Annotated in this window: 52 protein-coding genes and 2 other annotated features (1 of these 54 running past the window's edge); of the genes, 31 read left to right on the top strand and 21 right to left on the bottom strand. The window is 42.0% G+C overall.

What is annotated here, in order from left to right:
* Positions 1-378: the 5' portion of an NADP-dependent (R)-specific alcohol dehydrogenase gene (locus tag FC83_RS14545; RefSeq protein ID WP_235184268.1), read on the bottom strand. Its footprint begins 381 nt before the window's first position; 378 of the gene's 759 nt are visible here — the first part of the coding sequence; the start codon lies at positions 376-378; its stop codon lies off the left edge, out of view.
* A 556-nt stretch (positions 379-934) separates the two neighbouring features.
* Here FC83_RS14545 and FC83_RS14540 point away from each other — a divergent pair.
* From FC83_RS14540 to FC83_RS14520, 5 genes are all read left to right on the top strand, one after another.
* Entirely contained in the window at positions 935-2,227 is a 1,293-nt protein-coding gene (locus tag FC83_RS14540; RefSeq protein WP_057002932.1) for a cytosine permease, read from the top strand.
* Between the two features lie 473 nt (positions 2,228-2,700).
* Positions 2,701-3,549: a MetQ/NlpA family ABC transporter substrate-binding protein gene (locus FC83_RS14535; RefSeq protein WP_035452567.1), complete on the top strand. Its 849-nt coding sequence runs from the start codon at positions 2,701-2,703 to the stop codon at positions 3,547-3,549.
* Positions 3,550-3,576: 27 nt separating this feature from the next.
* A complete protein-coding gene (locus FC83_RS14530; protein WP_035452564.1) occupies positions 3,577-4,647 on the top strand; it encodes a methionine ABC transporter ATP-binding protein in 1,071 nt (356 codons plus the stop codon).
* Positions 4,640-5,341: a methionine ABC transporter permease gene (locus FC83_RS14525; RefSeq protein WP_035452560.1), complete on the top strand. Its 702-nt coding sequence runs from the start codon at positions 4,640-4,642 to the stop codon at positions 5,339-5,341. The genes FC83_RS14530 and FC83_RS14525 overlap by 8 nt, the downstream gene beginning before the upstream one ends.
* Positions 5,342-5,365: 24 nt before the next feature.
* The gene (locus FC83_RS14520; RefSeq protein ID WP_057002931.1) at positions 5,366-6,514 is read left to right on the top strand and encodes an ArgE/DapE family deacylase; all 1,149 of its coding nucleotides are present in this window, start codon (positions 5,366-5,368) and stop codon (positions 6,512-6,514) included.
* 75 nt (positions 6,515-6,589) lie between these two features.
* On the opposite strand, the gene FC83_RS14515 is transcribed toward FC83_RS14520, so the two are convergent.
* The 6 genes from FC83_RS14515 to FC83_RS14490 all read right to left on the bottom strand — a co-directional run bounded on the left by FC83_RS14515 (position 6,590) and on the right by FC83_RS14490 (position 12,616).
* Positions 6,590-7,345: an NADP-dependent (R)-specific alcohol dehydrogenase gene (locus FC83_RS14515; protein ID WP_035452557.1), complete on the bottom strand. Its 756-nt coding sequence runs from the start codon at positions 7,343-7,345 to the stop codon at positions 6,590-6,592.
* A 317-nt stretch (positions 7,346-7,662) separates the two neighbouring features.
* The gene (locus tag FC83_RS14510; RefSeq protein ID WP_035452555.1) at positions 7,663-8,358 is read right to left on the bottom strand and encodes a glycerophosphodiester phosphodiesterase; all 696 of its coding nucleotides are present in this window, start codon (positions 8,356-8,358) and stop codon (positions 7,663-7,665) included.
* 17 nt (positions 8,359-8,375) lie between these two features.
* On the bottom strand, positions 8,376-9,749 hold the full coding sequence (locus FC83_RS14505) for an ABC transporter substrate-binding protein (RefSeq protein ID WP_420805638.1): 1,374 nt from the start codon (positions 9,747-9,749) through the stop codon (positions 8,376-8,378).
* Positions 9,749-10,576, bottom strand: coding sequence for a carbohydrate ABC transporter permease (locus FC83_RS14500; RefSeq protein ID WP_035452549.1), 828 nt, complete (start codon positions 10,574-10,576; stop codon positions 9,749-9,751). The genes FC83_RS14505 and FC83_RS14500 overlap by 1 nt, the downstream gene beginning before the upstream one ends.
* Positions 10,576-11,535, bottom strand: coding sequence for a carbohydrate ABC transporter permease (locus FC83_RS14495; RefSeq protein ID WP_057002930.1), 960 nt, complete (start codon positions 11,533-11,535; stop codon positions 10,576-10,578). The genes FC83_RS14500 and FC83_RS14495 overlap by 1 nt, the downstream gene beginning before the upstream one ends.
* Positions 11,528-12,616, bottom strand: a complete 1,089-nt coding sequence (locus FC83_RS14490; RefSeq protein ID WP_035452546.1) for an ABC transporter ATP-binding protein — start codon at positions 12,614-12,616, stop codon at positions 11,528-11,530. Before FC83_RS14490 ends, FC83_RS14495 begins: the two co-directional genes overlap by 8 nt.
* A gap of 193 nt (positions 12,617-12,809) precedes the next feature.
* On the opposite strand from FC83_RS14490, the gene kduI reads away from it, so the two are divergent.
* The 4 genes from kduI (at position 12,810) to manA (ending at position 16,345) form a co-directional block, all read left to right on the top strand.
* A complete protein-coding gene (kduI, locus tag FC83_RS14485) occupies positions 12,810-13,655 on the top strand; it encodes a 5-dehydro-4-deoxy-D-glucuronate isomerase (protein WP_035452543.1) in 846 nt (281 codons plus the stop codon).
* 51 nt (positions 13,656-13,706) lie between these two features.
* Positions 13,707-14,522, top strand: a complete 816-nt coding sequence (gene kduD, locus FC83_RS14480; protein ID WP_035452540.1) for a 2-dehydro-3-deoxy-D-gluconate 5-dehydrogenase KduD — start codon at positions 13,707-13,709, stop codon at positions 14,520-14,522.
* Positions 14,523-14,707: 185 nt separating this feature from the next.
* A complete protein-coding gene (locus FC83_RS14475; RefSeq protein WP_035452538.1) occupies positions 14,708-15,361 on the top strand; it encodes a bifunctional 2-keto-4-hydroxyglutarate aldolase/2-keto-3-deoxy-6-phosphogluconate aldolase in 654 nt (217 codons plus the stop codon).
* A gap of 15 nt (positions 15,362-15,376) precedes the next feature.
* Positions 15,377-16,345 carry a mannose-6-phosphate isomerase, class I gene (gene manA, locus FC83_RS14470; protein ID WP_035452535.1) on the top strand — a complete coding sequence of 323 codons (969 nt, stop codon included), beginning with the start codon at positions 15,377-15,379 and terminating at the stop codon, positions 16,343-16,345.
* 50 nt (positions 16,346-16,395) lie between these two features.
* On the opposite strand, the gene FC83_RS14465 is transcribed toward manA, so the two are convergent.
* Positions 16,396-16,674 (bottom strand): hypothetical protein, encoded by a 279-nt coding sequence (locus FC83_RS14465; RefSeq protein ID WP_035452533.1) that lies wholly within the window; start codon positions 16,672-16,674, stop codon positions 16,396-16,398.
* Between the two features lie 190 nt (positions 16,675-16,864).
* Here FC83_RS14465 and FC83_RS14460 point away from each other — a divergent pair, with 190 nt between their 5' ends.
* The 3 genes from FC83_RS14460 (at position 16,865) to FC83_RS14450 (ending at position 19,620) form a co-directional block, all read left to right on the top strand.
* On the top strand, positions 16,865-17,629 hold the full coding sequence (locus FC83_RS14460; protein WP_035452530.1) for an IclR family transcriptional regulator: 765 nt from the start codon (positions 16,865-16,867) through the stop codon (positions 17,627-17,629).
* A 405-nt stretch (positions 17,630-18,034) separates the two neighbouring features.
* Positions 18,035-19,189, top strand: coding sequence for a M20 family metallopeptidase (locus FC83_RS14455; RefSeq protein ID WP_057002929.1), 1,155 nt, complete (start codon positions 18,035-18,037; stop codon positions 19,187-19,189).
* A gap of 179 nt (positions 19,190-19,368) precedes the next feature.
* The gene (locus tag FC83_RS14450) at positions 19,369-19,620 is read left to right on the top strand and encodes a dihydroxyacetone kinase (RefSeq protein WP_035452527.1); all 252 of its coding nucleotides are present in this window, start codon (positions 19,369-19,371) and stop codon (positions 19,618-19,620) included.
* Positions 19,621-19,771: 151 nt separating this feature from the next.
* On the opposite strand, the gene FC83_RS17130 is transcribed toward FC83_RS14450, so the two are convergent.
* Positions 19,772-19,948 carry a hypothetical protein gene (locus FC83_RS17130; RefSeq protein WP_156405613.1) on the bottom strand — a complete coding sequence of 59 codons (177 nt, stop codon included), beginning with the start codon at positions 19,946-19,948 and terminating at the stop codon, positions 19,772-19,774.
* 356 nt (positions 19,949-20,304) lie between these two features.
* Positions 20,305-21,357, bottom strand: a complete 1,053-nt coding sequence (locus FC83_RS14445) for a CdaR family transcriptional regulator (RefSeq protein ID WP_035452524.1) — start codon at positions 21,355-21,357, stop codon at positions 20,305-20,307.
* Between the two features lie 302 nt (positions 21,358-21,659).
* Here FC83_RS14445 and FC83_RS14440 point away from each other — a divergent pair, with 302 nt between their 5' ends.
* The 7 genes from FC83_RS14440 to FC83_RS14410 all read left to right on the top strand — a co-directional run bounded on the left by FC83_RS14440 (position 21,660) and on the right by FC83_RS14410 (position 30,444).
* Positions 21,660-22,988: a Na+/H+ antiporter NhaC family protein gene (locus tag FC83_RS14440; RefSeq protein ID WP_035452520.1), complete on the top strand. Its 1,329-nt coding sequence runs from the start codon at positions 21,660-21,662 to the stop codon at positions 22,986-22,988.
* Between the two features lie 149 nt (positions 22,989-23,137).
* Positions 23,138-24,025, top strand: a complete 888-nt coding sequence (gene garR, locus FC83_RS14435; RefSeq protein WP_035452517.1) for a 2-hydroxy-3-oxopropionate reductase — start codon at positions 23,138-23,140, stop codon at positions 24,023-24,025.
* A gap of 90 nt (positions 24,026-24,115) precedes the next feature.
* The gene (locus tag FC83_RS14430) at positions 24,116-25,444 is read left to right on the top strand and encodes an enolase C-terminal domain-like protein (protein ID WP_035452513.1); all 1,329 of its coding nucleotides are present in this window, start codon (positions 24,116-24,118) and stop codon (positions 25,442-25,444) included.
* Positions 25,445-25,469: 25 nt separating this feature from the next.
* Positions 25,470-26,369, top strand: a complete 900-nt coding sequence (locus FC83_RS14425; protein ID WP_035452510.1) for a dihydrodipicolinate synthase family protein — start codon at positions 25,470-25,472, stop codon at positions 26,367-26,369.
* A 25-nt stretch (positions 26,370-26,394) separates the two neighbouring features.
* Positions 26,395-27,528 (top strand): glycerate kinase family protein, encoded by a 1,134-nt coding sequence (locus FC83_RS14420; protein WP_035452508.1) that lies wholly within the window; start codon positions 26,395-26,397, stop codon positions 27,526-27,528.
* An 18-nt stretch (positions 27,529-27,546) separates the two neighbouring features.
* Entirely contained in the window at positions 27,547-29,055 is a 1,509-nt protein-coding gene (locus FC83_RS14415; RefSeq protein WP_035452505.1) for a UxaA family hydrolase, read from the top strand.
* 48 nt (positions 29,056-29,103) lie between these two features.
* Positions 29,104-30,444 (top strand): glucarate dehydratase family protein, encoded by a 1,341-nt coding sequence (locus tag FC83_RS14410; protein ID WP_057002928.1) that lies wholly within the window; start codon positions 29,104-29,106, stop codon positions 30,442-30,444.
* A 148-nt stretch (positions 30,445-30,592) separates the two neighbouring features.
* Here FC83_RS14410 and FC83_RS14405 read toward each other — a convergent pair whose 3' ends face one another.
* The 5 genes from FC83_RS14405 to FC83_RS14385 all read right to left on the bottom strand — a co-directional run bounded on the left by FC83_RS14405 (position 30,593) and on the right by FC83_RS14385 (position 35,115).
* Entirely contained in the window at positions 30,593-31,066 is a 474-nt protein-coding gene (locus FC83_RS14405; RefSeq protein ID WP_035452502.1) for a MarR family winged helix-turn-helix transcriptional regulator, read from the bottom strand.
* Between the two features lie 26 nt (positions 31,067-31,092).
* The gene (locus FC83_RS14400) at positions 31,093-32,256 is read right to left on the bottom strand and encodes an MFS transporter (RefSeq protein WP_057002927.1); all 1,164 of its coding nucleotides are present in this window, start codon (positions 32,254-32,256) and stop codon (positions 31,093-31,095) included.
* 195 nt (positions 32,257-32,451) lie between these two features.
* Positions 32,452-33,285, bottom strand: coding sequence for a hypothetical protein (locus FC83_RS14395; RefSeq protein WP_035452500.1), 834 nt, complete (start codon positions 33,283-33,285; stop codon positions 32,452-32,454).
* Between the two features lie 178 nt (positions 33,286-33,463).
* Positions 33,464-33,994: a hypothetical protein gene (locus FC83_RS14390; protein ID WP_035452498.1), complete on the bottom strand. Its 531-nt coding sequence runs from the start codon at positions 33,992-33,994 to the stop codon at positions 33,464-33,466.
* A 134-nt stretch (positions 33,995-34,128) separates the two neighbouring features.
* Positions 34,129-35,115 (bottom strand): glutathione S-transferase family protein, encoded by a 987-nt coding sequence (locus FC83_RS14385; RefSeq protein WP_035452496.1) that lies wholly within the window; start codon positions 35,113-35,115, stop codon positions 34,129-34,131.
* A 79-nt stretch (positions 35,116-35,194) separates the two neighbouring features.
* Positions 35,195-35,417: a binding site (T-box leader), on the bottom strand.
* A gap of 602 nt (positions 35,418-36,019) precedes the next feature.
* Here FC83_RS14385 and FC83_RS14380 point away from each other — a divergent pair.
* From FC83_RS14380 to pepT, 8 genes are all read left to right on the top strand, one after another.
* Positions 36,020-36,958 (top strand): glutathione S-transferase family protein, encoded by a 939-nt coding sequence (locus FC83_RS14380; protein ID WP_420805637.1) that lies wholly within the window; start codon positions 36,020-36,022, stop codon positions 36,956-36,958.
* Complete coding sequence (locus FC83_RS14375) at positions 36,951-37,775, top strand: transporter substrate-binding domain-containing protein (RefSeq protein WP_057002926.1); 825 nt, start codon at positions 36,951-36,953, stop codon at positions 37,773-37,775. Before FC83_RS14380 ends, FC83_RS14375 begins: the two co-directional genes overlap by 8 nt.
* 15 nt (positions 37,776-37,790) lie before the next feature.
* The gene (locus FC83_RS14370; protein WP_081763063.1) at positions 37,791-38,615 is read left to right on the top strand and encodes an amino acid ABC transporter permease; all 825 of its coding nucleotides are present in this window, start codon (positions 37,791-37,793) and stop codon (positions 38,613-38,615) included.
* Entirely contained in the window at positions 38,563-39,318 is a 756-nt protein-coding gene (locus tag FC83_RS14365) for an amino acid ABC transporter ATP-binding protein (protein ID WP_035452494.1), read from the top strand. The genes FC83_RS14370 and FC83_RS14365 overlap by 53 nt, the downstream gene beginning before the upstream one ends.
* Before the next feature lie 21 nt (positions 39,319-39,339).
* Positions 39,340-39,801 (top strand): GNAT family N-acetyltransferase, encoded by a 462-nt coding sequence (locus FC83_RS14360; protein ID WP_035452491.1) that lies wholly within the window; start codon positions 39,340-39,342, stop codon positions 39,799-39,801.
* Positions 39,802-39,829: 28 nt separating this feature from the next.
* Complete coding sequence (locus FC83_RS14355; RefSeq protein WP_057002925.1) at positions 39,830-41,020, top strand: ArgE/DapE family deacylase; 1,191 nt, start codon at positions 39,830-39,832, stop codon at positions 41,018-41,020.
* Positions 41,021-41,219: 199 nt separating this feature from the next.
* Positions 41,220-41,465 (top strand) — a binding site (T-box leader).
* 94 nt (positions 41,466-41,559) lie between these two features.
* Entirely contained in the window at positions 41,560-43,149 is a 1,590-nt protein-coding gene (locus FC83_RS14350; protein ID WP_201782574.1) for a peptide ABC transporter substrate-binding protein, read from the top strand.
* Between the two features lie 14 nt (positions 43,150-43,163).
* Positions 43,164-44,423, top strand: a complete 1,260-nt coding sequence (gene pepT, locus FC83_RS14345) for a peptidase T (RefSeq protein WP_052004610.1) — start codon at positions 43,164-43,166, stop codon at positions 44,421-44,423.
* Positions 44,424-44,477: 54 nt separating this feature from the next.
* On the opposite strand, the gene FC83_RS14340 is transcribed toward pepT, so the two are convergent.
* The 3 genes from FC83_RS14340 to FC83_RS14330 form a co-directional block, all read right to left on the bottom strand.
* Entirely contained in the window at positions 44,478-46,088 is a 1,611-nt protein-coding gene (locus FC83_RS14340; RefSeq protein ID WP_057002923.1) for an FAD-dependent oxidoreductase, read from the bottom strand.
* Between the two features lie 134 nt (positions 46,089-46,222).
* Positions 46,223-47,581: an MmgE/PrpD family protein gene (locus FC83_RS14335; RefSeq protein ID WP_052004609.1), complete on the bottom strand. Its 1,359-nt coding sequence runs from the start codon at positions 47,579-47,581 to the stop codon at positions 46,223-46,225.
* 199 nt (positions 47,582-47,780) lie between these two features.
* The gene (locus FC83_RS14330) at positions 47,781-48,467 is read right to left on the bottom strand and encodes a CPBP family intramembrane glutamic endopeptidase (protein ID WP_052004608.1); all 687 of its coding nucleotides are present in this window, start codon (positions 48,465-48,467) and stop codon (positions 47,781-47,783) included.
* 492 nt (positions 48,468-48,959) lie between these two features.
* Between FC83_RS14330 and FC83_RS14325 the strand changes: the two genes are divergently transcribed.
* Both FC83_RS14325 and FC83_RS14320 read left to right on the top strand, forming a co-directional pair.
* The gene (locus FC83_RS14325) at positions 48,960-49,325 is read left to right on the top strand and encodes a YxeA family protein (RefSeq protein ID WP_035452489.1); all 366 of its coding nucleotides are present in this window, start codon (positions 48,960-48,962) and stop codon (positions 49,323-49,325) included.
* A gap of 18 nt (positions 49,326-49,343) precedes the next feature.
* Positions 49,344-49,667 carry a magnetosome magnetite crystal formation protein family gene (locus FC83_RS14320; protein WP_052004607.1) on the top strand — a complete coding sequence of 108 codons (324 nt, stop codon included), beginning with the start codon at positions 49,344-49,346 and terminating at the stop codon, positions 49,665-49,667.
* 78 nt (positions 49,668-49,745) lie between these two features.
* Here the strand turns inward: FC83_RS14320 and FC83_RS14315 are convergent, their stop codons facing one another.
* The 3 genes from FC83_RS14315 to FC83_RS14305 form a co-directional block, all read right to left on the bottom strand.
* The gene (locus FC83_RS14315) at positions 49,746-51,095 is read right to left on the bottom strand and encodes a gluconate:H+ symporter (RefSeq protein ID WP_035452484.1); all 1,350 of its coding nucleotides are present in this window, start codon (positions 51,093-51,095) and stop codon (positions 49,746-49,748) included.
* 131 nt (positions 51,096-51,226) lie between these two features.
* Positions 51,227-53,233: a YjhG/YagF family D-xylonate dehydratase gene (locus FC83_RS14310; RefSeq protein ID WP_057002922.1), complete on the bottom strand. Its 2,007-nt coding sequence runs from the start codon at positions 53,231-53,233 to the stop codon at positions 51,227-51,229.
* Between the two features lie 37 nt (positions 53,234-53,270).
* Positions 53,271-54,194 (bottom strand): dihydrodipicolinate synthase family protein, encoded by a 924-nt coding sequence (locus tag FC83_RS14305; RefSeq protein WP_035452482.1) that lies wholly within the window; start codon positions 54,192-54,194, stop codon positions 53,271-53,273.
* A gap of 388 nt (positions 54,195-54,582) precedes the next feature.
* Between FC83_RS14305 and FC83_RS14300 the strand changes: the two genes are divergently transcribed.
* Both FC83_RS14300 and dptF read left to right on the top strand, forming a co-directional pair.
* Complete coding sequence (locus tag FC83_RS14300) at positions 54,583-55,347, top strand: IclR family transcriptional regulator (RefSeq protein WP_057002921.1); 765 nt, start codon at positions 54,583-54,585, stop codon at positions 55,345-55,347.
* A 351-nt stretch (positions 55,348-55,698) separates the two neighbouring features.
* A complete protein-coding gene (dptF, locus tag FC83_RS14295) occupies positions 55,699-57,594 on the top strand; it encodes a DNA phosphorothioation-dependent restriction protein DptF (protein ID WP_161633795.1) in 1,896 nt (631 codons plus the stop codon).
* The last annotated feature ends 77 nt before the right edge of the window (positions 57,595-57,671 follow it).

Genomic DNA, 57,671 nt, shown 5'->3' with positions numbered 1-57,671 from the left:
TTTAATGGCCAGACGGGTCCCATAAAAAACCGCATCTAGATTAAGCGCCAGTAATTGGTGCCACTCATCTGAAGTGGTGTCTTCCACATTTTTGCCCAAAGCCATCCCGGAATTATTCACTAACGTTGTGACTGGACCATAAAGTGCTTCAGCTTGATCAAAGACATTAACCCAGCCGTCTTCATCAGTGGCATCTTGTTGTAAATAAGTTACAACACTCGCATCGCCAAGGGCTTTAGCCGCAGCTTGGCCGACCTCAGGGTTTCGACCGGTGATCACGACCCTCGCGCCTTCGTCCACAAACCGTCTAGCGATACCATGTCCGATACCCTTTGTACCACCGGTTACGATTGCTACCTTATGATCTAGTCTGTTCATTAGAAAACCTCCATTCGATTTTAGGGAAAGCATTAGGGCTATGGAAAACGCTTTCACAACAATAGCGTAACTTATCTTTGTGAATCTGACAAGTATTTTATTTTGGCCTAAATAAATTATTTTTGATATATAACGTGTATCTGGAAGTATTGGTGTCACTGGCTTGCTTTCAAGAACATGAATTAATTTAAGAAAAATAATTAGTATGGCTTAATATTTTTTTCGTATGGCATATTGACTTAGTGAAGTGCAAAAGTTAAAATATTTTAATAATTACAAAAAAATATTTAGACTGACAAAAATAAATTTATTTGATTTTAAGTTTCCTAGTATATTTGTCTGATGAATATTTTGTGTCACGCTATAATGTAAGCGCTTTATAGGCCTTGATGTTTAAAATAGTCGGATTTGCGGTTAGATTACGTTGAGGTCTACCAGTTGGTTATTTGACGCCATGGGGTTTGAGTCGTTACTTTAGGAACATATTTGGCACTGACTAAGGACAATCGACAGCTTTTTCACAACAAGACCGATAATTGAAGGGAGTTTAGCAAGTATGGATGTTATCACAAAGGATTGGTCCAGCTCGAAGTATTTGAAACTCTGGTTAAATGTCTCCATCTGTGTGCCCACGTTTCTCGTTGTTGAAACATTAGCGGCATTTAAATGGCCGTTCATGACGATTTTAACCGTCGTTTTGGCGGGTTCGGCCGTCATGGGTGTTCTATGTGGCATCATGGGGGTATTAGGTCGCCGGACGCAAAAGAATTTTGTGACCTTGATCAGCGACGTTTTTGGTAAGAAATTCAGCAAGTTCTTTTATGTATTACGGGGCTTGGACTGTGCGGGCTGGTATGGCATCAATATCGCCGCCGCAACACAACTGATCGTCAATTTGATCACGGTGGTTACTGGTGTGAAGGTCAGTAATCCGATTTTTATCGGTATTTTCTTAGTGCTGTTAGTGGGCAATGCAGTCATCGCCCAAAGTTCGGGCGGGCTACAGCGTTTGTTGACCATCACCTTGTGCGTACTGATCCCTGGTATCGTCATTATCTTGTTCCAAATGGGCGGTCGGGTATTTGCCAATGCCAACTTCTTTGTGAACAGCCAAGGCTTAGTTTTTCGGGATGTTATCGGTAATATCTGTGTGGTAGCAGCTTATTGGAATGGTTTTGCCTTGAACATGTTTGATTTCGGGCGCAATGCTAAAAGTGATAAGTCGGCTTTTTGGGGTAATTGTGTGGGGATCGTTTTAGGGATGGGCGCCATGACAGTGATTGCCGCCATCTTTGCCATTCAATCCTTTATGACCACCGGCAGTTACAACTGGAATTTGAGTCACTCCCTACTACATGTGTCTTCTTCCGTGCCGATTCATATCTTGGTGGTGGTGGTCTTCTTGATGTTCATGATCTCCACCAACTCAGTAGCCAATTATTACCCAGCGATTCAATGTCTCAAGGCGATCATGACCAAATCCCGCAACAGCATCAACATGGCCATTTTCTTAGTAATTAGCAGTGCCATCACCCCATTTTTCTTAAGTTCTAGTACCAGTCAACTGGCCTATTATTGGATCAACTTGTGTGGGACCGTGTTAGCACCGTTGTTAGCCGTGTTGATTTGTTACATCATTTTGGCCAAATATCACACCGTCAATGCCGACCAATATAAATGGATTTATATTGTTTGGACCAGTGCTTATATTGGCATCGAATTGGTGACCCTGTCGATTTTGAGTTATTTATGGATCATTGCCATTATCGGGATCTTTAGTACGGTTACGATTTTGCATCGCCTGGGCCAACATGCGCAAAAGACCAATTTGGTGGATGGCGATCTATAATGCCACTAGGCAATTGCTTGAAAGTCAGTTATGGATTAAAGCGCTGTCCTTGACAAATGTTAGAATATGATTAAGAATAGTCTCATATTGTTATAACATGAAATTCAAACATGTTGAAGAGCAGAGGTAAATTTCGAGTTTAAGAGAGCTTTCGGTTGGTGTGAGGAAGTAATTTTGGAATTTATCAGATGGGCTTGGAATGGGACTGGGGTCAAAACCAGTCACGGCGTTGTCTCCGTTAATAGATAAAGCAAGGTGTGTTGGGCAACTGGTGCAACAACTTGCTTGTTGAGGTAGCGATTGTGAGGTCGTTATAAACGAAGGTGGTAACGCGAAGTGCTCGTCCTTTTTAAGGGACGGGTGCTTTTTTGTTTGGATTTTGCAAATTTAAGGGCAAAGTGAGGTGCACCCTGGAATCGCACAGCAGTTGAGTTTTAAACAGAACAGCACATTAAAAAATTGGAGGATATATCATGAAGAAATCAATTAAGTATTTACTGGGTGGTTTATTTGCCGCCACTTTAGCGTTAGTTGGGGTTTTAGGGTTTGGTCAAAGCCAAACCACCCAAGCGGCTTCCAAAACCGTGACCATTGGGATCATCACCGGGACCAAACAAGATGACGCGGTGTGGAAAGTTGTGTCACAAACCGCCAAGCAAAAATATGGCATTACTTTGAAGTTCCAGAAGTTCACCGATTATAACCAACCTAATAAAGCCCTAGCCAGCGGGGAAATTGATTTGAACTCCTTTCAACATTACGCTTTCTTAAACGCTTGGAACAAATCTAACAAATCTGATTTGACCCCAATTGGCAAGACAATCATGTCCCCAATTCGCCTTTATTCCACGAAGATCAAAAACGTGAAATCGATTAAAAAGGGTGACACCATCACCGTACCTAACGATGCCAGTAATGAATCCCGGGCTTTATTCCTTTTGAAAAATGCCGGTTTGATCACGTTGAAATCTAATTCTAAATTAGTAACCATTAAAGATATCGCCAAAAATCCTAAGAACTTGAATATCAAAGAAGTCGATGCCAGTCAAACTGCCCGTTCCTTATCCGATGCAGCCGCAGCGGTTGTCAATGGCAGTTACGTGAAGGCGGCCAAGCTGTCCACCAAGGATGCCATTTATACCGAACCCGTCAACAAAGATTCAGAACAATGGATCAACATCATCGTTGCCCGTAAGAAGGATAAGAATAACAAGACTTATCAAGATGTTGTGAAAGCTTATCAAACGGCTAAGACTAAAAAAGAGATCAAGGCCCAGTTTGGTAATCTGGAATACGGCGTTTGGGATGTTAAGATCAAATAATTTGTAATTTAGGAGTGCAATTTAAAGATGGCAGAAACGATCATTCAACTGGATAACGTCAGCGTTACCTTCCAGCAAAAAAAGGCCTCGGTCCAGGCGGTCAAAGATGTTACGATTCATATTCAAAAGGGTGACATCTATGGTATCGTTGGTTACTCTGGGGCGGGGAAATCCACCTTAGTGCGGGTCATTAATTTATTGCAGCAACCCACCAGCGGGCGCATCCAGGTTGGGGATGATGTGCTGTTTGATAACGGCCAAGAAGTCATCTCCACCAAGACCCTGCGGCAAAAGCGCCGGAAAATTGGGATGATTTTCCAACATTTCAATTTGCTGTATGAACAAACCGTGATCCAAAATGTGGGCTTTGCGTTAAAACACAGTAATTTAGATAAAAAAGCGATGCAGGCTAAGGCTTTAAAGCTATTAGACATGGTGGATCTGGCCGATAAAGCTGATGCTTATCCCGCCCAATTATCTGGGGGCCAACAACAGCGGGTGGCCATTGCCCGGGCTTTGGCCAATGATCCGGAGATCTTGATTTCAGATGAAGCCACCAGTGCGCTGGATCCTAAAAATACCAATCAAATTTTGGATCTATTACAGCGTTTGAATACCCAATTGGGCTTGACGGTGGTTTTGATCACCCACGAAATGGATGCCGTTAAACGCATCGCCAATCGGGTAGCAGTGATGGATGATGGGGTCGTGATCGAAGAAGGTAGCTTGTTAGATATCTTCACCAATTCTAAAGAACCTCTGACCAAAGAGTTTGTGGGAGCTGAAAAGGGTTCTAAAGCCATTGCGGCCTTAGAAGATGCCCACTTAGCCCAATTGCAGCCGGATGAGATTGCCCTGCAACTCATTTACTTTGGAGAGTCGGTCAGCGAACCTTTAGTGGTGACCTTGTATAAAAACTTTAATGTGGAAGCCAATATTATTTACAGTAACATTGATGTGCTGGGAGAAACAGTGGTTGGGACCAATTTCGTGGTCCTTAAGGGGACTGACGATAACCGCCAAAAAGCCATTGATTTCTTGAAAAAAGCCAATGTGGTTGTGAAACAAATTAAGGCAGGTGACGTGGATCATGGCTAAAACACTGGCAAATATTTTTCCAAACGTGATTTATCAAGGCTGGCTCGGTGATGGGGGCTGGTGGACGTCCATTGTCCAAACTCTGTATATGACTTTTTGGTCAGCAATTTTCGGCGGGATTTTAGGTTTGGTTTTCGGTCTGGCCTTGGTGGTCACCGATGCGGATGGCATTTTACCTAGCCGACATTTGTTTAGTGTCATTGATAAAATCGTCTCCATTTTCCGGGCCATCCCCTTCATTATCTTACTGGCCTTTATCGCCCCAGTGACCCAAAAAATCGTGGGCACCCAAATTGGGACCACGGCCGCGCTAGTGCCCTTGTCTTTAGGGGTCTTTCCCTTTTATGCCCGGCAAGTCCAAGTGGCCTTAAAGAGTGTGGACCATGGGACCATTGAAGCGGCCCAGTCCGTGGGGGCCACCAATAAGGATATTATTGTGGATGTTTACCTACGGGAAGCCCGTTCGGAGTTGATCCGGGTGACCACGGTGACCTTGATCAGCTTAATTGGCTTGACTGCCATGGCTGGGGCCATTGGGGCCGGCGGTTTAGGGAATATGGCCATTTCTTATGGCTATAATCGGTTTGCCAATGATATTACGTTTGTGGCCACCTTATTGGTATTGATCTTAGTGTTGATTGTCCAGATTTTAGGGGATTTCTTAGCCCGAATCTTGGATCATAAAAATGCTTAATAATTGGTTTGGAAGGTCTTAGGTATGGAAGATAAAGCACGTTTAAAAATTTTAACGGATTTAATTCACTTGAATTCAGTAAATGGCAATGAAGCCCCGGTGTCTGCTTATTTGGCAAAGTTATTTGCCAGTCGGGGCATCAAGGTCCGCTTAGATCCTTTTGATGATAACCGCAGTGATTTAATCGCCGAAGTTGGTCAAGGGGTCGATGCCCGGGTGTTGGCTTTTGAAGGTCACCAAGATACGGTGGCTGTCCCAGATTCCAGTCAATGGACCCATGATCCCTTTAAGGCAGAAATCGTGGGGGACAAGCTATATGGCCGGGGGTCGGCGGATATGAAGAGTGGCTTAGCGGCCCAAGTCATTGCTTTGTTAGAACTCATTGATACCGGCCAATTACCCAAAGGGACGGTGCGTTTTATTGCCACCGCCGGGGAAGAATACGGGGCGCCTGGAGCTTATCGCCTGAAAGATCAAGGGGTGGCCCAAGGTATCTCAGCCATGGCAGTGGGGGAACCCACCAGCGGGCAAGTGGTCTATGCCCACGCTGGCAGCCTCAATTATCAAATCAAAAGTTTTGGGGTGGCGGCCCATAGTTCCTTACCGGAAAAAGGCGTCAACGCCATCACCGGGTTGGTGGCTTACATCAATGCCGAACAAACCTTGTTTGATGATGCCCCCAATGACCCATTGTTGGGCACGGTGCGCCACAGTGTAACGATCTTAAAGGCGGGGGATCAGGTGAACACCATCCCCGATTACGCCGAACTTTACGGGAATATCCGGCCCACCAAAGCCTTTGGCAATCAGCAGGTGATCGATCGCATTCAAGCTAAAATCGCCCAGTTAAATGCCCAAAGTCAGGGTAAATTAGAATTCAAACTGATCCATAATTTTTACCCTGTGGCTACGGCCAAAGACAATGCCTTCGTCCAATTAGCGGCGAAGATTGCCCGGGCCACTTACCAAGATCGGCCCGTCGCCCTTAAAACCATCAACGGCGCCACGGATGCCAGTGTCTTTATTCAAGGCAATCCCAAGATGGCGGTGGTGATTCTAGGGGCTGACGCTTGGGATCGAGCTCATCAGGTGGATGAGTACACCACCTTGACTAGCTTTTTCGCGACGATTTCGATTTACAAACGCTTAGCCATTGAATATTTTGAAAGTTGAGACCATTAAAAAACCGTTTGACTAAAGATGACAATCATCTTGGTCAAGCGGTTTTTTGGTGGAGCAATAAATGCTTTATTGCGCAGTGTAACCCCCGTCAACGACGAATTCAGAGCCGGTGGCGAATTTTGATTCATCGGAAGCTAAATAGACACAGATATAACCAATATCGTCAGGGTCGCCAATGTGGCCCATTGGGGTCTTCGTGCGTTCAGACATGGCTGCTTCAAAGCCGGATAAACCTTCTACCATGGGGGTGCGAATATACCCTGGGTGGACGGTGTTGACCCGGACCCCTAAATCATTGATGGCACAGTGCAAAGCAGCTGATTTGGAGAAGATCCGCACGGCCCCTTTAGAAGCGTTGTAAGCGGCTAAATTCGGGTCGCCGATAAAACCTTCGATGGAAGACATATTAATGATGGAACCACCTAAATTTTTGTTCTTCATGCGTTTAATGGCTAGCCGGGTCCCAAAGAAAACGGCGTCTAGATTGATGGCCAATAGGGTATGCCAGTCTTCAGTGGTGGTATCCTCCACATTTTTGCCAATGGCAATCCCGGAATTATTAACTAAGGTGGTTACCGGCCCATACAGCGCTTCGGTTTGATCATAGACTTCCGTCCAGCGGGCTTCATCGGTGACATCTTGTTGCAAGTAAGTGACCACACTGGGATCGCCTAAATCTGCAGCGGCGGCTTCACCGACTTCGGCATTCCGGCCAGTGATGACCACTTTGGCGCCTTCAGCTAAGAAGCGTTTAGCGATACCATAACCAATACCTTTAGTACCGCCAGTAATGATAGCAACTTTATTTTGTAATCTGTTCATTTAAAAAACCTCCAATTTGTTATAAAAAGGGATTAATAAACAATAAGTGAATGCTTTCACAATGAATTATAGTCCCATGTTTTACAGTAAACAAGTTATTTGCTGAACAAACCGGCAGATTTATTTTTAAATAACGGTGAGGCTGACCAATATATTGATATTAAAGCATTAAATGACAAAATTACATAAATATTTTTTTGAAGATAATCATAAATATAATATAAACGCCCTTGAATACAGATTTTCCGTGCAGGTACGCACAAAAAAAGCCGCCGCAAGAATTTATTTTCTTGCAGCGGCTTTTTAGGAAATAACGGTTATTTTAACAGAGCACCCTTTAAGCTTTGGGCTAACTCAAAGTTATCGGTAATGACCCCGGCCACGTTTTTTTCAAACAGGCTGGTCATGGTCTTGGCATCATCAATGGTCCAGATCCGCTGGACGATATCTTCAGGCAGCTCTTGGTAATGCCTTAAATGAAAGCCTTTGAGATGTTCTGCCAGGGTCATAGCTTGGGGATTGATAATGTGATGTCCCGCTAACAGGCAATATTCCTGGGTGGCATCCATTTGATAGGCCAGGCGCAGGGAGTCTAAGTTGAAAGAAGAATAAATCATCGGCTTTTGCAGGGGGTAGCGATTGACCTGGGTAAGGACGATTTCTTCAATATCAATATAGTGGATCTTGTTGGTCTTGAACTCCAGATTTAAGTAGACGGGATAATGATAGGCCATTTCCATGAGGCCAGACAAAGTGGGGATGGGCTCGCCATTGGCTAAATGGTACTGGCGTAATTCTTCTAGGGTCATTTCCCCCACTAACCCCTTGCCATCGGTGGTGCGATTAATGGTTTCATCATGGATGATGACGGGGATGCTGTCCCGAGTCAAATGGACATCGAATTCCAGACCGTCAATGCCGTGGATCAGGGCGTACTCAAAACCAGCTAGGGAATTTTCTGGGAATTTCTTAGGAAAGCCCCGGTGTCCAAAAATTAAGGTTGATGTGGTCATCTTAAAACCTCCTGGTCTTATTTTGGCTTAACGCCGTTTGCTTGGTTGGTTAACTTCAAATTATCATTGATACTTTGGTTGGCCGTAGTCAATGCATTATTGATATCGCCGCCGTTATAAACGGTTTCCATGGCGGTTTCTTCCAATTCCCGGGTCAATTGCATCCCTTGCATCAAAATCCCGGAATTGGTTTTATTAGGTGTAGCGGTGGCTAATTGTTGGGCCGGGACTTTAGCTTCAGGATTGCTGGCATAAAGCTTCTTCAACACAGTTTCATTTTGCGAATCCTTATTCAAGGCTAAGTAGCCAGTGGCTTTTTGCCATTGGGCTTGGTTTTGAGCATTTAAAGCATACTTGATAAATTCAAAGGATCCTTGTTGCACATTTTGAGGTTTGTCATTGCTGATCCATAAAGCGGCCCCGCCAATGGCGACCCCATTGGCTTTGGTGCCATCGGGATGGGGGAAGTAGGTAATACCCAATTTATTTTTGTTATTGGCGGTTAATTGGCCAATGGTGGCACTGGATTGGATGAACATCCCTACTTTATCCGCTAAGAAGCCGGCAATTTGGTTGGTCCCGGCACTGGCGCCAGAACCGTAGTTGATGAAGTTGCCTTGTTGAATATTGCTGCGGATCCATTTTAAGAATTGAACGGTGGTGGGGTTATTTAAATTAACCTTGGTGGGGGTACCATCGTGGCCATCACTGTTATTGGTCAAACTTGTCCTCGCATTGGCCAAGGCTTCTTCTAGCAACCAACCATAGATTTGCACCGTCATCCCTTTAACCTTGTGATTAGAACGGTTATATAACTGGGTAGCGACCCGAGAAATATCACTGTAACTTGGGGAAACTGGGGGTGGGGTAATATGGTATTTCTTTAATAAGGTGGCATTGTAATAGAGCACGGGTTGGGAGGTGTTAAAAGGCATCGCCATTTGTTGGCCATCCTTGGCGTAAAAAGCCCGAGCCCCAGCGGATATTTGGTTTAAGTCATAATTATCAGCATCCGCAAATTTTTGGATAGGGGTGGTGTACTTGCTATCCATCATTTGCGCAGTGGAAATATCAAAAGATTGGAAGACGGCTGGACTGGTATTGGTGCCATGGGTCTGGATGATTTTTTGGACCGCTTCATCATAAGAGCCTTGATAAGCGGGGACAACTTCATATTTATCTTGAGACTTATTAAAGCCATCCACGATTTTTAACAGGGCTTGTTCCGCGGGACCGCCCATTTCGTGCCAAAAGACCACTTGGGTCTTACCGTCACTGGTGGCAGCTTGTACGGCTTGGGGTTTTTGCGCTACAGCTAAGCCCAGCAGGGTCAAAACCACTGCGAAAAGGCTGATCAGGTCATATTTGAGATATTTGGACAACTGCTTCATCATTTGACGGCACCTTCGTTCATGCCAGATTTGAAGTAGTGTTGGCCCACAAACAAAACAATTAACGTGGGGATGACCACAATGGCTGCACTGGCTTGAATCATGCCCCAATCATTGAAAGTTTCTTCAGATTGTAATTGACGCAGGCCATTTTGAATCGGCCGAAAATTGTTGCTAAATGTTGTTAACATGGGCCATAAGTATTCGTTCCAAGAACCTAGGAAACTATATGCCGCCAGAGTCAACAGACTGATGCGGTTATAAGGCAAGACGATCTTGCCATAAAATTGAAAATGGTTTAAACCTTCAATATCGGCGGCTTCTTTTAATTCTGCGGGCATTTGTTTGAAGGATTGCCGTAACATGAAGACCCCAAAGGCGCTGGTCAAGAAGGGGATAATCATGACCCCATAGCCATTGAGCAGGCCCAGGCTTTTAACGGTTTGAAAGTTGGGAATGATTTCAGCTTCAAAGGGCAACATCATGGTGACTAAGAATAAGCCAAAGAGTAAATTGCGGAATTTGAATTTCAAAAAGACAAAGGCATAGGCGGCCATGGAGCAAAAGAACAGTTGGGCGAACATGGTCACGGTGGAAATTAACAAACTATTGCCTAAATAGCGCAAGATAGGTGTTTTGGTAAAGGCACTTATATAGTTATTAAAGGATAAGGCTGTACTAAAGAAATTACCCTTAGCGATATCCATGGTTGGTAAAAAGCTGGTCCATAGGCCAATCAAAAAGGGACCCAGGACAACGATGGTCAAGATGATTAAGGCAGCATAACTTAAGGTTTTTTGCCAAGGAGATTGCTTGGTAAAAGTCATTAGTAGTTCACCCGTCTTTCCAAAATTTTAAATTGTAATAAGGTGAATAGGGCAATAATCACGGTTAAAATGATCGATTCGGCACTGGCCTGGGCGAAGTTGCCACTGTAGAAGGCATCTTTATAAATGCGATATACCAACATATTGGTGGCATTCGTCGGGCCGCCTTTGGTGATCAGATCAATTAACCCAAAACTCTTAAAGGACCCAATCAAGGTAATGATGGAGACGAAGAACAACGTTGGGGAGATCATGGGAATGGTGATATGGAAAAATTGATAACCAGGTTTAGCGCCAGCGACACTGGCAGCTTCATAAAGGCTGGTGGGAACGGATTGAATGGCCCCTAATAAAATTAAGAAGGTAAAGCCTAGATTCATCCAAACGGTGGTGATCACGACAGCAACCATGGCAGTATTGGGTTGGGTCAGCCAGTTGATCACAGGCAAATGCAACCAATTGCTCAATAAGGACAAAAAGCCAGTAGAGGGGTTAAAAATGAAGAGCCAAAAGATGGCAGCAACGGAGACGGAAACCCCCATGGTAGCCGAGAATAACGTTCTGAAAATACCAATCCCGGGCAAGGTTTCACTGGCCAAGTGGGCCAATAAGAGGCCTAGGGCAATGGTTAAAATGGTCACGGCAAAAACGTAGATCAAGGTAACCCCTAAACTATTTAAATAATCGGCCGAGGTCAATAAACGGACATAATTGCCCAGACCAGCGAAAACGGTGGTTTTACCCAGGCCACTGGTGAGAAATAAGCTGATATAAAGCGTTTTGATCATGGGATAAAAAACGAAAAGGGCTAATAATAAGACGGAAGGGCCCAAAAATAATAGGGCATAATACTTATCTTTGGCATTAAGGGCAAAGACCTTGGTCCGGCTTTTGGCTTTGGGCGTGGTAGGGGTCACGTCCAGGGACTCTGGTTCAGGTTCGGCGACATTTTTAAGCATAGCTCATGGCCTCCTTTGTCAGGTGCAGACGTTGGCCCTTGGAATCAAAGAGCATGACTTTACCGCTGGCGCCAATTTGGACCGGTTGATAACTTCTGAAGTTGGCTTGACCATCAACTAACACGCGTACGGCGGTTCCACTGTTTAAAGTGGCATAAACAATGGTTTCATCCCCCAGATATTCGATATTATCCACTACGGCGTTGGCGTTTAATTCGGAGCTGTCGGCAATGGTCAAATCGTTAGGGCGGATGCCAACTTTGACTTCGGTGGCGGGAATGGTTTGATTGAGATTCAAGGCAAAGTCGGCGGTGATATCCAGGCTGGTCTGGCTACCCGCAGTTTTAACGGCCGGCAGTAGGTTGATTTGCGGGGTGCCAAAGAACTGGGCCACAAATTCATTGGCGGGTTCTTGATAAATTTCACTGGGCGTGCCAATTTGTTGAACTTGGCGGTCGTTTAAGACCATGATATGGTCGGCCATGGTCATGGCTTCCACTTGATCATGGGTCACGTAGATCAAAGTCAGGCCGAGTTTACGTTGGAGATTATAAATTTCTTGGCGCATTTTGATCCGTAATTGAGCGTCTAAGTTGGATAAGGGTTCATCCATTAAACAGATATTGCTATCATCAGCCACAGCCCGGGCTAAAGCCACCCGTTGCCGCTGACCACCGGAGAGTTCTCGAGGTTTACGGTCTTTAAATTCCGTCAAACCCACCATATCTAAGGCTTTGGCTACCCGGTCTTTGATATCGACTTTGGCGATTTTACGGGCATTTAAACCAAAAGCCACATTATTCCAAACATTTAAAAATGGATAAAGGGCATAACTTTGAAAAACCATGGATAGTTTACGGTCTTTGGGAGCTAAGTCGTTGACCACCCGACCGTTAATTTTGATTTCGCCGCCTGAAATAGAGCCCAAACCAGCAATCATCCGCAGAAGGGTACTTTTCCCGGAACCAGATGGGCCAACAATCACAAAAAACTCACCCGTTTGAATTTCGGCACTGATATCGGTTAAAGTTTCCGGGTCATTGTCAAAACGTTTGCTAACATTTTCCAACACAATGGACACATAAATCACCTCATAAATAGACTTAGTTACGAATATTAATTGTGAGGGTCCATTGTAAAAGGCCCACACAATTTGCGTAAAACTACTGTAAATATTCAGAAAAACGCTTGCAATATATTTTGGTTGTTGTATACTTTAATCGTTATAAGAAATGACGTTTCTTAAATAGAAATTACCGAAGGGAGAAATTCTAATGAGTTTTAGTATGGTTACCCGTTATGCACATAGTCCCAAAGATATTGAACATTACAGCACTGAGGATCTACGCAATGAGTTCTTAATGGAAAAGATTTTTAATCCGGGGGACATTTTATTAACTTATACTTACAATGATCGGATGATTTTTGGGGGTGTGACCCCTACCACTGAACCTTTAGAGATCAAGTTAGACAAGCAATTAGGGGTAGATTACTTCTTACAACGCCGGGAATTAGGGTTTATCAATATTGGCGGTTCTGGGTCCGTGACTATCGATGGTCAAAAAGACGATATTGTGGCCCATGATGGCTATTACATTGGTAAGGGTACAAAATCCGTCCAATTTGCCTCTGATGATCCTGAAAAACCAGCGAAGTTCTACGTGGTCTCAACCCCGGCCCACAAAACTTATCCTAACAAGAAATTGCCGTTTGCCAATGCTTTGAAGAAACCAATTGGCGATCAAGAACATTTGAACAAACGGGTCATTTATAAATATATTGACGCTTCTCAAATGGATACTTGCCAATTACAAATGGGTTATACCGTTTTGGAACCAGGCTCCTCTTGGAACACCATGCCGGCTCATACCCACGCTCGGCGGATGGAAACTTACTTATATTGCGAGTTTGGTACACCGGATACCCGGGTGGTCCACTTCTTAGGGGAACCCACCGCGTCTAAACATATCTTCTTGGAACCCGACCAAGCCGTTGTGAACCCAAGCTGGTCCATTCACTGTGGTGTTGGGACAACAAGTTATTCCTTCATCTGGGCCATGTGTGGTGAAAACCAAACCTATGATGATATGGATCAAGTTCCCATGCATGAATTAAGATAATCCAGCTAATTTGGGCTTTTTGACGAATACAATATAAGAGGAGATCTTTTTATGGCACAATCACCAGAAGAAATTAAACAAAACGAAGCAGCGTTAGATAAATTTAAAATGTCCGCGTTTGATTTAAGTGGCAAAGTTGCCGTTATTACCGGCGGCAACACTGGGTTAGGCCAAGGCTATGCCGTGGCGTTAGCTGAAGCCGGCGCTGACATTTACATTCCAACTTATGGCAAAGCTGAATGGGATACTACCCGGGAAATGATTGAAAAACGGGGTCGCAAAGTTGAATTTGAAGCGGTTGATTTGACTGAAAAAGACATTGCCCCTAAAGTTATCCAACGGGCCATCGATGCCTTTGGCCATATCGATATTCTGATCAACAATGCCGGGATGATTAAACGTAATCCGTTATTGGAATCTAAGGATGAAGATTGGGATCGGGTCATCAACATCAACTTAAACACGGTCTATCACATGTCCATGGCTGCTGCCAAAGTATTTGCCAAACAAAAATCTGGCAAGATCATCAACATTGGTTCCATGTTATCCTTCCAAGGTGGGAAATTCATTCCTTCCTACACCGCTTCTAAACACGGGGTTGCCGGATTAACCAAGGCCTTCGCCAGTGAAATGGGTGCTTATAATGTCCAAGTCAACGCCATTGCCCCTGGTTATATTAAGACGGCCAACACGGCCCCAATTCGAGCTGATAAAGCCCGTAATCAAGAAATCTTAGACCGCATCCCTGCCGGTCACTGGGCTGAACCCCATGAATTAATGGGTGTCGCCGTCTTCTTGGCCAGTCATGCAGCTGATTATGTCAATGGCCATATCTTAGCAGTTGATGGTGGCTACTTAGTTCGCTAGACTGTCGAATATGAATGAATGCTAAAGAAGCCGACGCAAAATCATATTTTTGCGTCGGCTTCTTGCTAGTTTTTTTGAAATAAAACATGGTTTTTTGATTTTTGCTGATTATGTGCGATAATGTTGATGGTATATTTTAAAACGCGTTTCGTTAATCCAGACAATTTTTAAGGAGAACTAATAAGATGGCTAATTTACAAAGAGTTAAAGTGTTACAAAAGATTGAAGACGCTGGTGTGGTGGCTGTTGTTCGGGGCGAATCCGTGGAGCAAGCTGTTAAAATCAGTGCAGCGGCGATCAAAGGCGGCGTCAAAGGCATCGAATTGACGTTTACTGTGCCCCATGCCGACCAAGCTATCGCCCAATTGGTTGATAAATTTGGCGCTGATCAAGCTATTATTGGGGCTGGAACGGTTTTAGACGCCACCTCAGCCCGCTTGGCGATTATGGCTGGTGCTCAATATGTGATCAGCCCAAGTTTCAGCGCTGATGTGGCTAAGATTTGTAATTTGTATCAGGTCCCTTACATGCCCGGGTGTTTCACCATGACTGAAATGCAAACGGCCCTTGAAGCTGGTTGTGATATTGTGAAACTGTTCCCTGGCAGTGTGGCTGGTCCTGGGATGGTGAAGGCTGTGAAAGCTCCATTCCCACAAATGAATATCATGCCAACCGGTGGGGTTAGTTTGGATAACTTAGAAGCCTGGTTTGCTGCTGGCGTCATTGCTGTTGGTGCCGGGAGTAATTTAGTCGGTCCTGGTGAAAAGGGTGACTATGACCAGGTCACTAAAAATGCAGAAGCTTATGTGGCTAAAATCAAGGCAATCAAACAAGGATAAAGGGGCGCATTTTTCATGAATGAAGTTCTATTATTAAAGCCAGTTTTTCACGAAAAAATTTGGGGTGGGCAAAAATTGGCCCAGTTCGGTTATAAATTACCCGCCACTGATATTGGTGAATGTTGGGCGATCTCTGGCCATCCCCATGGGACCAATACCATTGAAAATGGTGATTATGCTGGCCAAACCTTAGCCCAATTGTGGCAAGATCATCGGGAGCTATTTGATAATATGCCCGGAGATCGTTTTCCGTTGTTGACGAAAATTTTGGATGCCGAAGCTAGTTTATCCGTTCAAGTCCATCCCGGGGATGCCTATGCCAAAGAACATGCCCATGATTTAGGGAAGACCGAATGCTGGTATATCATTGATGCCGATCCTGGTGCTTATTTGATTTATGGGCATCACGCTAAAACCAAGGCTGAGTTTGAAGACCTTGTCCATGCAGGTCAATGGGATAAGTTATTGCGGAAACAGCCGGTTAAAACCGGGGACTTTGTGTACGTTCCCAGTGGCACGGTCCATGCCTTGAATAAGGGGATCATGGCCTTAGAAACCCAACAAAGTTCCGATACCACTTATCGCTTATATGATTATGATCGCATTGACAAAACCACTGGTGAAAAACGTGAACTTCATTTAAAAGATGCCTTTAATGTCACGCAAATTCCTTTTGAACCAGTGGCTGCCAATACCACTTCTAAAACCGTGGGGGCCTCAACGTTAACTACCTTGGTGAGCGCGCCAGTTTCCAAGTACTTCAACGTTTATCGTTGGGTGATCAAAGATGAAGTGGCCTTTAAGAAAGCATTTCCTTGTACGTTGATCTCCGTTTTACACGGCCAGGGTAAATTACAGGTAGGGTCAACCACTTATGAGCTTAAACGGGGTGACCATTTACTACTGACCGCGAAAGCCAGCGCTTGGACCTTGTCTGGGGATATGGACATCATCGCTTCCGTCCCAGGGAAACAAGCCCAATAAAAAAAGACCGCACCCAGCAATTTGCCAGATGGGTCTTTCAAAAAGTTGGGTCAGTTATTGCCCCAATTGAACCACAGCGAGGCCACGCCCACGGCGGCAATCACGCCCAGTATCAAAATGCCGGATAAGGCAAACTTGAAAACGGTGAAGCCGCCTAAGGCAAATAGGCCAATACTGATAAAGGGATGGCGCAGGATCAAGCCAAACAATTTCACAATTAAAAATAAGATCAATACTAACGCAACGATCGCACCAATCATGACCGCACCGCCTAAGGAATGACCATTGCCATTCGTGGCGGCGGTTGCTAATGCCGGTTGAAAGAACATGTTTTTCACCTCAATAATGTGCCTGTGCTTGATGGATGCCTTTATTCTAGCAGGAATTCAGGCGGCTGATATCAGTACTTAGACTGAATTTCAACTGAGTGCTAAGCCATGACAGGCGTTGTGCACGTGTATTATAATTGAGACATGAGTTATCGACAAGTTATAAAGTAAGTGGAAAGGAGGCCAACTTATGCTAGAACCAACCCAACAACCCTTATATGGTGGAGTTTTATTAAAAGCGAAAGATATTTTAGATTTTATCTTAGAAAGCGATACGCCACCTTCTTTAAAGGAAATTAGTGATAATGTTCCTATGACTAAATCCACGGTGTACAAAATTCTGCAAACTTTAGAGTATGTTGGTTTTGTCCGTTGCTTAGGGGAAGATAAGCGCTACTATTTAGGCACGGTATTTTTGAGTTATGCTCAAAAGACGCTAGGTACGTTTGACATCAATTTAGTAGCCCAGCCTTATTTGACCAAGTTGCGGGACATCACCAATGAAACTGTTAACCTAGGGATTTTAGACAGCAATGAGGTTGTCTTATTAGCTAAACTGGAAAGCCCCAACAGTGTGAATTTAGTATCGCGGATCGGTAAAGGAATGATGCTGTATTCTTCAGCTATGGGTAAGGCAATTTTGTCCACTTATCCCGCGGTGAAACTCAATCAGTACTTGGCAACCACCAAGTTGGTGCCTTTAACAGCCAATACGATTACTGATAAACAAAAATTAAAAGCCAACATTCAATTAACGCAAGCACAAGGTTACGCCATTGAAAATAGTGAAAACCAACAAGATATTTTCTGTGTGGGCTTTCCTTTAGTCAAAAATAACCGGATTTACGGCGCTTTTAGTGTCAGTGCACCCCGTTATCGGGTCAAACAAACTAACTTAGATTTATTTATCAAAGAAGGCCGTAAAGCTCAACAAGAGATCTTGGCCGCAATTTAAGATTATTTTAAAACAGACAGCTAGGTGATGGACTTTTTGTTCATGCTGGTTGTCTGTTTTTTGATGGGTAAAGTTTATAGCGTACATGATACATAGGGTAGCATGTATGCCGATAAACAGGATTAGTTCAGTGATTTTATTTCTGAAGGTCGGTTAATTTGGTTTAGCTAACCAATGATAAATCTTACAATAGTGGCATGATTTTGCAGATAGTCTTATAATTAAAACGGTGGCGCTTACATTGCCAGTGTTTTTTAAATGGTCTAAAACTAAATAATATTTAGGTATCCAAAAATTAATGTTGATAAGTACAACTAATAACTGTATTATAACAACATGAGTACTTATTTTTTCTAGGTTCGTTAGGTTTAATTCACATATTGCAGAAACGAGGTTTGATAGGATATGGATGAAGCCACATTATTGACAAGACAATTGGTACAGATAGACAGTTCTGATCCCGGTGCATATGAAACGGAGATTGGCGATTTCATTGCAGACTGGTTAAAACATAATGCGCCAACTGCGATGATTGAAAAAGAAGAAGTTTTACCTTCGCGGTTTAACGTCCGCGCTGTTCTCCAAGGCGAAGAGACGCACCCAGCTTTAGTTTACATCTGCCACATGGACACGGTTGTGCTAGGGGATGATTGGCAAAAAAGTAAGCCCCTGGCTGGGGAATTCATTGATGACCGCTTATATGGCCGCGGTGCCTGTGATATGAAGAGTGGCCTAGCTTGCGCCATGTTAGCATTTGCGGATATGGCTAAACAAGTTGCGGCTGGTCGAAAATTAAAACATAATTTTGTATTAATAGCTTCTTGTGATGAAGAAGATTACATGCGGGGCGTCGAACAAGCCATTCGCTCCAAATGGGTAGATAAAACAGATTGGGTCTTAGATGGCGAACCCACAAATGGCAAAATTCGGGTGGCACATAAGGGTCGAACTTGGATCACAGTTGAAGTTCAAGGCGTCACAGCCCATGCCAGCACACCTGAAAAAGGTGCGGATGCCATTGCGGCTTTAGCGGAAATCATCACCAGAACGCGGCACGAAGTTCAAGCGTTTCCCAAGCATGAGACCCTAGGGGCTTCTACCATTACTTTTGGGATGATCAAGGGCGGTTATCGGCCTTACGTCGTGCCAGATCAAGCAAAGGTTTGGATTGATTTGCGCTTAGTACCGCCTTTAAGTACATCGCGGGTCCTTAAGGCGATTCGGGATGTCAGCCAAGAAATCGAAAAAGAAATCAATGGGATTAAAGTGAGTATTACCGTTGATGGCGACCGGCCACCAATTGAATCCGATCCCAACAGCCCGCTGTTAAGTGTCTTGAAAGAAACCGTGGCCGACGTCACAGCAGCCCCGGCGCAAGTTGGCGTCTTTACCGGGTATACGGACACTGCAGTCATTGCTGGTAAATTAGATAATCATAATTGCATGTCTTATGGCCCAGGGGATTTGGAAGTTGCCCATAAGCCTGACGAGTATGTAGACCGAGCTGATATTAAACGGGTGGCCCAAGTATTCAAGGATTTGGCTAATAAAGTTTTATAAAATGACCTATCAATAGTTAGGCTTGAAAAGCGTTGGTGGCAAGTGGCTGCTAGCGCTTTTTATAATTATGGGCAAGCAAATCTCAGCCAGTCTGTGGGAAATAGGTGTATCATACCTATATTAAAGTTGGCTGGACTTTGAGACATATTCAGCTACTATTTAAGGAGTAAATATATAAAATGATTAAATATAAATACGATACCCAATGTCTTATTGAGGGCCATGATTTAGACGAAGATGTGATTTCGAATTATATTGAAACGCACTTTGAAGGCGACAGCTTATTAGCCGTTGGGGATGAAAGCTTAATCAAGATTCATTTCCATACCAATAAACCTTGGGAAATTCTAGAATATTGTGCATCCTTAGGCGAGATATTTGATATTGTTGTGGAGGATATGGATCGGCAGTCTCGGGGGTTGAAGGGGTAAGGAAAGGCAGAACATTACCTTGGATAAGCAACTATTAATGGCAGTAACTAATTTTGTAATTTCAAAGTATGAAAAAAGAGTGTACTAGACGTGAATCGCCAGGTACACTCTTTTTGATATAACAGAAATTTACCTGTTATAGTGATAATTTCTAGTTCAGTTTTTCAAATAAAACGGGTAAATCTTTTTTTGCGTTCTCTAATTTTTTAAATTCGGAAATATCAGCTAAACCTAATGACGTACTGCCACTGTGTTGTAATCTGTATTCAGAAAGAATAAAGTTGAGCGTCGAAATTTCTTGATCAGATAATACGACTGTTTTATCCATAATAATCACCTCAAAATTATATCCATAGTATTACTTGCTTTCAATATCAATAATAGCTGATATTGCCTGATTGTCAAGGTATTTCATGAAAACAGACAGCTAAAGAATAGCAGATATTCATTATGTTTTTCATTGAACAAAATTAAAGACTATAATTTAAAAGCCATATTTTCTTAAAACAAAACTTTATTGTGACAAATTAGGATGTTTTCCTATTATAATAGCATTCTAAGAATACAGAGTTTTGCATTCAAAGTTAAACGTTTAAACTAATCCATTCAAATAATATTTATTTGAATGGATTAGTGATTATTTGAGCTTAATTTGAAACAGAAAATACGCTGTTTCAAATTAAGCTATTTTTCGGATAGCGTCTGTTGAGAAAAGTAAAGATAACCCACATAAAGCTGAAATAAATCGATTAATTTATGTGGATTTAAATTAAGTCGCTCAGTAAGCTTATTAAGGCGATAATTTAGGGTGTTGCGATGGACATGTAATGCTGCCGCGGTTTCATTGATATTTTGATTATTCTCAATGAAGCACAGCAATGTTTCGATAAGTTCTTTTCCTTTGATGGACTCGTTCAAAGCTTTAAGCTCATCGACAATATGTTGTACTGGTAGATTGCTCTGTAATAGGGCGTACATAAATTCAACTTGATCAAAATAAAGGTAGTTCTTAGCTTGAAAAATGGCAGCGATATCCAAAGTTTTTAGAGCTTCATTAATTGAAATACCGACACTAGTTGTCTTACGACCCACGCCCATGTGTAAATGGCGGCGCTTACAAAGCTTGATACAGCGATCGACTGTTGACCGATGCGTGGTTAAAATAATGATTTTATGGGCTGCTAAGGAAAAGTTGTAGTCATCGGCTTCGGTGGTTAAAGCAGGACATTTCTTGGCATCAATGGCAATTGCAACCCGTTTTCTTGTAAGATCAATATGCAGTTCCTTCGCGTCCAGCATTAACGCGGTGTGGTTACTAATATCGTCTTTGATTTGAGACCATTGATATAAAAAACGATTTAAATGGTTTTCATTTTCTTTTTCGATTTCATTGGTTCTATTCTGTGCCAAAAGCAATTCAGTAGCTGTCCTTAGTAGTGAGGCGAAGGGCAGAACTGTTTTTGGATCACCAGTAATACCAATGACGCCAATAATTGATTTCCCAAAGAATACAGGCATGTTTACGCCCGGCTGACCATGTTCACCATAAGAACTAGCCATGGTTAGTGTTTTACGTTGTTTGATAGCATCTTGGGCACCAACATGTAGGGAATTAATTCGAGAGGGGTCACCACTGGCAATGATAACGCCATGTTTATTCATCATGTTGACGTTAAACGGTAGTTGATTCATCATTTTATCAACAATTGATTGAGCTAATTGAGGTTCTAGTTCCATACTGCAGATCTCCTTAAGGCATTATTTAGACTATTTATTTAGGAAAATGTTAGTCAGTTCTTCGAGCTTAGTGCAAATGACTGATGCAAATATTTTTTGTTATTATGGTCACAATATTAACACTGATAGAACGGCCTATAAACCATTAATTTGACAAATCAACGAAATATAGCAACATTTTTTTAGTCATATGCATATATGTATGCGCTTTATTTTAAGATACACTATGAATTGTAAAAGCTAGCTTGGTTATTACAATTAAATATGCTCAAAAAATCACTTTGATAAAGGTGGACGTTAACATGAGTTATCTTGCTATTGTTGGATTTGTAATGATGATCGTCATTGTTGTCCTTTTGCTAAAACAAAAGGTGAGTACTATTTTTTGTTTCTCAGTTGTGCCAGTCATTGCGGCAATTCTGATTGGTTCTTCTGTTAAACAAATTGGGACTTATCTTACTAAGGGTTTAGCAATGACTACACCCGTTTCGTTGATTATGTTATTTTCGCTTCCGTATTTTATGCTAATGGCAGATGCTGGATTATTCAACGGTATTGTCAGACGGATTTTGAAACATATAAATATTAATCCGTCAGTTTTAGCAGTTTTAACCGTTATTGTTGCGATGATTACTGGCTTGGATGTCAGCATCACATCTGTATTTTTGATCACCGTACCTCTGTTGTTACCGTTTTACAAAAAGATGAAGATGAATCCAGTTATTTTAGTTTTCTTAACAACTTTGGGGATCATTAATACTTACGATGTGCCTTGGAGCGCTCGGATGTTAAGAAGTGCATCGTTGATTCCAAATATTCCTAACGGTCCAATGTATCTGTTTAAAAAATTATTACCCGCACAAATTGTATTTACGATTCTGATTTTAGCCTTGGCTGCATTTATTGGTTATCGTGAATCTCGTCGAATCAATGCCGCTGATGGTGATGGCGTTAAACATAAATCTGAAAAAATTGATGTCAATGACATTTGTGATGATCCTGAGTTAGGTCGGCCAAAGTTATTCTGGATTAATGTGGTACTGACACTATTGGTTATCAGTGTGCTATGTTTCATGCCGGCAATTCCATCCTATTTCACTTTTGCGTTTGGACTAGTGATTGCCCTAAGTGTGAACTATAAAGATCTTAAGCTTCAAAATAAATTACTCAAGAAGTATGCCAGTTCTTTATTCCCAGTTATGCCAGCTATTTTGCTTTCCGGTGTTGTTGTAGGTGTTATGCAATATAGCGGCATGATGAAGGCTATGGTTGACACGTTATTAATGATTATTCCAAAGTCTTTTGGTCCATTTGTTTATATTATTGTTGCCGTTTTCAGTACACCATTAATGTTCCTGTTTACCAACGATACTTGGTATTTTGTACTGATGCCAATTATTGGGACTTTAATGAAAGCTTATGGTATCCCAATGGATATTGTCATTTTGACGTTGTTCATGAATATGGGGGCTATGTTAACACCAATTGCACAACCACAAATCTACATCGGAACGGATCTGACCAATGGGGCTGTGAATCTGCAGAAGTATGTTAAGTTTTCATTTACACCAATTTGGATTCTAAGTATAGTCTGGACGATTATTGGGTTAGCAATGGGGATTTTTAGATAGCCCAATAATTTATCAGTTCAACAATAGGTCATTTGCACAAAAAGTTACTTGATTAATCGTTCTTTTGATAATGTATTTTTAATCCGCTTTCATCTATGATGAACTTGTGAATTGGTTCTTAATGTAAAATAATGAAGGAGATAATTATAATGAAGATTGGATTTTTAGGATTAGGTATTATGGGCAAACCAATGGCAAAGAATTTAGTTAAAGCTGGCCACGATGTGACAGTATTTGATTTTCATCAAGATTCTATCGATGAATTAGTTGCCCTTGGTGCAAAAGCTGCAAAAGGTGGCAAAGAAGTTGCTGAAGGTAACGAAGTCGTCTTCACAATGGTTCCCAATTCTCCCAATGTAGAAGCTGCACTGTTTGATAAGGGTGGCATCGCTGAAGGCTTAAGTGCCGGTGAGACTGTAATTGATATGAGTTCAATCAATCCATTAGCAAGCCAAGATTTCGCGAAACGTTTAGCTGAATTGAAAGTCGGCTTCTTAGATGCACCTGTTTCCGGTGGTGAACCTAAAGCTATTGATGGCTCAATTGCCATCATGGTCGGCGGTGATAAAGCATTATTCGATAAATTTAAAGACATCCTAGGTGTCATGGGTGGTAGTGTAACTTATGTAGGTGCTGTAGGTGCTGGTAATACTACTAAATTAACCAACCAAATCATTGTTGCCTTAAACATTGCCGCTGTTAGTGAAGGCTTTACCTTAGCTGAAAAAGCTGGATTGGATCCACAACTTGTATTTGACGCCATTCATACAGGCTTGGCTGGTAGTACAGTAATGGATGCCAAAGTTCCCATGATTATCAATCGTAACTTTAAACCTGGCTTCAGAGTTAACTTGCACATTAAAGATCTGCAAAATGCTTTAGATACATCCCATGCTATGCATGTTTCCTTACCTTTGACAGCAGAAGTTATGGAAATTTTGCAGGCCGTTCAACTTGATGGGGATGGCAGTAGTGACCATGCAGCCATTGCAAAATTCTATGAAAAAATTAATAATTTAGAAATTCATAAGAAATAAAGTTATCACACTGGATAATCATAAAAGACTGGCACCTTACTTGTTTTGTCAGCCTTTTACTTACATAACTTTCGTGAAGGAGTGAACAACATGGCAACACCTAAAATTGAAAAGGTTGAAGTGTACCCAGTTGCAGGATATGACAGCATGTTATTAAATTTGAGCGGGGCACATGGCCCGTTCTTTACAAGAAATATATTAATTTTAACAACTGATCAAGGTACTGTTGGTGCCGGTGAAGTGCCTGGTGGTGAGAAGATCACAAAAGTCTTAGAGGATGCAAAATCTTTAATTATTGGGCAACCCTTGGGCAACTACAAAAAAGTTCTACAATCTGTTAAATCAAAATTTGAGAACTTAGATGCAGGTGGTCGGGGAAACCAAACTTTTGATCAACGTATTACGATTCATGCAGTTACTGCCATTGAAACTGCCTTTCTAGATTTACTAGGAAAGTATTTACATGTGCCTGTCGCAGCATTATTAGGTGATGGGCAACAACGTGAAAAAGTTGATGTTCTAGGTTATCTGTTTTACGTTGGGGATAAGGACAAGACTGACTTGCCATATATCCATGACGACGATAACAGTGACGCCTGGGGCCAAGCTAGACGGCAACCTGCCTTAACACCGGAAGCAATCGTCAAACAGGCGCAAGCAGCTTATGATCGCTATGGATTTAAAACTTTTAAACTTAAAGGTGGCGTTTTTGATGGTGAAGCCGAAGTTGCCGCTATCAAGGCGTTGCACGAAGCTTTTCCAGATGCAAAACTCGATTTAGATCCCAATGGTGCTTGGTCTTTGAAACAAGCCTTACAATATGCCAAAGAATTGAAGGGGATCTTAACGTACGCTGAAGATCCATGCGGTGCTGAAGATGGTTTCTCAGGTCGTGAAATTTTAGCTGAGTTTCAAAAAGCTACTTTCTTGCCTACGGCTACGAACATGGTGGATACTGACTGGCGGCAAATGCGCCATGCAATTACATTAAACAGTGTATCAATCCCATTAGCAGACCCACATTTTTGGACGATGGAAGGATCTGTACGTGTTGCCCAGATCTGTCATGAATTCGGGTTGAATTGGGGTATTCACTCTAACAACCACTTTGATATTTCATTAGCTATGGCTGCCAATACAGCTGCAGCAGCCCCTGGTGATATTTATGCCATTGATACTCATTGGATCTGGCAAGATGGTCAATATTTAACTAAAAACCCTTATCAAATTAAGGATGGTCAATTATCTGTTCCTGAGACAAACGAAGGCTTAGGGATTGAGCTGGATATGGCTGCCATTAAAAAAGCCAATGAACTTTATGTTGAACATCAATTAGGCGCTCGTGACGATGCTAAGACGATGCAATATTTGATACCAGGCTGGACCTTTGATCCTAAGAAACCTGCATTTGTACGTTAATTATTTCATGAAGGAGACAATTAAAATGGATGTCAATAAAATTAAAGGTATTATAGTACCGCTTGTTACACCAGTGAATGATACAACTGAGGACATTGATGATGGTCGTTTACGCCAGCAAGTCGATCATGTGATTGCCGGTGGGGTCCATGGTATTTTAGCCTTTGGCAGTAATTCTGAGTTTTATATGTTTGATGATGATGAACTGATTCATGGCTTAGAAGTTATCTTGGATCAAAACCAGCATCGGGTACCAATTTTCTTCGGGATGGGTCCTATCCGCACCCGTCGTGGGGTTAGATTGGCTCAACGCGCTGCTAAAGCTGGTGCGGATGTAATCTCAATTCTACAGCCAATGTTTTTAAAACCAACTGATGAAGAACTGTTTTTACATTATAAAACAATTGCCGACAGTGTACCTGATACCCCAGTTTTTGTATATCACAATCCTCGGGTCGGTTATCGCCTATCAGCTGAATTGATCAGTAAAATGGCCCACGAAATTCCGAATGTCATTGGTATGAAAGATTCTAGCGGTGATATGACATTGCTCAGTGAAATTATTCGCTTAACGGAAGATATTGATTTTAGAACCTTCACAGGTAAAGATACCTTAATTTATTTGGGCTTATGCTTAGGGACTTATGGTAGTGTTTGCTCAACTGCAAATGCACTGGCACCTTTAATTGTGTCAATTTATGATAAATTTGAAAATGGTGACTATCGTGGCTCAAGAGCTGCACAGTTCAAACTTAATCCGGCTAGATTGGTACAAAATGAGGCTAGTTTCCCAGTTGCTACCAAAGATATGTGTCGTATTTTAGGCTTAGATGTAGGTAAACCCGTTTTACCTAATCTGCCTTCTGAAGGAAAAGTCTATGAAGACATGAAAGCACAGCTTCAAAAATTACAAGAGCACGAATAAACTGCTCCCATTGGAGGTAGAAAATATGAATATTTTAATTGCCTTCGACTCATTTAAGGGGAGTGCCACTTCTATTGAAATTGCTGATTACATTGAAAAAGGAATTTTAACTGCTGATCATACAGTGAATATTCAAAAAGTTCCCATCGCTGATGGTGGCGAAGGAACGGTTCGATGTGTCATCCAAGCAGTATCGGGAAAATTGATGTCGACTAAAGTGGCAGGTCCATTGGGCGAGCCGGTTAACGCAACATGGGGATTAATTAATGATAAAACTGCGATTATTGAAATGGCAGAAGCGGCAGGTTTAACGTTAATTAATTCCGGACTTGATATTGGATTAGCTACAACGTATGGGGTAGGTCAACTAATTGAAACAGCATTAGATTATGGTGCTGAGACGATTTATATTGGTCTTGGTGGTAGTGCAACCAATGATGGTGGTGTTGGCATGGCACAAGCGCTTGGGGCGAAGTTTTTTGATCAAGCAGACCAAGAATTAGGACATGGTGTGCAGTGCTTAAAAGAACTAGCCCGTGTGGACTTTTCACAAATGGATCCACGCATCCCCAAGACCAATTTTATTGGTCTTTCAGATGTTAACAATCCATTAACTGGTCCAAATGGTGCCACTGCGATATTTGGGCCACAAAAAGGGGCAACTGCTGAGCAAATTGCAAGCTTGGATCAGACCTTGGATAATCTAGCAAAGATCGTAAAGAAACAAGCTGGATTAGATTTTATGAATACGCCTGGAGCCGGTGCGGCCGGTGGTTTAGGGTTCGGTATTTTAACATTTTGTCACGGGCAAATTAAATCAGGCATTGAAGAAATTATTAATTTGGTTGAACTAGATCGTAAGATGGCTAATGCGTCTTTGGTGATCACCGGAGAAGGGCAAATTGATGGCCAATCTCTTGGGGGAAAAGTACCAATCGGCGTTGCGCACTTGGCTAAAAAGCATCATTTACCAGTGGTTGCTGTTGTGGGCAGTATTGGTTCTGATATTAGTGGGGTGTATGAGCAAGGGATTGATCTGATTCTTGCAACAACAAATAGTCCCATGACTGTTCAAACAGCTGTCAAAAGAGCACCTCAACTCGTCGAACAAGCTGGCATGACTGTTATGAAAGCCATTAAGCTTGGTCAGTTAGTATAAGAAGGATGCGAACAAATAATGAAGCATGTTGTTAAAATGCGGAATAGAGATAATGTTGCAATTGCCTTACATGATATTCAGGCAGGTACAGCAATTGAAGGCGGCATAACGGCAAATCATGATATTCCTCAGGCACATAAAATTGCCCTGATCCCGATTCCAAAGGGGGAACCCGTCATTAGATATGGGGTGGTTTTAGGCTATGCCAAGGAGAACATTTTAGCTGGCGATTGGATTAATGAAGATTCATTGAATTTACCGGCATCGCCTGATTTAAATGAGTTAGAGTATGGTATTGATATTCATGAGAAATTACCAGAACCAAGCGTCAAAACTTTTATGGGCTATGATAATCCAGAATCAGAATATGCTGGGACAAGGAATATATTAGGTATTCAGACAATGGTGCAATGTGTTGTGGGAATATTAAATGTAGCCGTTCAGCAAATGAAAACGGAATTATTACCCAAGTATCCTAATGTTGATGATATTGTTGTTATCAGTCATGCTTATGGTTGTGGTGTTGCTATAGATGCCCCAGAGGCTAAGATTCCAATTCGTGCCGTCAAAAATATTATGAAAAATCCTAACTTTGGTGGTCAATTAATGGTAGTCGGGTTGGGGTGTGAAAAATTAACCCCTGATAAAGTGATGGACCCAGATGATATCAATGATGATAACTTTATTCTGTTACAGGATCATCATGGTTTTGAAAATATTTTAGAAGCTATCAAAGTAATGGCTGAAAAGAAATTAAAGATATTAAACCAGCGCCAACGTGTTGAATTACCGCTTTCTAAATTATCAGTTGGTATGCAGTGTGGTGGCAGTGATGCCTTTTCTGGTGTGACGGCTAATCCCGCGGCAGGGTATGCTTCAGATATGTTAGTGAATGCCGGTGCGACTGTCATGTTTTCTGAGGTGACTGAGGTTCGTGATGGCGTGCCATTTATTGCACACCGTGTGTTGGACAAGCCAAATTGTGACAAGCTTGCTAAGGAAATGTCTTGGTATGACAATTATCTTAAAGAAGGCGGCGTAGATCGTTCAGCTAACCCAACGCCAGGGAACCGTGCTGGTGGGTTATCAACCATTGTGGAAAAATCAATGGGCTCAATCGCTAAGTCAGGTGCAGCACCAATTGCCCAAGTTGTCAGTGCCGGAGAAATTCCTAGCCGCCATGGTTTGATCTTCAACGCCACACCAGCCAGTGATTTCGTTTGTGGTACCATGCAGTTGGCTTCCGGTATGGGAGTTGAAGTATTTATGACTGGCCGTGGCACACCGTATAATTTAGCAGCGGCCCCTGTTATTAAGGTCTGCTCTAGAACGGATTTGAAAGAATTCTGGCAAGATTTAATTGACATTAATGCTGGATCTATCGCAACTGGTGAAAAGAGCGTCGCTGATGTTGGGCAAGAAATATTTGATGAGATTATCGCCGTTGCCAGTGGGGTACAACCCACAGCTGAAAAGTTAGGGCTGTTCAATGATATATGTATTTTCAATCCGGCGCCTATTACGTAAAATTAGCTTGATAATTTCATTATCCCTTAGTGGAAAGGTGGATTTTAAATGGTTGTTATACCAAAAATAACTTCTTTAAAAGTTGTTCCTGTAGCGGGATTCGACAGTATGCTATTAACGTTGAGCGGTGCCCATGCACCATTATTTACCAGAAATATTATTATTGTGACTGATGATTCCGGTAATGAAGGTATTGGTGAAATTCATGGCGGCGATGACATTGCCAAAATGCTGACCAGCTATGAATCGATCATCATTGGTCGACCCATTTCTGAGTATCGCGGCATCTTAAATGATGTTCGTAAAAACGGTTGGCGAGCTGAGAATGATAGTGGCCAAGGTCTGCAAGAATTGGATTTAAGTAATTTGAAGTTTGTAGTTCATGCTGAAGCTGCTTTGGAATGCGCACTATTGGATTTATATGGCAAATTTTTAAATTTACCAATGTGTGACATTATCGGATCTGGCCGTCAACGGAATAAGGTTGAAATGTTAGGCTATCTATTTTATATAGCTGACCGAAATAAGACAGATTTACCATATATCCATGACGACGATGATTCTGATAATTGGGGCAAGGTTAGACGCAATGAAACGTTGACAACCGAAGGAATCGTAGCCCAGGCTAAAGCTGCTCAAGAACGCTATGGTTTCCGTTGTTTTAAGCTTAAGGGTGGCGTTTTGCCCGGCAAAGAAGAAATGAAGACCGTCGTGGCCTTACATGAAGCATTTCCTGAAGCTAGAATTAATTTAGATCCTAATGGTGCCTGGTCACTTAAAGAAGCGATTGCCTTGACAAAGGAATATGGAGATGCACTCACGTATGCGGAAGATCCCTGTGGCCCTGAAAACGGTTTATCTGGTCGGGAAATCATGAGTTTTTATAAAAATGCAACCAACAAGCCAGTTGCAACCAATATGATTGCGACAGATTTTCAACAAGTATATCCAGCATTGTTAATGAAATCAGTAGATATCATTTTGGCTGATCCCCATTTCTGGGGCATAGAAGGTAGCCTGCGTGTCGCTAGCATTTTAAATGATTGGGGCTTAACTTGGGGCTCGCATTCCAATAATCATTTTGATATTACCTTGGCGCTTTATGCCCAAGTTAGTGCCGCTGCGCCAGGAAATATCACACCAATTGATACCCACTTTATTTGGCAAGATGGCCAACAGTTATGTGATGATGCACTGCAGATTAGAGATGGGTTCATTAATATTCCCAAACGGCCCGGATTGGGTATTACATTAAACCATGACAAGCTTGAAAAAGCACATCAGCAATATTTGAGCTTGAAAAACCATGATCGTGATGATGCCATGGCCATGCAGTATTTAATTCCTAATTGGCAATATGACCATAAGAAACCTGCTCTTGTCCGTTGATAACCTTATTATTAATTTTTAAACGTCTTAACAAAAAAACCATCAAATCCAATCTATCTTATCCCTACATGATTTTGAATAGATTGAGGTTAATGGTTAAAAAGTTAAGGCGTTTTTTAGTATTCGCCGGCGCGAAAATTATTGAAATTCACTTATTCGTTGGATAAGTATCATTTTCTTCAGCATCGGTGATTTGTTTTAAGAAGCGGGCAATTATTTGTAAGTCTTCGGGGGTAAATCCCTTCAAATGTGCTTTTAAGGTTTGATTTTTCATAGACAGCAGTTGATTATGGGTCTGGGCAATCGCTGATCCTAAAGTGGTTAAAGTGTAATGATTGCCCCTGGCATCACTGCTATCTTTATAATGGGTGAGCATTTTTCGACGTTCTAGTAGGGCTAATTGTTTTGACAGGGTGCCGCGTAGAATTTTTAGGTCAGTTGAAATGGCTTTGGCTAGCACATTGGGATGGGCGGCTAAATAGGACAAAATATGGAAGTGTAAGGTTGATAAACCGGCGGCTTGGGGCTGTTGGTTGCTGATCCATTGTTTTTCCTTATCTTTATCCGTATCCAGCATTAACAGATGGTGGTAAGCCGTTAATATGTTATCTTCAATCGTCATACAAGCACCTCCCGGTTGGCAGCGATTTATTGTTTAGCTATGAGCTGATTGAGTTTGTGGACAGCTAGCAGGGCGCCAAATGCAAATAACGCCCCAACTGGCCCGATGAAGTTTAGGCCGAATTGGTTGAAAGAAACGCTGCCCACCCCGGATCCAAGGGCGATCCCCACATTTGAAAATATCGAGTTAAAAGATGAGGCTAACACCATAGACTGGGGGTAGTCACGTTCAGCAATCCCCATAAAATGCATTTGGATGGGGGCATTGATTAAATACATACTTAAACCTAATACGAGCATATTCAATACACCCGCTATGGGCCAATGGGCTAACAGTGGTTGGGTAAGCAACAGGAGACATTGAATCATGAAAACCCAAGGTAAGCGGCGCAGGCCACTTTGTTCGGCTAAACGGCCACTGCCCAAATTGCTGAACAAGGACATGAGACCGTATAAAAATAATAATGGTGTTAACCAAGCTAATGGCAGGCCTAGCTGTTTGGTGATGATTGGACTTAGATATGTATAAAAGGCATAGATACCCGCTAGGTTTAGCATGGGTAAGGCCAAACCTATTTGGATTTGGCGATTTTTCAAGATGCCTAATTGATCCCGTAGACTTTTGGCTTGACCTTGGCTGATATTGTGAGGCATTAACCAGTACATGAGCCCGGTGGTGATAAGGGCTAACAGGGTAATAACAATAAAAACACTCCGCCAACCTAAATGGCCGCTCATCCAAGTTCCCAATGGTACGCCAAAGACGCTGGCAATGCTAAAACCTGAAAAAATCCAAGCGATGAGGCGGGCTCTTTTAGCTCGCGGCGCTACGGCGGCGCCAAAAGTAATGGCCACGGAGATAATCGCCCCTGAAACGGTCGCAGTGACGATCCGGGCAATGGCCAAGGTCATAAAACTTGTCGCCAAAGCCGTGGCTAAATTACCACCCACAAAGATACCCATCAAGAGTAGTAGCACCAAGTGTAACCGGCGCTTGCCAATCCATAAATTGATGAAAGGCGTACAGATGGCGTATACCAAGGCAAAGGCCGTGACTAATAAACCAACTTGTGCGGGACTAACGCTAAAGGCCGTGGCCAAAGTAGACACAATTCCGATAATAATGAATTCGCTATAACCCAGAATAAAGGCAATCATGACTAACACAATTGCTTGAATTTTATATTTCATTCCTACCGCCTTTTGAATAAAAAAATTTTCATTATGTTAACTGAAAATAGTTTCTCAAGAAACTATTCGTGTTGTAGATTACACGTATTTGAAATCAAAGTCAACCAAAAAATCAGCTTGGCTAAAAGCTGATTTTGAGGTGTCGGCAGGTTGATGGCAGCACGCAACTACGGATTGTCCAGTGTATTTTGAAGCCTAAGGGTTTTGGGCCGTCCAAGTCGCATATTGGGCAGGCGTGATATTGGCAATTACAAACAATAACGTCAGCGGTAAATTCGTCATAAGTGTGAGTTGCTGAATGACTTTAAAACGTTTGCTATTTCGGGGCAATCTTTTGTAAACAGCAGTTTGATCACGATTTATTGCGGCGTAGAAACTATCAGCGGCCTCAATAAATAAGCGTTCAATTTGGCGAGCACCGCCGTCCAGATAGCTGCCATGGGCAGTAAGCCACTGGTCGTAGTTGGTAGGGCGAATATGGGCGATTTTGAAGAGCATCGTGGCCGGGAAATTGGTTTGTTCTAGGGTGCCTAATATGGCTAAACACTTGATCTCGCGGACAAACCTGGGATACCGGGGTTCATGTAAGCGAACGCTTAAGCGTTGAAAACGATTGGTAAAATACCGTTCTGCTTCATAATACGTCCGTTGTTGCCGAATGGTTTGCGCCACCATAAGTTTTTGCCGGTGTTCCTGTCTTTTAAGGGCTTTCATTTCTTCACTAACCGCATGTTGGGTAATCCGTTTTTCCAGCAGGTTATCGGCAGCTTGAATGCGCTGTTGAAGTTTATCAAAATCTGGTCCACTTGTCTTTGCCACCAAGGTAGTCTGAAAACTGGGTACATACCGCGCTAAACCAGCCGCCCCAAATTGGCGGTAGGTGGCGACGATTTCTTGGTAATAAGTGAAAGGTATTTCATATTTTTGGCTGATGGTTTCAGCTAATTGATTAGTTGCCAAAGCACTGCTGACGATAGCCACATATTGTTGAAAATTCAGGGGGCGCTTTTTGTAACGGTGTCGTGGCATAGGCTTTACCTCCTAGTTCTTATTATAGGTTAATGAACCATTTGGAAGGTCATTTTAGGATAGTTATAACAACTGACCACAAAAAAAACAGTCATAGCAAGGCTTGGCCTAGGTATGACTGGTTAAGTAAATCAGGACTATAAAAAACATATGTTATTTTTCAACGAAATCTTCGTAGCTAACTATAATGACGCACCCAGTAAGCATAATTTTTGGGGCTGATTCTAGCAATTAGCAAGAAGAATATGATGGGGATATTCGAAGTTTGACTCAAGTCATGAATAAGTTGGAGCTGACGATCTTTGCCCATGGGGGAACGGGGAACGGTTTGATGCAACTCTTGAAAGGCCTGGCCATATGCGCGATTAGCTTGGATCCAAATCTGATCCAGGTCTTGTACTGGCAAGTCGAGATTTTGAATGTCATATTCCCCATACCAGCGGGCATAGCGGGCAGACTTGATTGCCAGCATACGACAGAGCTGTTCGGCAGAATAGTCGGATTGCTTGGTGGCGGCCCACACAGCGAAGTATTTAAAAATAGCTTGAAACCGTGGGTTATCATAACCCTTTGTCGCCGCCTGTAATTGACTGATGGTGGTGGCCATGAAATGGTTTGCTTCAGCGCAAGTTCGAAGCTTGGTTGCTGTAGTTGTGACTTTGACCGAGCCTTTCCTTTGGTTTGCGGTTAATTGATGAGCTGGTGTCATGAACAATTCCCCCTTTAGTCGATTATATATAAAAACCAGGGGCGCTGACCTAACAGAATTGAAAGGTGGCCCAAAAAAACAAGCTATAACCGGTCGAACCCCTGTTATAGCTTGTTTTTAGAACTTAAATCGATTTATTTGAAGTTTTCAATGGCCCCAAACTTGCTTCTACCGTTGGGTGTGTCCCAAACACTTGCATCTGGTCCCTTAGGTACAGGGGCAAAAGTTGCACTGGTGCCGGACAAATGGCCAGAAACATGATAATGGATCTTGATAGCTTCAAATTCAGTGTTCTTTTTGAAGGCGGGGATACTATATAAATCTTTGGCATAATTCCAAAGATGATCATAGTCCCGTAACCGTTTTTTATTGCAACGGAATTTATCATAATAAGCCGCATCAAAACGAGCCAAGGTGGTGTAAAGCCGGACATCGCTATCGGTCAAAATATTGCCAAATAAGAAGCGCCGGGTCGCCAAACGATCTTCTAGCCAATCTAAGCGATAAAAGAGTTGATCATAAGCTTTTTCATAAGCAGCTTGAGATTGGGCAAAGCCAGCTTTATAAACACCGTTGTTCACATCAGTGAAAATAATTTGATTTAAAGCATCAATATCTGAGCGCAAGTCTTCTGGATAGATGTCTGGCGCATCCGCCTTTTGAAAATCACGCCATTGGACTTCGAAATAGTTGGTCAATTTGAAGTAATCATTGTTGACCACTTTACCAGAGGCAATATCAATGACCGCCGGTACGGTGGGACGCAAATCATAATTGGGATCAGCTTTTAAATAAGCTTCTGAAAGATAGTGAATGCCTAAGACCGGATCCACGTTGTTGGGATCCAAGGTGAAATCCCAGTCCACATTTTTCTCAACGGGCCGCAATGGGGCGACTTTACCAATCGAGATAGCGTCCGTGAGGCCTAATAGGTCCAAAACAATTGCTGAGCGGGTTGCCCAGGGGCAAGCCGCACTCCAAATCAGCCGATATTTACCAGCTTCTACGGGTAACTCCCCAGGTTTTGAACCAAAAGGGGTTGTAAATAAATTATGTTGTCTTGAAAAATGTCCATTCTTTGCAATTTCTTTAGCAGATGCTTCCGCTGTGTCAACGGCCATATGTCATTACCTCCTGTATGAATATCCAAATTTAACAAATAAAAAACCTTCGCGCCAACTCAATCTAAAATTAAATTCAGTTAGGGACGAAGGAACTCGTGGTACCACCCATCTTCGTCATTTATGACAACTGTTCATAAATGACCTCAATGGCTGATAACGGCATCCCGCCGTGCAGTTAGCGTTTAAACCCACTGCAACACTCTGAGTTCATCTTCACCCTAGCTTTGGTCCTGTCTTTCAGCGATTCAACAAGTCTCTTTCAAAAAAGTTAGGGCTACTCTTCTCATCAATGTGTTTGTAAAATTTAATTAAGCTTATTTATACGCGGTGATTTAAGAATTGTCAACTATTTTTATTTTAGATTAAAATAATAGTCTGATTTATTCATAAAGCTACTATAACAGGTTTTAATTATCTAAAAAATAACTAGCTATTTTTTTAATAACTTACTTGACTTTGTGGATAACCACTGTTATTCTAATCTCAATCTTAGAAAACACTAATCAAGTGAGGTGGATATTTCATGTTCGCAACGCAAACAACTGCTAATTGTATGATGCAAATGATGCCGATGCCAATGTACATGTGTACTGGTATGGGCTTAGTTTTGTGCAGACAAATAGCAAGTGGATTGCGAACATAGATTCTCACGTGGTTATGGCTAAGTGAAGTTCTATTCAAAATTACAATCTAAAACTATTTCAAAGCACAGGCTAAGTATCAGCGGCCTGTGCTTTTTTGTCCTTAAGGAGGCAATTTCATGAGTGAATCAGATTTGAAAAAATTGGCTAAACAGTATCAAGATAGCGATCAAACCGCTTTTTGTGTGGTGGACTTTGACCAAGGTAAAGTAGTTAAGCGGGAAGTCGATCAATATCAAAAGGCAATCATTGACAGTAAAATATCCACCGATGAATCCCAGCATGAAATCCAAACCGATGGGACCTTTAAGCGGCAAGGCAACCACTTTAAACAAAAATTTGGCACTGGTGCAAACGAATTGCAACCAGAATATGGCCGTTACCGTCTGATTTGGGGTGAAATTTGCCCCTGGTCTCACCGAGCTGCCATTGTCCGCAAACTCTTGGGCTTAGAAGATGCCATTAGTATCGGTAAAGTCTATCCCATTCGCGGTAAAGAGGGTTGGAGTTTTAAGTTAGATATTGATGAAATCGACCCAGTTTTAGAAATTCATTATTTGGGCGAAGCTTATGTAGCTGCTGATCCTGACTACGATGGTCGGGCCACCATTCCAGCATTAGTGGATATCACTACTGGTAAAGTTGTGAACAATGATTATCATACTTTAACCAACCAGTTTGAAGTGGCTTTCAAACCCTTCCAAAAAGCTGATGCCCCGGATTTATATCCAGAAAACCTACGGACAGAAATCGATGATCTAAATGTAATTTTATTCAATGAAGTCAACAACGCAGTTTATCAAGCTGGCTTTGCCCAATCCCAAGCTGCATATGAGAAGGCTTATGATAAGTTGTTCAAACGCTTAGATTGGTTGGAAGCCCGATTAGCTCACCAACGCTATCTTTTCGGAGAGCAATTAACGGATTCTGATGTGCGCTTGTATGTGACCCTGGCTCGCTTTGATGCTGCTTATTATCCGGTTTTTCATACCAATCGCAATCGTTTGATTGATTTCCCAAATCTATGGCGTTATGCCCGAGACTTGTACCAACAACCAGCTTTTCGGGATACGACGAATTTTGATTCAATAAAGAAGGGCTATCAAGCTACCCATGCGGGCAATCCCAACCATCTGGTCTCAAAAGGTCCGGATACACGCATCTGGGATGAACCCGTTCAGGAGGTCAAACATGTTTAAAACAGGCAAACTATTCTTGGGCGCAGTCCTGGCACTAGGAATCGGCGCTGCCATTCTTACCAATCCCCAAGCTACCCAGGCGGCGACAACCGTTTCAGTGGGGACTTCTGGGGGGCCAAAACCCTTTACCTACGTGGATGATAACAATAAATTAGTCGGTTATGATGTGGATACGGTCCGGGCCATTGATAAAGTGGTCCCTGAATATAAATTCACTTTTCAAAAAATGGAAATCACCTCACTGCTAACCAGTCTAGACTCAGGGCGGATTCAAGTGGCAGCCAATAATTTTGCCAGCAATCCCCAACGTCGGGAGAAGTATTATTATTCCAAACCGGTTTTCCGAGATAGAGATGTGCTGGTGGTTTTAAAAGACAATAAGTCCATTAAGAAGTTTGACGATATTGCCGGTAAAACAACCATCGGCACGCCGGGGGTAAACTTCACCACCGCCGTGGAAAAATTCAATAAAGTTGCCAAGAATCCTTCTAAGATCACATATTCTAATGAAGATGCTGCTAAAACCCTACAAGATGTTCAAGATGGTAAATATGATTATGTCTTGATTGATAAAGTGCTCTATGACAATTATCAAAAGACTTATCATTTGGATAAAATCAAAGCCATTGAGCTAGATTCTAAGGATACGAAAAAGATTTCTGCTTCAATTCCTTATAGCTATTTATTGGTAGAAAAGACGCCTGAAGGCAAAAAGATTTTGACGGCCATCAATAAGGGCATCACGAAGATTCAAAGTAATGGGACCGCCGCTAAGCTAAGTCAGAAATATTTTAATGGTAACTATGTACCGAAATAAAGAGGAGCTGCGCACATGCCAAAACTCATTGATTTCCCACTAATATTTACGAATATTCCTAGATTGCTTAAGGCATTGCCAGTTACCTTAGAAATTACATTTTTCGCCATGATTTTTGGATTAATACTGGGCTTATTGTTAGCCGTGATCAAAATCAACAAAATTCCCGTATTATCACAAATTTCTGCTGTATTTGTGTCCTTCATCCGGGGGACACCTTTACTGGTGCAATTGTATATTTCCTATTACGCAGTGCCAATTTTATTAAAATATATCAATTATTATAACCATACCAATTTTAATGTGAATGCTGTACCAGCGCTATTGTTCGTCTTGATTGCTTTTTCCTTAAATGAAGCAGCTTACAATTCGGAGAATATCCGTGCCGCTTTGTTATCCGTAGATCGGGGCGAAATTGAAGCCGCCCAATCTCTAGGTATGACCAAATGGCAAGTTTTAAAACGGGTCACGATTCCTAACGCCACCGTCGTCGCCTTGCCAACTTTGGGGAATGCCTTCATTGGTTTGATGAAGAATACCTCGCTAGCTTTTGTGGCTTCCGTGGTGGACATGACCGCGCAAGGCCAGATTTTGGCCGGTAGCAACTACCGTTATTTTGAAGTTTATCTTTCTTTGGCCATTATTTATTGGATCATGACCATCATTACTGAACAGATTTTGAAACTGTTGGAAAAACGGTTAACAATTTTCCAAAAAGCAACCCAAGTGGCTGCGCCCGCCAGTACGCGGCGCTTTTGGCAAAGATCTCGATTGGAGGTAGCGGTTCATGATCAACATTCAACATCTCACGAAGCAGTTCAATCACCAAACCGTATTTGAGGATTTGAATTTACAAATTGACACCGGTGAAGTGGTAGGCATCATCGGACCTTCCGGGGCAGGCAAGTCCACGTTACTGCGGTGCTTGAATTTACTAGAGACCCCAGATGCTGGTAGCATTCAAATCAACGACCAGAAATTTGTAGCTCCTAAGATTGCTGACCGGGATAAAATTAAATTTCGCCAAGAAACCAGCATGGTTTTTCAACAGTTCAATTTATTTCGACAAAAAACTGTTTTAGAGAACGTGACAGAAGGCTTAATTACCGTCCAAAAACGCAGTAAAGCTGAAGCTGAAACCATCGCCCGGACCCAAATTGAAGCAGTGGGTCTGACGGATCGCATCGATTACTATCCCCAACAACTATCCGGGGGGCAAAAACAACGGGTGGGAATTGCTCGCAGCTTAGCCATGCAGCCTAACATCTTGCTATTAGACGAACCCACGTCGGCGCTAGATACGGAGCTGGTAGATGAGGTGTTGATCACGATTCAACAAGTCGTGGAGACCCAAAAGAATCTCACCGTGATCATCATTTCCCACGAGTTATCTTTTATCCGCGATGTGGCTTCTAGGATCGTCGTTTTTGATGTGGGCGGTATTGTGGAACAAGGCACACCTACGGAAATTTTTACAACGCCTAAAAAGGAACGGACAAAACAATTCTTGCAAAGCTATCAACGGCAAGCATTGACCAGCTAATATCAAATTGAGGTGAAAAAAATGACAACAGCCTATCGGGTGAGTGAGATTTGGCAGTTAGCCGATGTGTATTATATAAGGCGTCAAACAAAGATCCATGGGCATTCAGTCGATCATCGAATGGAGTTTGATGAAGATTTTAATGAGAAATATCATTATATATTATTAGCCCAAGGGGACGACCCCATCGGGACTTGCCGGGTAAATTTTGAACATCAAGACTATGGCAAAATTGAACGGGTGGCTATTCTAGAAAAATTTCAGCATCAAGGATTTGGCCGGGAACTGATTAGTGCGGCCGAGGACTGGATTGAAGATAAGGGCTTCGCAAAAGCGGTCATTACCAGCGTTGATACAGCGGTGGGATTTTATGAAAAATTGGGTTACACGCCGAATTATGAAATTAAATATGAAGACACTGATTTCCCCATCGTGTATATGGCAAAGCAGTTCAAGTCCATTGACCAACGAGAAGTTGGCTAAATTTTAAAATAAGTTGGAGGCCAGATGAATGACACAATTAAATGAAGCAGCACGTTTGAAAATATTATCAGATTTAGTGGCTATTCCTTCTGTGAATGGTTCGGAACAATTAGTGGCCGAATACTTAGAAAATTTATTAGCCCAATATGGCATTGAATCAGAAGTTGTACAATTTTCAGAAAAGCGGGCAAATCTTGTGGCTGAAATCGGTTCTGGACGCCCAGTGTTAGGTATTTCTGGGCATCTAGATGTGGTGTCTCCTGGGGATGCAAAGGCTTGGCTTAGTGGAGATCCCTTCACGTTAACTGAAAAAGACGGCCGGTTATATGGTCGGGGCTCAGAAGATATGAAATCCGGCCTGGCTGCTATGGCCATTGCCCTCATTGAAATTAAGGCTGCTAAAACCTTGAAGCAGGGCACGTTACGCTTTTTAGCAACTGTTGGTGAAGAAGTCGGTGAACCTGGGGCAGAACAACTCCAAGCCCAAGGCTATTTTGAAGATGTGGATGCCTTAATTATCGGTGAACCCACCGGCTACAATATTGTTTACGCCCATAAGGGACCGGTGAATATCACCTTAACCTCCCATGGGGAAGCAGCCCACAGTTCCACCCCGGAGGCGGGCTATAATGCGTTAAATCCATTATTCGTCGTGTTAAATCAAGCCAATACTTTCTTTGATAATTTACAAGTTGAAAATGAGACCCTAGGGAAAGTTATTTTCAATCCCACCGTTTTTCATGGGGGCGATCAAGTAAATACTATTCCCGGACTGGCTACGGCAGAAGTTAACGTTCGGACCATTCCGGAATTTGATAATCACGCCGTTGTCCAGGCATTGCAAACGATCATTGATCAAGAAAATGCCAAGGGTGCTGATATTACCTTAGATGTCACCATGAATTTAGCCCCTGTAGCTGGGGCTAAGGACTCCCGATTAGTGGATTTGGCAACGACAATTGGCCAAGATTATAGTACCCAGCAAATTGACGCCACGGCCAAGTCTTATGGTACCGATGCATCGAAGTTTTTGATCGACAAGGCAGATGGTTTCCCTGTGATTATCTTTGGCCCCGGTAATGATACTGCCCACAAAGTGAATGAATATGTTGATAAGCAAATGTATTTCGATTTCGTGGATTTGTACCAACGCCTGTTCAGCACGTATTTGAATGAAGCTAAAGTGCCAAGTGTATCAAAGGCCAAAGCAAAGCCATAAAAAATAAGGTATGCGCCGTAAATTTGGCCATACCTTATTTTTATGGGCTACCAGATGGTGATAGCTTATTTTGGCTAGGTGAGATCAACTGAAATACAATTGATTAAGCATGGATTAATCAGTATGCAAAGTTATATTCTAAAATATTGCTTAACTTGACAAATTTCAAAAGATAGCTAAGATTGTATTATAAATAAATAAGCCAATGATTAAAAGATGAGTAAATATCAAAAGCTTTCTAGAGAGTCGTGGGGTGGTGCAACACGATAAGTGGTGATATTGAAGTATGGTCTTTGTATAATCTTAACTTCTGAACTTTGGTTAGGAAGTTATGGGTACGCCCATTAACGCGTAGGAGTATCGCCGTTTGGCCGTACTTTTTGAGGCATCATAGCTTGCGTTATGATGTAAATTTAGGTGGTACCGCGATTATATCGTCCTATGGAATCAATTGATTCTATAGGATTTTTTTATTGGGCAAATTTCTGGGAGGTATTATTTTGAAGTTAACTAGATTAGTTTTAGCAGGGGCAGTATTGATGACTGTCGGGATTTTAACCAAGGGCAGTCCAAACGTGGCCCAAGCTGCCAGTAGCAAGCAGATTTTGAATTGGACTGAAAGTATCGAGTTAGCCACAGCGGATGCTTCAAAGGCAACGGACACCTTGAGTTTCAACGTCTTATTGAATACCCAAGAGGGACTTTATCGCCTAGACAAAAATGGCACACCCAAGTTAGCGTTAGCGAAGTCAGCCAATGTTTCTAAGGATGGCTTGACCTACACCTTTGAATTACGTCATGGTGCGAAGTGGAGTAATGGTGATCCAGTGGTGGCTAAGGACTTTGTTTATGCCTGGCAACGGACACTCGATCCCAAAACAACGTCCCAAGATGCGTTTTATTTGTATCAGGTCAAAAATGCCAAAGCCATCAATCAAGGTAAAGCCCAAGCGGATACTTTAGGCATTAAGGCTGATGGGGATTATAAGTTGACGGTGACGTTGGACAAGCCAGTTTCTTATTTCAAAAAACTATTAGCTTGGCCATTGTTCTTCCCGCAAAATCAAAAGGTTGTGACCCAATACGGCAAGGATTATGGGACTAAGTCAGAGAATACCGTTTCAAATGGGCCCTTTAAATTAACAAAGTGGACAGGTACTAATGATAGCTGGACCTTGGTTAAGAACAAAGACTATTGGGATCAAAAGCAGGTTAAACTAAGCCAAATCAATGAATCGGTCATTAAAGATCCCCAAACGGGTTTAAATTTATATCAAAATCATAAAGTTGATGAAACACTATTAACTGGAACCCAGGTACCTAATTTAAAAACCCAAGCTGATTTTGTGGCTAGAAAGTCGTCGAACTTAACCTATCTGGATATGAATCAAAAACAAGTGGCCGCCTTTAAAAATAAACAAGTTCGTCAAGCGATTTCTTTAGCCATTAATCGGACGGCGTTGGTTAAAAATGTGTTGCAAGATGGTTCCACAGCACCCCTTGGCTTTACACCCGTTGGTTTAGGGACGGATCCTAGTAATGGTAAGGACTTTGCCAAGGAAACAGTTGTGAAATCGGCCGTTACCAATAACTTGACTAAAGCTAAGCAATTATTGAAAGCCGGTTATAAAGCCACCAACACCAAACACCTAGATCTGACTTTAACCACTGATGACACCCAAGAAGCAAAATCCACCGCTGAGTTTGTGCAAAATTCGTTGGAAAAACTACCGAACGTCAAAATCACCATTAAAAATTTGCCAAAAGTTCAACGCTTGACCCAACAGAAACAAGGTAATTATCAGTTGATCATTACCGGGTGGCAATCTGTTTTCGCTGATCCCATCAACTTTTTGGATGTTTGGGAAGCTAATTCTGCTTATAATACCGCTGGTTGGAAAAATGCAAAATTTGACGGTTATCTTGATGCCGCTGAAAATAAATACGCCAATGATCCCCAAAAGCGCTGGACTGCTTTACAAAATGCCGAGAAATTATTACTGAATGAACAGGCTACTGTCCCATTATACCAAGCTACCAAAGCTCAATTACTCAATACAAAGGTAAAGGGGATTGTTTATAACGGTTCTGGTGTACCTTATGATTGGAAGACAACATATATTAAGTAAAGGGAGGTCATATTTTGAATTATGCCATTGATACACAGGCACTACTAAAGGACTTTATAACTTATGCCAAGGTCAATACCCGCTCTGATGAATCAGCGCCCATGGATCAGATTCCCACCACACCCGGCCAGACAAAATTAGCCCAAATATTGGCGCAACAGTTGCGAGACTTAGGTGGGGTGTCAGAAATTAAGCTGAACCCAGCCAATGGCTATTTAACGGCGTTACTGCCTAGTAATCTCACTGAATCCGTAGCCAGTATCGGTTTTATTGCCCATTTAGATACGGCTGATTACGAAGCTGACCATGTCCAACCTCAAATTTACAATAACTATGACGGCAGTGATATTCACTTTAAAAATGGCCTGGCACTAACAACCCAACAATTTCCGAATTTAAAGCATTATCTGGGGCAGACCTTAATTACCACCGATGGTACCACTTTATTAGGCGTTGATGATAAAGCCGGAATCGCAGCAATCATCGCTGCCGTGCGCTACTTGTTAGCCCATCCGGAAGTCAAGCATGGGCCAATCAAAATTGCTTTTGGACCGGACGAAGAAATTGGCCGTGGTGCTGATCGCTTTGACGTGGCTGATTTTGCCAGTGAATTCGCCTATACGTTGGATAATGGCTTGGTGGGTGAAATTGAGTATGAGACCTTCAATGCTGCCCAGGCGGTGATCGACATACAGGGTACGAGTGTTCACCCAGGGGATGCCAAGGGACAGCTGGTCAATGCCATCAGCATTGCTGAAGCCATTGACCAAGCCGTTCCCCAAGATCAGCGGGCTGAAGATGTGGCAGGTTATGATGGCTTCTATCTATTATTAAGCTTTAAAGGTAATATTGATCATGCCCAATTGGTCTATATTGTCCGGGACTTTGACCACACTAATTTTTTGAAGCGCAAACAACAGTTGATTGATATTGTGGCAAATTTGAATCAAACTTACGCTGAACCCAGGGTCACTATGACAATGACCGACCAATACTACAACATGGCCGATATCATCAAAAAAGATCCTTACCCCATTGACTTGGCCAAGACAGCGCTGCGTCAGTTAGGGATTGAGCCATTTATTCGACCTTTTAGGGGCGGGACAGACGGGTCTAAAATTACGTATAAAGGGATGCCCACCCCCAACCTATTCAATGGCGGTGAAAATTTCCATGGACCATACGAATTTGTGACCTTAGAGGCCCTGGGCAAAGTGGCGGAAACCGTCATTGAAATCAGCAAGATCCACGCCCTGCAGCGGCACAAATCATAAAAAATCTCCGACTTTAGAATGGATTTTCTAAAGTCGGAGATTTTTTGATGATGGCTATTCTTCAATTAAGGTGACGTCATAACCCTGTCCCTTCAAAATTGTGGAAGCATTATAAGGCCCGATCCCGGCCCGATAAGTGATATAGACTGGCTTATCTTTAGGAATCTCAGTAATCCGGTCCCGCAATTGGGAAAGGGGGATGTTGGCCGTAGCCTTGATGCTGCCAGATTCTGGTCGCCCAGGTTCGCGGATATCTAAGAAATACGCTGAAGTTAAAATATCGGCGGCAATATCGGCAGCTTTAATGGTGGCCACTTGGCGGGTGAGTTGGTTGATGGCCACATAACCCGCAATATTGATGATATCTCGGGTCGATGAATAAGGTGGGGAGTAAGGGACCTCGATATCGGGTAAATCATAAACATTTAAGTGCCCCCGGATAGCCGCCGAAATTTGCGAAATTCGTTTATCCACGCCGGTCTTACCGACGGCTTGGGCACCGAGGATCTTTCCTTGGGTATCAAAAATTAATTTGAAATTAACACGGGTAGCACCTGGATAGAAATAGGCATGGTCATAGGGTGTGATAAATATTTTCTTGTAATCGGTTATGCCATTGGCTTGTAGCATGACTTCGGTATAGCCCGTGTAACTCACGGTTAAATTAAAGAACTTAGAAACCCCAGCCCCAACGATACCCTGGTATTCAAAGGGGGCACCTACCATGATGTCAGCTAACAGGTGACCTTGGCGATTGGCGGGGCTAGATAACACACTAGGGGTTGGTAAACCAGTGATGTAGTTAATGGTCTCGATGGCATCCCCAATGGCGTAGATATGCGGTTGATTAGTTTGGAAGCGACTGTTCACCACGATATGGCCAGTATCAGTGAGGGCTATTTTAGCGTTAGCTGCCAGTTGGGTATTAGGGTGAACCCCAGTCCCAATAAAAATCATATCTGCGGTTAAAGTTGTGCCATCATCCAATTGAAGCTCATGTTTGTCGTTATCTAAGCTGGCAACGGAATGCCCGGTTAGGATTTTAATGTCATGTTTTCTCAGTTCTTTAGCCACAACCTCAGCGATTTCTTGATCATAAGGTGAGGCAATAGTACTAGATCGCTCAATAATCGTAACGTCTAGACCCAGAGTGTTAAAACTTTCAGCCAATTCAATGCCAATAGCGCCGCCACCTAAGATGGCGACCCGCTTAGGATGGTTAATATCAATAAATTCTTTCATGGCATCGGCGTTATCAATGGTTCGCAGCACAAAGGCATTATCGGCTTGGTCTAAATTTTTGATGGGGGGTAAGGTAGGACTGGCACCAGTGGCTAACAGCAATTCATCATAAGTTTCCGTGTAGGTCTCATTATTTAACGTATCATGAACGGTTAATTGCTGCTTTGCCGGCTCAATATTGGTCACGTTGCTAAATAAACGTACGTCAATGTTATTTTTTTCTTTCAAGATCTCAGGCGTCCGTTCAATCAAGGCTTCTCGATCTGGAATGACCCCGCTTAAATAATAAGGTAGCGCACAACTGGCAACAGAAATAGCAGAATGACGCTCTAAAATAATGATTTCAGCAGTTTCATCTAGCCGGCGCAGACGTGTGGCAAAAGATGGGCCACCGGCAATACCGCCAACAATAACATATTTCATTTCTTAACCTCCTTACTTTGTTGTAACAGGAACTAGTTGTTGATAAGTTCATCTTACCGGGATAAGCGCAAAGTGGCAAGCAATAACAGTTTGCCCTGTTGTTGCTTGCCACGATCAATCGCTCAAGTGCGGACCTAGATTAGATTTTTGTTATTTAACTTAGTCAATAAGACCCCAAGATCGGCTAAAATTTGTTGGCCGATGGGTTGGTGGAAGAAGTTCACCACGGTTGCCCCAGCATAAGGGGGTAATTGGGCCAATAGTTTGGCAAGTAAATCCTGTTGACTTAACGGATTATTGGGAGAACCCAGGGGATTGGCTACTCGGACCGTTAACGTTTTGCCAGTGGTGGTCAACACGGTCAGTGCGGTGGGTCGGGTGGTGGGATCAGGGATTTCTCGCATGGGATTGCGGCTAAACTTAGGCAAATCTTTGATAAAGTCCGTGGGAACCGGCCCCTTGTGAAAGGCGGTGGTTGGTAAAACGCCATAATTTAAGGTTAGCCACACCACATATTCAATGGAAAATTTACCTTCCTGACCATTCTGGGGATGGTCAAAGCGCAGGGCATCGCTGACACTGCTGGGAAAATTAATGGTAATTTGCGCACAATGGGGCATATCAATACCAAGCTGGTGCAGTTTTTGTGCTGCTGCATACCCCGACATTGCTTCTGAACAAAAAGGTTGGGTTTTAAACCAGATCCCGGGTTGGTGAATTTGACCAGGTTTTAACCAAGTTGCATCTAAGTCAGTTGCATTAAATGGATAGTTCCCTAAAGCGGCGAACCAACCGCGATCTTCAATAAAAGGATCGGGGGCAGCGTGGAGACCAGCTTGAATGCACAGCCAAGCGGTCACGGCATTGCGGGCCGCAAAACCAGCATTTAAAGGTTTTCCGTCGGTGCCCACTTGAATTTCTAACGCCGTGGCTTGGGTGGCCGCAATAGATAATAGCATTTCAGTGGCTTCGATCGACATTTTCTTATACACGGCAATGGCTGCCGCAGCCGCAATCGTCCCAATGGCACCCGTTGTGTGAATCCCCCTTAAGGAGAGTTGGGGATTTAATAAATGACCAAATTGACCGGCTAGTTCAACCCCCATGACTTGAGCCCACAAAAGGTTCTCCAAGGATTCCGTACCATCACTGATGGCTAATAAAGCTGAGAAAATAACACCACTGGGGTGGCCTTGTAAATTGGTATTGGTGTCATCAATATCTAGATAATGGGCGGCAAAACCATTTAATAAGGCCAAGTGATCTGAGCTAAGGGGTACTTGGTAACCCAAAGCTGGCAGTGCAAAAGACGTTGACGCAAAAGTTTGTTTAAGGTTAAGCACAGCAGCTTCATCCTGGGCCGCAATGACTGCAGCGAGATAATCGATTAAACACAGCTGAGCAGTATGGAGCAGTTCTTGCCGGGCAGCAGGTTCAGGAACTTGAAACAGTAATTTGGCGAGATGGTTGGTGTTAGTTTCAGGGACAGGCATGGCAGTGTCACTTCCTAATTGAATGATAGACCTAATGTTACTTAATGGCGGTTGAACAATGTTAATGGTTTGATTATAGCATGATAAGTAGCAGATTTTTAAATAAATGGGGGGAACATTGCTGGTAAAAAGTTGGGATTGACGTCTTTCAATGGTAGAAAAAAGCGTACTGATGAATTATCAGCACGCCAGCAAGTAGTTATTTGAATAGTAGTAAGAAAAATAGAACAATCGAACTGATAACGTCTAAGGCATCAAAAAAGATATGGGCCATAATGGTAAACCAGATATTGTTGGTAAAGTAATAAACCAAGGCTAAGATGGCCCCCATCAACATATAAGGAATCATTGCAGTAACATTACCTTGAAATCCAGACCAGTGGATTAGACCAAAAAATACGGCAGATACGACAAACATGAGCCAGGTGACAACGCCACGATTTTTAAATTGATAAAATAAGACATACCGGGCTATGACTTCCTCAACGACTGGTCCCATGATACTGGTCAAACTGGTGAGGACGCCTAAAGCAGCCAGCGGCAACGTAAACGTCTCGTTACCGCCACCCATGGTTTGGCCACTATTGGTGGCCCCCATTAATTGCCGAATCAGCGGTAAGGCCAACTGTAAAACCAGCATGACCCCAAATGAAATCAGTAGATTGCGCCAGATATGCTGTCGATATGTGGGCCAATCTTTGGCTAAAAGCGATCTAAATAAATAGATCGCCACAACAAAGGCCAGGGCACTCATGCCCAGGGCTAGCAATGAGCCCACGACTTGGGATTGGACTTTACGCACGAATATCATTGCAACTACTTCAGCCACCATGACCAGTAAAAGGGCAAGTGATTTACCCCATTCAATTTTGATTCTATTTTGCATGATCTATATTCCCCCCCACGTTTAGATGAATGATTAAACATTGTAAATGAAGACCATAAAGTACAATATTTTTTTGCAGATACTGCTATAGGCAAATTTTAACATGGCAACCCAGTCAGTTTCCAGAAATAAGGATTGGGACGTGTTCTTTATGGAAAAAGGGCTAACAATTGTTAACTGCTATTAACCGATAGACTACAAATTCGTATGAATACTAAAGATGAAAACATAATTTTGATAAAACATTATCGTAAGATATATCGAACATTGTTGTAAGATTCATCGTACAATATTAGAAAATAAGAAAAGATGAACTGTCAAAATGCTGTAACTAAAAGGATTTCAAGCTATTAGAAAGTTGATACATTAGATTTATCATGTGAATCTCACCGAAGGGCAAAACACAGGGCTTTTCAAATCCACTTACTTTTTGTTATAATATTTGTCATAAGAAACATAGTATAATATATACTATTGGAGGGAGACAAACAAGTGAAAAAATTTCTGATTGGCGTCGGGGTATTTATCCTAGTATTACTTGCAGCTGGTGGTGTCTTTGCCTATTTTTACACCCGTGGGACGCCTTATTATACGCAAATCACCACAACTGGGCGACAATTTGATGTGATTGATGACGATGGGGTTAAGCGCGATATTGACTTTGCCTATAACCAAATGGCCTATGACCAAGATGGCCATGGCAAAGAATTGGATTTTAATGGTCATAAATCGCGGCCATTAAAAATGAATGCTTACTTGAAGATATCATATAATAAAGATCGAGATCGAGTCTTGAGTTGGGAACAGGTTTCAAAAGCAGATGTTCCTAAAGCCGCCTTATCAAAACTTAATAAATAATTTGATTGGAGGAACTGGGTGATGAACGAACACAAAATTTTACGGGGTTTAAGCTATATTTCAGTTATTTTTGCCCCAATTATTTTTCCGTTAATTGTTTGGCTGGTTTCAGACGCTGGTTCAGCTACACGGGATACGGCAAAACATGCGCTATGGCTGCATATTATTCCAACCATTTTAAGTATCGGTGTCTTCACGATTATTGGGGGAACTGGGTTATTGACCGGCAGCAGCCTTATCACGTCTGGCGTCTCTGGGGTCTTGATGATTCTTTTGGCCATCGTGGATATTTTCTTGGTTGTTTATAACTTGTATAGGGGTATTAAGTTGCTTGCGTCTTAAATTGAAAAGGCCATTCAGTTCACATTTCGTGAACCGAATGGCCTTTTTTGAAACTGTGTATGTTAATGTACATCGTGGTTAAACAATGAGATTCATGATTAATATCATAATTAATCCAACAATTGAAAGGACAGTTGACATAAGCGTCCAAGTCAAGAATGTTTCCTTCATGTCAAATCCAAAATATTCTTTGATGATCCAAAAACTTGCATCATTAACATGAGAACAAATCGCACTACCAGCACCGGTCGCCAATGTGATTAGGGCGAGGTTGACACCGGGTGTACCGGCCAGCATGGGAATAACTAAGCCAGCTGTGGAAATGGCAGCAACCGTTGCTGAACCAAGTGCAATTCGTAAAATTGCCGCAATAATCCAGGCTAGGATAATGGGCGAAATATTGACGCCGTTGAACAAGCTGGCTATGTATTTACCAACACCACCATCAATTAATACTTGTTTAAAGGCACCACCGCCACCAATGATCAGTAACATCATACCAATAGCTGCTGCCGCACTGCCACAAGAATTTCCGATATGTTTCAGTGGGATTCTTTGCTTGATACCCATGGTGTAAACCGCAAGGAGTAATGATATTAGCATAGCTACATCTGCATTACCTAAAAATTCAATAATTTGAAAGACCATGCCCTTGTGAAAACCAGTAAGCTCTTGAATCATAGATATGATTGTGGCAGACATTAAAATAATTACTGGGAACATTGCGGTTAGAATACTAATGCCAAAACTTGGTGTTTCTTCCAAGGGGCGGTCCTTGGCATTCCCCAAAGCAATGACATTACCATCTTTTTGAAAAGCAGTAGGAACTATTTTGCGGTCTAGTTTAGTGAAGAAAATTCCAGATATGATGACTGTTGGGATTGCAACAATAATTCCGTAGATTAATACAATCCCAATACTAGCCTGATAACTAGCGGCAATTACTGTTGGCCCCGGATGTGGTGGTAGGAATGCGTGTGTAACTAACAAGGCTGCCAGCATAGGAATCCCTAAATTAATTGGTTTAATGTGTAATTCTTTAGCGATAGAGAAAATAATGGGTAGTAATAAGACCAGACCAACTTCGAAGAACATAGCAATTCCCACAATGAAGGATGCTATGATAACTGCCCATTGAATTCTTTTTTCACCGAATTTATCAATTAAAGTCATTGCGATCCGCTGAGCACCACCAGCATCTGCCAGGAGCCGTCCCAACATTGCACCGAGTCCAAAAATAATAGCAATATGACCAAGCGTATCGCCCATCCCGGTTTCGATTGTACCAACTATATTTTTTAAAGGAATACCCAAACCTAAGGCGATGACGAAAGAGACGATCAGAAGGGAGACAAATGTATTAAGTTTAAAGTAGGAAATTAGAAATATAAGTAAAATAACACCAAGCAGCACCATAAATAAAGGCATAACATTATTCCTCCTTGATTTGACAAGTAAAATTTCATCAATTTAGTGCAAAAAAATAGAGTAATATCTAGATTCAATATTGGTTATGAACATTGATTCAAAATATTACTCCAACCGATTTACTTGTAAGCTTACTTACTCTCAACAGTTAAATTTTCTGATTTATTTTTATCTAAGGCTTCTTTACCGGCATTAATTGTGGCAACGATCTTATCAACATCATAGACACAACCTTTCCAAGTACCACCACCAACAGATTCAAGAGCAGCCCAAAGTTTAGTATCATCTGGCAAGTCAGGATCTGGGCCAACGCCAGGATGTAGTGGCCGACTTGCCAGAATTTCAGCACCTTCTTCATAAGATACTGGTTGATCTTTGGTACCAATAAAATTGATTTTCCCCTCTAAGTTAATGGTATCTACAATTAGTTCGACGATATCGCCATTTTGAAGCTTGCCAATAGGGCCACCAGAAAGCGCCTCAGGGCCGATATGTCCAAAACAAGCGCCGGTAGAAACACCTGAAAAACGCGCATCAGTAATTAAGGCAACGTGTTTGCCAAAAGAGAGCTGCTTTAAAGCGGAAGTTAATTGGTAGGTTTCTTCCATACCAGTTCCTTGAGGACCACCACCCATGACGACCATAGTGTCGCCTTTATTAATGTCACCCTGAGTTTTCAGCGCTTTAATTGCAGCTTTTTCGGATGTAAATACTTTAATGGGACCTGTATGGCGATAAATGCCATCATCATCAATAACTGATTTGTCGATTGCAGTTGATTTTATAACGGAACCTTCAGGTGCAATATTGCCAACGGGGAAGGTAATAGTTGAAGTTAAGCCCCGGACCTTGGCTTGATCAGGACTCATAATGACTTCGTCTGGAGAAATCCCATCGATTTCTTCAAGACGCTGACGACATAATTTGCGACGGTCGGATTTTTCCCACCAATCTAGATTTTCACCAAGTGTTTGACCAGTAACCGTCATAACATTTTCATGAAGTAGGCCGAGTTTGCGTAAATGTAGCATGACTTCTGGAACACCACCAGCTAGAAATGCATACACAGTTGGGTAGTATACTGGTCCATTTGGTAAAACACTAACTAGTCTTGGTACTTCTTTATTAATACGGGCCCAGTCGTGAACGGTCGGAACATGAAGATTAGCTGCATAGGCTACGGCAGGAATGTGTAACAGTAGGTTTGTAGAACCGCCAAATGCGGCATGAATCATCATAGCGTTTTCAATCGCATCGTCAGTGATAATATCTTTAGTAGTTAAACCAGAATGGATCATATCCGTTGCCGCAACAGCAGAGTCTTTAGCAATCTCTTCCCAGATTGGTTGACCAGAAGGTGCCAAAGCAGAGTGGGGTAGCGCAAGACCCATACCTTCAAATACGACTTGACCAGTTCCTGCAGTTCCTAAGAATTGACAACCACCACCTGCAGAAGCACAAGCTTGACAACCCAAGCGGATGGCATCTTCATAGGATAATTCATGATTAGCAACACGGACACCAATTGTTTGTACTGTTCCAGCGTCCTCACCAATTGTTGGCATTAAAGTTGCGCCGCCAGGAACAAGTACTGTTGGCAAGTCATGCATACTTGCTAATGCCATGACCATTGCTGGGAGGCCCTTGTCACAAGCGGCGACCCCAATTACCGCTTTTCTTGTTGGTAAAGATCGGATTAAGCGTCGAAATACTGTGGCAGCATCATTTCGATAAGGTAAGGAGTCAAACATACCGGTAGTTCCTTGAGTCCGGCCATCGCAAGGATCAGTTACATAAGCAGCATAAGGGACGCCACCTAGGGCTGTGATTTTATCGGCAGCGGACTTAACTTGTAGACCTAGTTCAAAATGGCCAGTATGTAACCCAACAGCAATTGGATGGCCATCTTCAGCACGCATACCACCCAAAGTGCTTAAAATCATGACGTCATCACCGGCAAGCTTTGAAGCCTGCCAGCCCATGCCAGCATTTAAGGTCATGCCAAAGACATCACCACTGGGGGCTTTAATTAGTTCATCGCGGGTTAATGGGAGAGTTCCCGCTGGTCCTGCTGCATGAGTTTGAATTGTATCGTATAATTTTTTGTCTTCATTGCCAAAAATTGATGTGAGACTCATAATATTTTGTCCTTTCTATCATTGCCGGCGGCTTAACTTAATTAACAGTTTCTTCTGCTAAAATATTTGACATGTCGATAGCGTTAAGAATTTGTTTAATTTGATTTGTTTGTGCAGGTGTTGCTGGTGAAATTGGTGATTTGCAATAACCTTGGAGATTAAGGCCTCGTAAAATCATAGCCTGTTTAATAATTGGAATGAAGCAAGGGGTGATGTCATATAGGGACATCAATTGGTCAATAATGATTTGAATTTGATTGATTTCATCCCAGTTTTTAGAATTGGTAGCTTTAACTAGTTTGACAAATAATTCGGGGTATAAATTGGACAAAGCACCAATACCACCATTACCGCCTGAAAGTACATTTCTCGTATAATTCTCGTCAAAGCCAGAATAAATTTCAAAGTTAGGATACTTGGGTGCAATAGCTCGAATTAATTTTCGGGTGTGGGCCATATCTGAGACGGTATCTTTGTAACCAACAATATTTGGAAAATCATGAATTAATTTTAGAGTCAATTCTGGCGAGAGATCATAACCGGTACGTGCTGGGAAATTATAAAGGTAAACGTTGCAATTGACACTTTGAGCGATTTTGCCAAAGTAATCATACAAAATATCCTCGGAAAGGCCGAAGTAGTACGGGCTCATCAATATGATATCTTTAGCGCCCTTTTCGACAGCATATTGGGATAGTTCAATACTTTCCTCAACAGTCATGCAGCCAGTACCATATAATGTTTTGATTCTACCGTGAATATGGGTAATGGATAAATCAATTAGCTGCTTTTTTTCTTCATGAGTTAGGGCATAAAATTCGCCAGCACTTCCCATGATCAATAAGCCGTCAATACCAGCATCTATTAAAAAGTCATAGATATGTAGATTGCTCTGAGTGTCTAAATTGCCATTCTCATCGAAGGCAGTAATTACGGGTGTCATAAATTTTGGGTTAGTCATGAGCATTGGTCCTTTCATTGAGAAGAGTAGTAAGATTTGATCAGCAGTTAACAAATTTACATCTGAGTAAATAGTAGATACGTGAATACGGGAGGCTAACTTATAGGTTCATGATGCGAAGTTTCTTAATAAGCAACCGTGTTTATTATTTGATAACAATCATATCTTAGCATTTCTGTAAGCGCTGTCAATAGCGATTATTATTCTTTTTGAATATTTAAGTGATTTCAATATCTATCAATATTGTGATGTGTGGTGCAAATGCTGATCATTTGAAAATATTATTTTTTTAAATTGAGTAATTACTGAAAATGTTGCTAGACTTATCCTGATTTTTAGTTATAATGTTGCTTATGAAGAAACATTGTTTCGCTTGGAGGCGTAAATTTTGGAGCAAGCAAAAAAAGAATCCGTTTACGGATCCGTTATGTTAAAAGCAAAAGATATCATGAACTTCATTACAGATTGTGACGTACCGCCCCGACTGATTGATATTAGTCGAAACACTGACATGAATAAGGGAACAGTGCTTAAAATATTACGAACGCTTGAACTATGTGGCTATGTCCGTTGTCAAGGACAAGAGAAGCGTTATTGTTTAGGCACTATCTTTTTAAAATATGCTCAAACATCCCTATCAAATTTTGATATAAGCGAAGTTGCAGAGCCGTTTATGGCTAAGCTCAGAGATGAGACAGGTGAAACTGTTAATTTGGGCATATTGGAAAATAATATGGCACTGCTTTTACAAAAACTTGAAAGTCCTAGTAGTATTCAGTTGATTTCTTCAATTGGCAAGGGTCTTAGACTTTATACTTCCGCGATGGGGAAGGCTATTTTATCTACCTTTTCTGATGATGAGTTAGCTAGTTATATTGAACAAACAACTCTAGAGAAAGTTGCACCAAACACAATTACGGATAGAAATTCTCTTCTTGAAGATATCAAACTTACCAAGGAACGTGGATATGCATTGGAGGACCGTGAAAATCAACCAGATGTGGTTTGTGTTGGCTTTGCCCTGGTAAAAAATGATAAACTCTTTGGTGCTTTGAGCATTAGTGCACCTAAATATAGAGTTGAACAAAAAGATTTAGAGATGTTTATTCAGTTTGGGATGGTCGCTCAAAAAAATATTATTAACGCACTTTAATATAGAAAAGTAATGAATTGATTTCTAATGAAATACAATGATTATATCTGATATGCTTAAAATTATTCCTTCAGACTATACTTACGAGAATTTTGTCACTTCTCAAGTGTAGACTGAGGGACTTTTTATTTGCCAAACAATCAGGCTTTACAGATATTAAGGTGTAAATATAAAATATGCTCGGAATACTTTTTGAATAATTCGTGTGGATTTCTGTACATACTCTGATAAAATAGGTATTATGGTTCACTGTATTTTTTTGATTGATCAGAGATTTTAACAGGTAATGGGGGGATTGTTTTGGATAATTTAATACAAGTTTACCTAAAAAAGGCGCAGGAGTTGGCGCAGGTGCTGCTTGATACATATGATGTACCGAATCGAGATTTATCACTGGACAGTTACTATCACAATATTACTTACTTATACACCCACAAAAAAATTGAGGGTTATGACCATGATGACGCCAGCAACGTTTATGCTTTATGCCAAGACCCGCAGCAGATTTCTGAATCAGACTTACAGTTGTTACAACATTTGATTGAAAAATTCACGCATGTTAATACCGGGCCTGCCAAACTGCGTCAAGTCTTTGAAAAACTAAGTATTAAGTCTAAAAACGCGTTGATTGCTGGTAATGCGCAGCTAGACAGCTTTCATAATTATCTTCATGTTAAACGCCAAGTCGAAACGGATTTTGAGTATGTTTTAACCCAAATTGTTCCCAGTTCTCCTAAGACATTGACATTAATTGTGGGCAATGTAGGGGATGGGAAATCCCATTTATTGTCTGTGATGCAAACAAGGCATGAAGCCATGTTTGAAAAATTTGCCATCCATATCCATAATGACGCCACTGAAAGCTTTGACCCGGCCAAGACGGCTTTGGAGACCATGGCCGATGTATTGGCCCCCTTTAATGACGTCAATATTCATGATGGGCATGATTACCATCTTATCGTGGCCATCAACATGGGGGTATTAGTGAATTTTTCAAGGTATATTTCCGCTGAAGCTAGCCAGTTTTCCGAGTTCCTAACATTTTTAAACGCTTCCAAAATTCTGACTGATGCAGATGTGCCGGGTGATAAAAAGGAAATTTTTCAAATATTGACCTTTAGAGACTCACCTTTTTATGAATTAGCTGACAATAAAGTGAGCAGTTCTTTGATAACCGAGTTATTGCACAAAATAACTCAGGAAACGACGGACAATCCGTTTTGGCAGGCTTACCAACAAGACCGGCAAGCTCACCGAACCGATATTGTGCTAACCAATTACGAAATTTTACTGAATCCTAAGGTGCAGGCATGTTTGGTGCGTTTGTTGACGGGGATTCAGATTCAATTTCAACAAATTTTGTCCATGCGTCAGATTTTAAATTTCTTTCATGATATTATTGTGCCGCCAACTAATCAAACCACCAACTTCAAGGCTTTAATGCCTTACCTGCTATTTGAAGGTCAGAGACGTTCGAGCATTTTAGCGGCCGTCAGTGCCTTAGACCCGGCTGCCAATCAAAATCAATTGATCGATAATTTCAACAGTCGTATTTTTAATACGTTGAATTACGAAGCAGAAGTTAAACATATCTTTAATCAAAATGGCTTAAATATTGGGATATTCACGACCTTTTTTAATAATTTATCCCACTATCAAAGTAAAGTCGATGCCCAATTAAATCATACTTATCGTATCAATTTCTTTTTAAGAGTCCTTTTCCTACTGGACGATGAAAATCCAGCCTTTGCAACGCCCGCGTATACTGATTTTATTCAAGCGCTGGGGCAAGCAGAGCAGGGCCGTTTTACGAAGGAACTGCAAACTGCCTTTCAACAAGGGATTCTAAATTGGAATGGTAAAACTAAAAATGGCTATATGCTGAAAAGTAGGACGCATCATAATCTAGCCATTAAAGTGTCATTTAGGTTAAGAGACAAGCAACCGATTCAGCGAGATAAGGCCAATATTGTGATTTTTGCCCAAATCACTAATGCTAATTCTGAAATTGAAGATTGCAAAGTGGTGATCGACTATAAGGTATTTTCACTGCTCATCAAGATTCAAAATGGGTATATCATCAGAAACGATGATATTGAGAATGCCGTTGATTTTGATAAGTTTGTGCAGCGATTAGTGGGTGATAGTCAAACCGATGCGGTTATTATTACCGACCCTGAGCTACCCCACCAGTATAAGTTGGAAAAAGGGATGTTTGGTTTTATTTTGGAGGATGCCAATGAATGAGACGGTCGATACATTATTAGCTAAACCTGAATTATTCACTCATAATAAAATAAAAGACGTAACTCCTTGAGTTACGC

Source organism: Agrilactobacillus composti DSM 18527 = JCM 14202 (assembly GCF_001436375.1).
Lineage (GTDB): Bacteria > Bacillota > Bacilli > Lactobacillales > Lactobacillaceae > Agrilactobacillus > Agrilactobacillus composti.
Note: the sequence above shows the minus strand (reverse complement) of the source record. Positions and strands in the feature narration are given on the sequence as shown.

Excerpts from the sequence above, each read along its gene's own strand:
- FC83_RS14440 (WP_035452520.1), top strand. The coding sequence starts at position 21,660 with ATGAGTTATCTTGCTATTGTTGGATTTGTAATGATGATCGTCATTGTT.
- FC83_RS14335 (WP_052004609.1), bottom strand. The coding sequence starts at position 47,581 with ATGCCTGTCCCTGAAACTAACACCAACCATCTCGCCAAATTACTGTTT.
- FC83_RS14390 (WP_035452498.1), bottom strand. The coding sequence starts at position 33,994 with ATGACACCAGCTCATCAATTAACCGCAAACCAAAGGAAAGGCTCGGTC.
- FC83_RS14540 (WP_057002932.1), top strand. The coding sequence starts at position 935 with ATGGATGTTATCACAAAGGATTGGTCCAGCTCGAAGTATTTGAAACTC.
- FC83_RS14410 (WP_057002928.1), top strand. The coding sequence starts at position 29,104 with ATGGTTGTTATACCAAAAATAACTTCTTTAAAAGTTGTTCCTGTAGCG.
- FC83_RS14360 (WP_035452491.1), top strand. The coding sequence starts at position 39,340 with ATGACAACAGCCTATCGGGTGAGTGAGATTTGGCAGTTAGCCGATGTG.
- FC83_RS14455 (WP_057002929.1), top strand. The coding sequence starts at position 18,035 with ATGGATGAAGCCACATTATTGACAAGACAATTGGTACAGATAGACAGT.
- FC83_RS14520 (WP_057002931.1), top strand. The coding sequence starts at position 5,366 with ATGGAAGATAAAGCACGTTTAAAAATTTTAACGGATTTAATTCACTTG.
- FC83_RS14495 (WP_057002930.1), bottom strand. The coding sequence starts at position 11,535 with ATGCTTAAAAATGTCGCCGAACCTGAACCAGAGTCCCTGGACGTGACC.
- FC83_RS14505 (WP_420805638.1), bottom strand. The coding sequence starts at position 9,749 with ATGAAGCAGTTGTCCAAATATCTCAAATATGACCTGATCAGCCTTTTC.
- FC83_RS14510 (WP_035452555.1), bottom strand. The coding sequence starts at position 8,358 with ATGACCACATCAACCTTAATTTTTGGACACCGGGGCTTTCCTAAGAAA.
- FC83_RS14415 (WP_035452505.1), top strand. The coding sequence starts at position 27,547 with ATGAAGCATGTTGTTAAAATGCGGAATAGAGATAATGTTGCAATTGCC.
- FC83_RS14535 (WP_035452567.1), top strand. The coding sequence starts at position 2,701 with ATGAAGAAATCAATTAAGTATTTACTGGGTGGTTTATTTGCCGCCACT.
- FC83_RS14450 (WP_035452527.1), top strand. The coding sequence starts at position 19,369 with ATGATTAAATATAAATACGATACCCAATGTCTTATTGAGGGCCATGAT.
- FC83_RS14350 (WP_201782574.1), top strand. The coding sequence starts at position 41,560 with ATGACTGTCGGGATTTTAACCAAGGGCAGTCCAAACGTGGCCCAAGCT.
- FC83_RS14310 (WP_057002922.1), bottom strand. The coding sequence starts at position 53,233 with ATGAGTCTCACATCAATTTTTGGCAATGAAGACAAAAAATTATACGAT.
- manA (WP_035452535.1), top strand. The coding sequence starts at position 15,377 with ATGAATGAAGTTCTATTATTAAAGCCAGTTTTTCACGAAAAAATTTGG.
- FC83_RS14305 (WP_035452482.1), bottom strand. The coding sequence starts at position 54,194 with ATGACTAACCCAAAATTTATGACACCCGTAATTACTGCCTTCGATGAG.
- FC83_RS14500 (WP_035452549.1), bottom strand. The coding sequence starts at position 10,576 with ATGACTTTTACCAAGCAATCTCCTTGGCAAAAAACCTTAAGTTATGCT.
- garR (WP_035452517.1), top strand. The coding sequence starts at position 23,138 with ATGAAGATTGGATTTTTAGGATTAGGTATTATGGGCAAACCAATGGCA.
- FC83_RS14405 (WP_035452502.1), bottom strand. The coding sequence starts at position 31,066 with ATGACGATTGAAGATAACATATTAACGGCTTACCACCATCTGTTAATG.
- FC83_RS14340 (WP_057002923.1), bottom strand. The coding sequence starts at position 46,088 with ATGAAATATGTTATTGTTGGCGGTATTGCCGGTGGCCCATCTTTTGCC.
- FC83_RS14330 (WP_052004608.1), bottom strand. The coding sequence starts at position 48,467 with ATGCAAAATAGAATCAAAATTGAATGGGGTAAATCACTTGCCCTTTTA.
- FC83_RS14445 (WP_035452524.1), bottom strand. The coding sequence starts at position 21,357 with ATGGAACTAGAACCTCAATTAGCTCAATCAATTGTTGATAAAATGATG.
- FC83_RS14395 (WP_035452500.1), bottom strand. The coding sequence starts at position 33,285 with ATGCCACGACACCGTTACAAAAAGCGCCCCCTGAATTTTCAACAATAT.
- FC83_RS14460 (WP_035452530.1), top strand. The coding sequence starts at position 16,865 with ATGCTAGAACCAACCCAACAACCCTTATATGGTGGAGTTTTATTAAAA.
- kduD (WP_035452540.1), top strand. The coding sequence starts at position 13,707 with ATGGCACAATCACCAGAAGAAATTAAACAAAACGAAGCAGCGTTAGAT.
- FC83_RS14315 (WP_035452484.1), bottom strand. The coding sequence starts at position 51,095 with ATGCCTTTATTTATGGTGCTGCTTGGTGTTATTTTACTTATATTTCTA.
- FC83_RS17130 (WP_156405613.1), bottom strand. The coding sequence starts at position 19,948 with ATGGATAAAACAGTCGTATTATCTGATCAAGAAATTTCGACGCTCAAC.
- FC83_RS14525 (WP_035452560.1), top strand. The coding sequence starts at position 4,640 with ATGGCTAAAACACTGGCAAATATTTTTCCAAACGTGATTTATCAAGGC.
- FC83_RS14370 (WP_081763063.1), top strand. The coding sequence starts at position 37,791 with ATGCCAAAACTCATTGATTTCCCACTAATATTTACGAATATTCCTAGA.
- FC83_RS14375 (WP_057002926.1), top strand. The coding sequence starts at position 36,951 with ATGTTTAAAACAGGCAAACTATTCTTGGGCGCAGTCCTGGCACTAGGA.
- FC83_RS14530 (WP_035452564.1), top strand. The coding sequence starts at position 3,577 with ATGGCAGAAACGATCATTCAACTGGATAACGTCAGCGTTACCTTCCAG.
- FC83_RS14465 (WP_035452533.1), bottom strand. The coding sequence starts at position 16,674 with ATGTTCTTTCAACCGGCATTAGCAACCGCCGCCACGAATGGCAATGGT.
- kduI (WP_035452543.1), top strand. The coding sequence starts at position 12,810 with ATGAGTTTTAGTATGGTTACCCGTTATGCACATAGTCCCAAAGATATT.
- FC83_RS14475 (WP_035452538.1), top strand. The coding sequence starts at position 14,708 with ATGGCTAATTTACAAAGAGTTAAAGTGTTACAAAAGATTGAAGACGCT.
- FC83_RS14425 (WP_035452510.1), top strand. The coding sequence starts at position 25,470 with ATGGATGTCAATAAAATTAAAGGTATTATAGTACCGCTTGTTACACCA.
- FC83_RS14365 (WP_035452494.1), top strand. The coding sequence starts at position 38,563 with ATGATCAACATTCAACATCTCACGAAGCAGTTCAATCACCAAACCGTA.
- FC83_RS14355 (WP_057002925.1), top strand. The coding sequence starts at position 39,830 with ATGACACAATTAAATGAAGCAGCACGTTTGAAAATATTATCAGATTTA.
- FC83_RS14430 (WP_035452513.1), top strand. The coding sequence starts at position 24,116 with ATGGCAACACCTAAAATTGAAAAGGTTGAAGTGTACCCAGTTGCAGGA.
- FC83_RS14420 (WP_035452508.1), top strand. The coding sequence starts at position 26,395 with ATGAATATTTTAATTGCCTTCGACTCATTTAAGGGGAGTGCCACTTCT.
- FC83_RS14385 (WP_035452496.1), bottom strand. The coding sequence starts at position 35,115 with ATGGCCGTTGACACAGCGGAAGCATCTGCTAAAGAAATTGCAAAGAAT.
- FC83_RS14400 (WP_057002927.1), bottom strand. The coding sequence starts at position 32,256 with ATGAAATATAAAATTCAAGCAATTGTGTTAGTCATGATTGCCTTTATT.
- FC83_RS14515 (WP_035452557.1), bottom strand. The coding sequence starts at position 7,345 with ATGAACAGATTACAAAATAAAGTTGCTATCATTACTGGCGGTACTAAA.